General features: G+C 52.1%; 50 protein-coding genes, 1 tRNA gene and 1 pseudogene (1 of these 52 running past the window's edge). 18 read left to right on the forward strand and 34 right to left on the reverse strand.

What is annotated here, in order from left to right; genetic code table 11:
• Positions 1 to 351: 351 nt before the first annotated feature.
• Positions 352 to 442: transfer RNA gene (locus FKN99_RS15740), tRNA-Ser, on the reverse strand.
• Positions 443 to 500: 58 nt separating this feature from the next.
• Complete coding sequence (locus tag FKN99_RS15745) at positions 501 to 2207, reverse strand: potassium/proton antiporter (protein WP_172118761.1); 1707 nt, start codon at positions 2205 to 2207, stop codon at positions 501 to 503.
• Positions 2208 to 2497: 290 nt separating this feature from the next.
• Here FKN99_RS15745 and FKN99_RS15750 point away from each other — a divergent pair, with 290 nt between their 5' ends.
• Positions 2498 to 3487 carry an ABC transporter substrate-binding protein gene (locus FKN99_RS15750; RefSeq protein ID WP_253927066.1) on the forward strand — a complete coding sequence of 330 codons (990 nt, stop codon included), beginning with the start codon at positions 2498 to 2500 and terminating at the stop codon, positions 3485 to 3487.
• A gap of 86 nt (positions 3488 to 3573) precedes the next feature.
• Here the strand turns inward: FKN99_RS15750 and FKN99_RS15755 are convergent, their stop codons facing one another.
• The 3 genes from FKN99_RS15755 to FKN99_RS15765 all read right to left on the reverse strand — a co-directional run bounded on the left by FKN99_RS15755 (position 3574) and on the right by FKN99_RS15765 (position 7181).
• Positions 3574 to 4380 (reverse strand): alpha/beta fold hydrolase, encoded by an 807-nt coding sequence (locus FKN99_RS15755; RefSeq protein ID WP_172118763.1) that lies wholly within the window; start codon positions 4378 to 4380, stop codon positions 3574 to 3576.
• An 81-nt stretch (positions 4381 to 4461) separates the two neighbouring features.
• Positions 4462 to 5130 carry a 7-cyano-7-deazaguanine/7-aminomethyl-7-deazaguanine transporter gene (locus tag FKN99_RS15760; RefSeq protein WP_172118764.1) on the reverse strand — a complete coding sequence of 223 codons (669 nt, stop codon included), beginning with the start codon at positions 5128 to 5130 and terminating at the stop codon, positions 4462 to 4464.
• A gap of 137 nt (positions 5131 to 5267) precedes the next feature.
• On the reverse strand, positions 5268 to 7181 hold the full coding sequence (locus FKN99_RS15765; RefSeq protein WP_172118765.1) for a propionyl-CoA synthetase: 1914 nt from the start codon (positions 7179 to 7181) through the stop codon (positions 5268 to 5270).
• A gap of 299 nt (positions 7182 to 7480) precedes the next feature.
• Here FKN99_RS15765 and FKN99_RS15770 point away from each other — a divergent pair, with 299 nt between their 5' ends.
• The gene (locus FKN99_RS15770; protein ID WP_087111368.1) at positions 7481 to 7801 is read left to right on the forward strand and encodes an ArsR/SmtB family transcription factor; all 321 of its coding nucleotides are present in this window, start codon (positions 7481 to 7483) and stop codon (positions 7799 to 7801) included.
• Positions 7802 to 7822: 21 nt separating this feature from the next.
• Here the strand turns inward: FKN99_RS15770 and sohB are convergent, their stop codons facing one another.
• Complete coding sequence (sohB, locus tag FKN99_RS15775; RefSeq protein ID WP_172118766.1) at positions 7823 to 8866, reverse strand: protease SohB; 1044 nt, start codon at positions 8864 to 8866, stop codon at positions 7823 to 7825.
• Between the two features lie 146 nt (positions 8867 to 9012).
• Between sohB and FKN99_RS15780 the strand changes: the two genes are divergently transcribed.
• Complete coding sequence (locus tag FKN99_RS15780) at positions 9013 to 9321, forward strand: SCP2 sterol-binding domain-containing protein (protein ID WP_172118767.1); 309 nt, start codon at positions 9013 to 9015, stop codon at positions 9319 to 9321.
• Positions 9322 to 9360: 39 nt separating this feature from the next.
• Here FKN99_RS15780 and nudC read toward each other — a convergent pair whose 3' ends face one another.
• From nudC to FKN99_RS15800, 4 genes are read right to left on the reverse strand one after another with little or no spacing between them, the layout of a single operon-like run.
• Positions 9361 to 10143, reverse strand: a complete 783-nt coding sequence (gene nudC, locus FKN99_RS15785) for an NAD(+) diphosphatase (protein ID WP_172118768.1) — start codon at positions 10141 to 10143, stop codon at positions 9361 to 9363.
• Positions 10136 to 10873 (reverse strand): DNA polymerase III subunit epsilon, encoded by a 738-nt coding sequence (gene dnaQ / locus FKN99_RS15790; protein ID WP_172118769.1) that lies wholly within the window; start codon positions 10871 to 10873, stop codon positions 10136 to 10138. Before dnaQ ends, nudC begins: the two co-directional genes overlap by 8 nt.
• A complete protein-coding gene (rnhA, locus tag FKN99_RS15795; protein WP_406565437.1) occupies positions 10873 to 11352 on the reverse strand; it encodes a ribonuclease HI in 480 nt (159 codons plus the stop codon). Before rnhA ends, dnaQ begins: the two co-directional genes overlap by 1 nt.
• 22 nt (positions 11353 to 11374) lie before the next feature.
• Positions 11375 to 12151, reverse strand: a complete 777-nt coding sequence (locus FKN99_RS15800) for a class I SAM-dependent methyltransferase (RefSeq protein WP_172118771.1) — start codon at positions 12149 to 12151, stop codon at positions 11375 to 11377.
• A 111-nt stretch (positions 12152 to 12262) separates the two neighbouring features.
• Between FKN99_RS15800 and gloB the strand changes: the two genes are divergently transcribed.
• From gloB to FKN99_RS15830, 6 genes and pseudogenes are all read left to right on the forward strand, one after another.
• On the forward strand, positions 12263 to 13030 hold the full coding sequence (gene gloB / locus FKN99_RS15805) for a hydroxyacylglutathione hydrolase (RefSeq protein ID WP_172118772.1): 768 nt from the start codon (positions 12263 to 12265) through the stop codon (positions 13028 to 13030).
• A 30-nt stretch (positions 13031 to 13060) separates the two neighbouring features.
• Positions 13061 to 14273: pseudogene (locus FKN99_RS15810) on the forward strand (transglycosylase SLT domain-containing protein).
• 33 nt (positions 14274 to 14306) lie between these two features.
• A complete protein-coding gene (locus FKN99_RS15815) occupies positions 14307 to 16232 on the forward strand; it encodes an extracellular solute-binding protein (protein ID WP_172118773.1) in 1926 nt (641 codons plus the stop codon).
• A gap of 32 nt (positions 16233 to 16264) precedes the next feature.
• Positions 16265 to 17338, forward strand: coding sequence for a microcin C ABC transporter permease YejB (locus FKN99_RS15820; RefSeq protein WP_172118774.1), 1074 nt, complete (start codon positions 16265 to 16267; stop codon positions 17336 to 17338).
• A gap of 2 nt (positions 17339 to 17340) precedes the next feature.
• Positions 17341 to 18414: an ABC transporter permease gene (locus FKN99_RS15825; RefSeq protein ID WP_172118775.1), complete on the forward strand. Its 1074-nt coding sequence runs from the start codon at positions 17341 to 17343 to the stop codon at positions 18412 to 18414.
• Positions 18407 to 20005 (forward strand): ABC transporter ATP-binding protein, encoded by a 1599-nt coding sequence (locus FKN99_RS15830; RefSeq protein WP_253927067.1) that lies wholly within the window; start codon positions 18407 to 18409, stop codon positions 20003 to 20005. The genes FKN99_RS15825 and FKN99_RS15830 overlap by 8 nt, the downstream gene beginning before the upstream one ends.
• A 134-nt stretch (positions 20006 to 20139) precedes the next feature.
• Here FKN99_RS15830 and FKN99_RS15835 read toward each other — a convergent pair whose 3' ends face one another.
• Positions 20140 to 20844 carry a pseudouridine synthase gene (locus FKN99_RS15835; protein ID WP_172118777.1) on the reverse strand — a complete coding sequence of 235 codons (705 nt, stop codon included), beginning with the start codon at positions 20842 to 20844 and terminating at the stop codon, positions 20140 to 20142.
• Entirely contained in the window at positions 20844 to 21659 is an 816-nt protein-coding gene (locus FKN99_RS15840; protein ID WP_172118778.1) for an amidohydrolase, read from the reverse strand. Before FKN99_RS15840 ends, FKN99_RS15835 begins: the two co-directional genes overlap by 1 nt.
• Positions 21660 to 21730: 71 nt before the next feature.
• On the opposite strand from FKN99_RS15840, the gene rarD reads away from it, so the two are divergent.
• Positions 21731 to 22624 (forward strand): EamA family transporter RarD, encoded by an 894-nt coding sequence (rarD, locus tag FKN99_RS15845; RefSeq protein ID WP_172118779.1) that lies wholly within the window; start codon positions 21731 to 21733, stop codon positions 22622 to 22624.
• On the opposite strand, the gene FKN99_RS15850 is transcribed toward rarD, so the two are convergent.
• Complete coding sequence (locus FKN99_RS15850) at positions 22610 to 24265, reverse strand: methyl-accepting chemotaxis protein (RefSeq protein ID WP_172118780.1); 1656 nt, start codon at positions 24263 to 24265, stop codon at positions 22610 to 22612. The two genes, rarD and FKN99_RS15850, sit on opposite strands and share 15 nt — an antisense overlap.
• Positions 24266 to 24527: 262 nt before the next feature.
• Between FKN99_RS15850 and FKN99_RS15855 the strand changes: the two genes are divergently transcribed.
• The 5 genes from FKN99_RS15855 (at position 24528) to FKN99_RS15875 (ending at position 29890) form a co-directional block, all read left to right on the forward strand.
• On the forward strand, positions 24528 to 26228 hold the full coding sequence (locus FKN99_RS15855) for a SulP family inorganic anion transporter (protein ID WP_172118781.1): 1701 nt from the start codon (positions 24528 to 24530) through the stop codon (positions 26226 to 26228).
• 166 nt (positions 26229 to 26394) lie between these two features.
• A complete protein-coding gene (locus FKN99_RS15860) occupies positions 26395 to 27501 on the forward strand; it encodes an MlaE family ABC transporter permease (RefSeq protein WP_172118782.1) in 1107 nt (368 codons plus the stop codon).
• Positions 27498 to 28337, forward strand: coding sequence for an ABC transporter ATP-binding protein (locus tag FKN99_RS15865; RefSeq protein ID WP_172118783.1), 840 nt, complete (start codon positions 27498 to 27500; stop codon positions 28335 to 28337). Before FKN99_RS15860 ends, FKN99_RS15865 begins: the two co-directional genes overlap by 4 nt.
• A gap of 3 nt (positions 28338 to 28340) precedes the next feature.
• The gene (locus tag FKN99_RS15870; RefSeq protein WP_172118784.1) at positions 28341 to 29282 is read left to right on the forward strand and encodes an MlaD family protein; all 942 of its coding nucleotides are present in this window, start codon (positions 28341 to 28343) and stop codon (positions 29280 to 29282) included.
• The gene (locus tag FKN99_RS15875; protein ID WP_172118785.1) at positions 29279 to 29890 is read left to right on the forward strand and encodes an ABC-type transport auxiliary lipoprotein family protein; all 612 of its coding nucleotides are present in this window, start codon (positions 29279 to 29281) and stop codon (positions 29888 to 29890) included. The genes FKN99_RS15870 and FKN99_RS15875 overlap by 4 nt, the downstream gene beginning before the upstream one ends.
• A 49-nt stretch (positions 29891 to 29939) precedes the next feature.
• Here FKN99_RS15875 and FKN99_RS15880 read toward each other — a convergent pair whose 3' ends face one another.
• The 10 genes from FKN99_RS15880 to FKN99_RS15925 form a co-directional block, all read right to left on the reverse strand.
• Positions 29940 to 31787 (reverse strand): protein kinase domain-containing protein, encoded by a 1848-nt coding sequence (locus FKN99_RS15880; RefSeq protein WP_172118786.1) that lies wholly within the window; start codon positions 31785 to 31787, stop codon positions 29940 to 29942.
• Between the two features lie 20 nt (positions 31788 to 31807).
• Positions 31808 to 33073: a 2-oxo acid dehydrogenase subunit E2 gene (locus tag FKN99_RS15885; protein WP_172118787.1), complete on the reverse strand. Its 1266-nt coding sequence runs from the start codon at positions 33071 to 33073 to the stop codon at positions 31808 to 31810.
• Between the two features lie 18 nt (positions 33074 to 33091).
• Positions 33092 to 34069, reverse strand: a complete 978-nt coding sequence (locus FKN99_RS15890) for an alpha-ketoacid dehydrogenase subunit beta (RefSeq protein WP_172118788.1) — start codon at positions 34067 to 34069, stop codon at positions 33092 to 33094.
• Between the two features lies 1 nt (position 34070).
• The gene (locus FKN99_RS15895; protein WP_172118813.1) at positions 34071 to 35273 is read right to left on the reverse strand and encodes a thiamine pyrophosphate-dependent dehydrogenase E1 component subunit alpha; all 1203 of its coding nucleotides are present in this window, start codon (positions 35271 to 35273) and stop codon (positions 34071 to 34073) included.
• Positions 35274 to 35622: 349 nt separating this feature from the next.
• Positions 35623 to 36405: an ABC transporter permease gene (locus FKN99_RS15900; RefSeq protein ID WP_172118789.1), complete on the reverse strand. Its 783-nt coding sequence runs from the start codon at positions 36403 to 36405 to the stop codon at positions 35623 to 35625.
• Complete coding sequence (locus FKN99_RS15905) at positions 36395 to 37360, reverse strand: ABC transporter ATP-binding protein (RefSeq protein ID WP_172118790.1); 966 nt, start codon at positions 37358 to 37360, stop codon at positions 36395 to 36397. Before FKN99_RS15905 ends, FKN99_RS15900 begins: the two co-directional genes overlap by 11 nt.
• A complete protein-coding gene (locus tag FKN99_RS15910) occupies positions 37357 to 38553 on the reverse strand; it encodes an ABC transporter permease (protein ID WP_172118791.1) in 1197 nt (398 codons plus the stop codon). The genes FKN99_RS15905 and FKN99_RS15910 overlap by 4 nt, the downstream gene beginning before the upstream one ends.
• A 3-nt stretch (positions 38554 to 38556) precedes the next feature.
• On the reverse strand, positions 38557 to 39468 hold the full coding sequence (osmF, locus tag FKN99_RS15915; RefSeq protein WP_172118792.1) for a glycine betaine ABC transporter substrate-binding protein OsmF: 912 nt from the start codon (positions 39466 to 39468) through the stop codon (positions 38557 to 38559).
• Positions 39469 to 39580: 112 nt separating this feature from the next.
• Positions 39581 to 40975, reverse strand: coding sequence for a cysteine--tRNA ligase (cysS, locus tag FKN99_RS15920; protein ID WP_172118793.1), 1395 nt, complete (start codon positions 40973 to 40975; stop codon positions 39581 to 39583).
• Positions 40976 to 40985: 10 nt separating this feature from the next.
• The gene (locus FKN99_RS15925) at positions 40986 to 42665 is read right to left on the reverse strand and encodes a glutamine--tRNA ligase/YqeY domain fusion protein (protein WP_172118794.1); all 1680 of its coding nucleotides are present in this window, start codon (positions 42663 to 42665) and stop codon (positions 40986 to 40988) included.
• Positions 42666 to 42820: 155 nt separating this feature from the next.
• On the opposite strand from FKN99_RS15925, the gene FKN99_RS15930 reads away from it, so the two are divergent.
• Together FKN99_RS15930 and FKN99_RS15935 are read left to right on the forward strand one after the other, a co-directional pair.
• On the forward strand, positions 42821 to 43321 hold the full coding sequence (locus FKN99_RS15930; RefSeq protein ID WP_172118795.1) for a peptidylprolyl isomerase: 501 nt from the start codon (positions 42821 to 42823) through the stop codon (positions 43319 to 43321).
• Positions 43322 to 43336: 15 nt separating this feature from the next.
• Entirely contained in the window at positions 43337 to 44107 is a 771-nt protein-coding gene (locus tag FKN99_RS15935) for a UDP-2,3-diacylglucosamine diphosphatase (protein ID WP_172118796.1), read from the forward strand.
• Positions 44108 to 44174: 67 nt separating this feature from the next.
• Here FKN99_RS15935 and FKN99_RS15940 read toward each other — a convergent pair whose 3' ends face one another.
• The 6 genes from FKN99_RS15940 to tig all read right to left on the reverse strand — a co-directional run bounded on the left by FKN99_RS15940 (position 44175) and on the right by tig (position 52597).
• Positions 44175 to 45992, reverse strand: coding sequence for a SurA N-terminal domain-containing protein (locus tag FKN99_RS15940; RefSeq protein WP_172118797.1), 1818 nt, complete (start codon positions 45990 to 45992; stop codon positions 44175 to 44177).
• Positions 45993 to 46139: 147 nt separating this feature from the next.
• Positions 46140 to 46412, reverse strand: a complete 273-nt coding sequence (locus tag FKN99_RS15945) for an HU family DNA-binding protein (protein ID WP_087111465.1) — start codon at positions 46410 to 46412, stop codon at positions 46140 to 46142.
• Positions 46413 to 46604: 192 nt separating this feature from the next.
• Positions 46605 to 49019, reverse strand: coding sequence for an endopeptidase La (gene lon, locus FKN99_RS15950; protein ID WP_172118798.1), 2415 nt, complete (start codon positions 49017 to 49019; stop codon positions 46605 to 46607).
• Between the two features lie 183 nt (positions 49020 to 49202).
• Complete coding sequence (clpX, locus tag FKN99_RS15955) at positions 49203 to 50483, reverse strand: ATP-dependent Clp protease ATP-binding subunit ClpX (protein ID WP_172118799.1); 1281 nt, start codon at positions 50481 to 50483, stop codon at positions 49203 to 49205.
• Between the two features lie 74 nt (positions 50484 to 50557).
• The gene (clpP, locus tag FKN99_RS15960) at positions 50558 to 51175 is read right to left on the reverse strand and encodes an ATP-dependent Clp endopeptidase proteolytic subunit ClpP (RefSeq protein ID WP_172118800.1); all 618 of its coding nucleotides are present in this window, start codon (positions 51173 to 51175) and stop codon (positions 50558 to 50560) included.
• A 69-nt stretch (positions 51176 to 51244) separates the two neighbouring features.
• Complete coding sequence (gene tig, locus FKN99_RS15965) at positions 51245 to 52597, reverse strand: trigger factor (protein ID WP_172118801.1); 1353 nt, start codon at positions 52595 to 52597, stop codon at positions 51245 to 51247.
• Positions 52598 to 53190: 593 nt separating this feature from the next.
• On the opposite strand from tig, the gene FKN99_RS15970 reads away from it, so the two are divergent.
• A complete protein-coding gene (locus tag FKN99_RS15970; protein WP_172118802.1) occupies positions 53191 to 53349 on the forward strand; it encodes an EAL domain-containing protein in 159 nt (52 codons plus the stop codon).
• Between the two features lie 5 nt (positions 53350 to 53354).
• On the opposite strand, the gene FKN99_RS15975 is transcribed toward FKN99_RS15970, so the two are convergent.
• The 5 genes from FKN99_RS15975 to pheS form a co-directional block, all read right to left on the reverse strand.
• Positions 53355 to 53729 carry a hypothetical protein gene (locus FKN99_RS15975; protein WP_172118803.1) on the reverse strand — a complete coding sequence of 125 codons (375 nt, stop codon included), beginning with the start codon at positions 53727 to 53729 and terminating at the stop codon, positions 53355 to 53357.
• 3 nt (positions 53730 to 53732) lie between these two features.
• On the reverse strand, positions 53733 to 54194 hold the full coding sequence (locus FKN99_RS15980; protein ID WP_172118804.1) for a flavodoxin: 462 nt from the start codon (positions 54192 to 54194) through the stop codon (positions 53733 to 53735).
• Between the two features lie 204 nt (positions 54195 to 54398).
• The gene (locus tag FKN99_RS15985) at positions 54399 to 54698 is read right to left on the reverse strand and encodes an integration host factor subunit alpha (RefSeq protein ID WP_087111483.1); all 300 of its coding nucleotides are present in this window, start codon (positions 54696 to 54698) and stop codon (positions 54399 to 54401) included.
• 66 nt (positions 54699 to 54764) lie between these two features.
• Entirely contained in the window at positions 54765 to 57146 is a 2382-nt protein-coding gene (gene pheT / locus FKN99_RS15990) for a phenylalanine--tRNA ligase subunit beta (RefSeq protein ID WP_172118805.1), read from the reverse strand.
• Positions 57147 to 57172: 26 nt separating this feature from the next.
• Positions 57173 to 57671: the end of a phenylalanine--tRNA ligase subunit alpha gene (gene pheS, locus FKN99_RS15995; protein WP_172118806.1), read on the reverse strand. Its footprint extends 521 nt past the window's final position; the window shows 499 of its 1020 coding nt (coding positions 522–1020); its start codon lies beyond the right edge, outside the window — the gene reads right to left on this strand; the stop codon is at positions 57173 to 57175.

Below are 57671 nucleotides of genomic sequence, written 5' to 3' on the forward strand. Positions count from 1 at the left end.
TATTGAATATGAGATGCCTACAGGGTGATGCCTACAGGGTGATGCCTACAGGGTGATGCCTACAGGGTGATGCCTACAGGGTGATGCCTACAGGGTGATGCCTATAGGGTGATGCCTATAGGGTGATGCCTATAGGGTGATGCCTACAGGGTGATGCCTACAGGAAAGCTCTATTTGGCTCTGTAAGCGGTTTTGTGGGTAGATGGTAGGAAATGGGTCAGTCAGGCGAGAAAACCGCTTAGAATAGCGAATTTGAAGGCAATATCCGGTTTAATTTTGGGACAAATTATTGGGACAAATAGAAAAAGAAAAAGCCCCGTAAACTATTGATTTACGGGGCTTTTTCAAATCTGGCGGAGGGACAGGGATTCGAACCCTGGATAGGCTATTAACCTATGCCGGTTTTCAAGACCGGTGCATTCAACCGCTCTGCCATCCCTCCGGCTTATGGGTGCGTATAATAGCAGTATTCCCTTGGAAGTCAATACCTTCTAGCCCAATTAATACAATCGCAGGCCTACACGGGTAATCGTGCCTTTTTCCATTTCGCTGACGACCCAGTGAATACCATGCCAATCCACATCATCACCCACGACAGGATGCCCGCCTACGCGCAGTGCGACGAACTCGGCGAGGGTCATACTATGCTCACCCGGGCTTAGCGTTAAGCCATACGCTTGAGCAACGTCCTGCATAAGTGCGTCGCCCTCTAGCGTGAAAGTACCGAAGAACGCACGCTCATGCTTGAGGCCAGCGTCGCCATTGAATAAGCGGTTTAGCGCAGAAAGATCTTCTGTACGTCCTATCACACAGATGACATCGTCTAATTTCAATCGAGTACTGCCCTTGGGATGCAGCATGGTGTGATTACGAAACAGCGCTGAAATCAACGCACCCGATGGGAAGCGCAGCAGCCGGATGGGCACATCTTCAAGGTCCTGGTTTTCGACCACGTAAACAAACATCTCAAAATCGTTATCTGGCAAAATCCCCAGCGGCCCACGGCGGTTAGGCGTTGTGCCTACCGGAACTTCTACTTTTAATAATCGGGCTACCAACGTGAGCGAGCCGCCTTGTATCAATAGAGACAACAACACAACCGCAAAGGCGACGTTAAAGTAGAGCGACGCATTTTCTACCCCACCAATGACGGGGAAAATGGCCAGCACAATGGGCACTGCTCCCCTTAAGCCTACCCAAGCGATAAAAAAGGTTTCACGCCAGCGAAATTTAAAAAATGGCTTAATGGTAATTAATACCGCCAAAGGGCGCGCAATAAAGATAAGCGCCAGCGCAACAAGGCTTGCGGGCAACGCGACGTCCCACAGCTGGCTGGGTGTTACCAGAAGCCCCAGCACCAGGAAAAGGCCAATCTGGCTTAACCACGCCAGGCCATCGTGTACGGGAAGAATAAAGTTAAGGTGTCGGCCAGGCTGATTGCCGATCATCAGGCCTGCCAGGTAAATCGCCAAAAAGCCACTGCCTCCCAGTACGCTGGTAAGCCCGAAAACGCTAAAGCCCAGCGCCAATGCCAGCATGGCATAAAGGCCAGGCGCTAAATCCAGCCAGCGGAGCAGCTTGGCGCTTAGCCAGCCACCACCAATGCCGACAATCAAGCCAATACCAAATTGAGAAACAAAGAAGGTCAGGGTTTCAAATGCCCCGCCCATATCACCGACCAAAAGCTCTACCAGCATTAAGGTCAGAAAAATCGCCATTGGGTCGTTGGTGCCCGATTCGATCTCAAGCGTTGCCCCTACCCGCTCGTTGAGGTTCACGCCACGACCGCTAAGCATTGAGAAAACGGCGGCAGCATCGGTGGAACCCACAATAGCGCCCACCAATAACCCTTGTACCAGGGTTAAATCAAACACCCACATAGCGATCATGCCCACGACCGCACTGGTGATAAAAACCCCGAAAGTCGCCAGCGAAAGTGCCGGCTTAAAACCTACCCGGAACGTTTTAAGGCGCGTACGTAAACCGCCATCAAGCAGAATCATGGCAAGCGCGAGGTGGCCAATTGTGAACGCCATTGAGTAGTCGTCAAAGGCAACGCCAAGAACGCCTTCCTCCCCTGCCAGCATACCTAGCCCCAGGAATATGAGCAGAAGTGGCACACCAACCATTGACGAGAGTCGGCTCGCCAAAATGCTCAGTGCCATTAGAGAACCACCAATTAAAAAGAAGGTGTAAATTCCGTCCATGTCTCTCCGTCTCTACATCAATGCCACACTATTATTGCATGCTACCGGTAAATTTACTGTGCGAACTCAGCAGACCAACACGTTCAAGGCTAGTCACGCACCGTTTGTCAGGGATAAACTCCGCCATCTCGATATCAGGAGTTATGATTATGTCATGCTGCCTTTCTGGTTATAGGCACTTACGTTTTTTGATGGTGATTTTTTGTTTATTTTTCGCATATTCATTAGCTTATGCAGAACAAGACACGCAGAAGGAGGATCAGACACCGCTTTCTCTTGAAAGTGACATTATGATTCCTGACATGCTGTGGCCATCCGTTGACAGTGATGTTGTTGATGAAGTCCCCACTACGGCACTGGCACCTCCGGCTCCGCTTGAGCCGCCGCCATTGAAAAGCGTGCGTTTAATGCTGGACTGGTATCTTAGTCCTCAGCATGCGGCCTTGGTCATTGCGCAAACGAGAGACCTATTTAGCGCACAGGGGCTGGAAGTGGAGCTTCAAACACCGGCGGACCCTGCGATCGCCATAAAGCTGCTGACAGCGGGAGAAGTGGATTTAGCGTTAACTCGCCAGCCATTGCTTCATCTACTTGCCCACGAAGATGCTCCCATCACGCGCATTGCGACACTGATTGAAACGCCGCTTAACGCCGTCATTGTCACTGGCGACGCTCAACCGGAAAATGCGACGCACCTGGCCGGACTTCATTATGGATACAACACTCGAGAAGGTGCCAACTTGCTGGTTCCCAAGCTCGTGCCGCGCTCCGTACGCCAAACCGATGCATTTTTAGAACCTCAAAGCGTTCATTTTAATGTGGTCAATGCGTTTACTGAAGAGAGCGTAGAGGCCATTGCTGACGGCTTTTATCATTTTCTGCCCGAGCAATTAGCCTCAAACGGCATTGCCACGCATACCGTGCGCTATAGCGAGCTGGGCATTCCGCGCCATGATGGGCTAATTGTAGTGGCCAATAGCAACTCATTAGCCAAAAAAGCCGAGACGTGGTCGCGTTTTTTGGTGGCGTTAGAAGAAGCCAGCAACTGGATGGTGGAAAATCCGGAGTCCGCTTGGGAAACGCTGATTGGTGCTCACCCCATTCTTGATAACGCAACCAATGCCAACGCTTGGCCGGATATTCTGCGCCGGATCGCATTAAGCCCTGCTACCTTGAACGCACGCCGTTATGCAACGTTTGAAACGTATCTTTTACAGCAAGGGCTAATAGACGCTGAACTGCCCACATCAAGTTTGGCCATTGACCCTTACACTCTTTAATCCGGGAGCGCTGATTGTTCAGGAGAAACTCGTAGCGGGGGCTTATCATTAAGACCTGTTAAGTGCAGGCACTGTTTTCAAGCAGCCTAGCGCTCATGGTGTTCCAAAAAGGCCTCAACGGCTTGCTGAAACGCCTCAGGCTGCTCTGCGTGAAGCCAGTGACCTGCGTTTTTAAGCGTTACTACGCGCGCCTGGGGCATCATCTCACGCAAGGCAGGCAGCATATCGTCCGTCACATAGTGCGACTGGGCGCCGCGAAGCACGAGCGTCGGGCCTTCGTAAGGGGCTTCTCCCGCAGGCAAGTCAATAATATCGTCATACCCTCGCTGAATCTCATCCAGGCCTATACGCAGCCCCAACTCGCCTTCTTCGGTACGCGCTAAGTTGGTCGCCAGAAATAGCCGTGTAGATCGCGAATCAACGTGTTCAGCCAGCAGCTCATCGGCTTCACGACGATTTTTTGGCCGGCCTTCTCTAACACGCTTAAGGGCCGCAAAAATATCATCATGGCCATGCTGATAAACGACCGGGGCGATATCGCCTATTGTCAACGTCACTACGCGCTGGGGCGCCATCCTTGCAAGGCTGATAGCAACTTTACCGCCCATGGAGTGGCCAAGCACATGCGCCTGAGTAATAGAGAGACTATCGAGCAGTGCAATGACGTCCTGGGCCATCGTGGCATAACGCATATCATCGCTATGCGGTGAACGACCATGGTTACGTAAATCCACGGCAATGACGCGGCGCGAACGCTGCCAGACTTTCAAATGGGAGCGCCAGTTGTCGGCACTACCCATTAAGCCATGAATCACCACAAGCGGTGTCGCATCGGGAGCTCCTTCACTCTCCATTTCCAGATAGTGAAGGTCCACCGTGGCAGCATCAGTCATGTAAACTCCCTAAGCGTTGATTAATCAGGTGATTGTCAACAAGGCCGTCATTGTTAAGCAACAACGATTAGCCGTACATTATTAAACCGTACGCGGAGATAGGTCGGTATGCCCCGTCCAAACCACCAAGCGGCGCGTCAACCAGGCAAGGAGCAAGCCGTACAAGGGTAAAAAGAACAGCAGGCTGATGGCGAGCTTTATGGCATAGTCCACCGCAGCAATTTCTAGCCAGTTTGCGGCCATAAAGGCGTCAGGGCTGTTATAGAATGCGGTGGAGAAGAACGCGTAAGTGTCAGCAAGATTGCCAAGCACTGTCGAGCATACCGGCGCTACCCACCAGGCCAATTGGCGCAAGCGATCAAATACCTGCACGTCCAGTAACTGCCCTATGACATACGCAAGAAAGCTTGCCAGCGCAATGCGCGCCACAAACACATTCCACTCGCCAAGTGCTTCAAACCCGGCAAAACTGCCTCGCGGGAATACGACCGACACAACATACGACACGACCAGAGCGGGCAACATCACGCGCAAGATGATGGCGCGTGCAGCATTTTTGCCGAAAAGGCGGACCGTTAAGTCAGTGGCCAGAAAGATAAACGGAAAACTAAACGCTCCCCAGGTCGTATGGAACCCAAAGAGCGTAAACGGCAGCTGAACAAGGTAGTTACTGGCAGCAATAATGCCGATATGGAAGGCGACCATTACCACGAGGCAACGGCGGTACTGCGTATCACTTAGTGCAAACATGCAAAATGACCTTTTTTTACAAGCCAAGAGGGGTTAGGGAACCCTCATAAGAAAGCGCATAGCGCTGCTGGCCGCGCATTATACGCGTTCTTAACTGCATTAAAAGTCGCCACCCTGCCTGTCAGCACTTAATTGACTCAATCACGCGGCGTTGCTTTATCGGCATCGCCGATAGCGCGTTCACACATGGCGATACGCACATCTTCCAGGCTTGCAGGGTCATCAATGGTGGAGGGGATCCCAAACGCCTTCCCATCTGCAATCGTGCGCAATAGCTTTCGCAATATTTTTCCAGAGCGGGTTTTCGGCAAACGGTTGACCACCAGCACCTGCTTAAAACATGCGATAGGACCAATATACTCACGGACACGCGCGATCAGCTCATTTTCAAGCGCTATTTCATCGCCGTTAAATCCATCCTTGGGAATCACCAAGCCAAGGGGGATTTGTCCTTTCAGCATATCGTGGATGCCAATCACCGCACATTCAGCCACCGCAGGGTGCGCCCCCACCACCTCCTCCATTTCTCCGGTGGAGAGCCGATGCCCTGCCACATTGATCACGTCATCGGTGCGCCCCATAATGAACAGATAACCCTCTTCATCGAAGTAGCCGCCGTCGCCAGTTAAGTAGTAACCCGGAAACGCCGCCATATAAGCGCTATGAAAACGCTGGGGGTCATGCCAAATGCCCACCAGGCACCCAGGCGGCATCGGTTGCTTGATAACCACACTCCCCTGCTCCATGGGTGCTACGGGTTCGCCGTCGCGGCCTAACACCTGCACATTAAATCCAGGCACCGGCAAGGTCGCCGACCCCGCTTTAATAGGCATGGTTGCCAAGCCTGGTTGGTTAGCAGCAATCGGCCAGCCTGTCTCGGTTTGCCACCAGTGATCAATCACCGGCACATCCAGCAGATCATCCAGCCAATGAAATGTAGGCGGGTCAAGTCGCTCACCCGCTACAAACACGTACTTCAAGTTACTGATATCGTACAGGGAAAACAGCGCGGCATCCGGGTCCGCTTTTTTAATTGCCCGAAAAGCCGTGGGCGCGGTAAAGAAGCTTTTGACGTTGTATTCCTCAATAATGCGCCAGAAGCTACCCGCATCGGGTGTATTGACCGGTTTGCCTTCATAAACAACACTGGTACAGCCTCGCAGTAGCGGGGCGTAAACAATATAGGAGTGGCCTACCACCCACCCCACATCTGAGGCCGTAAAAAATACGTCGCCTGGCTCCAGGGCGTAAATTGCCTCCATCGAGTACTCAAGCGCCACCGCATAACCACCAGTATCACGTACCACACCTTTGGGTTTTCCCGTCGTGCCTGAGGTGTACAAGATATACAGGGGATCGGTCCCTTTTACGGGAACACATTCAGCAAAGGCGGCGCTGGCCACTAAATCCTTCCAGTTATAATCACGATCGCCCAAGGTAGCCGGTGCTATGTCACGCTGATAAATCACACAGGCATTCGGCTGGTGAGTACTTAATGCCAGCGCTTGGTCAATGATTGGCTTATAGGGAATGACCTTATCCACCTCAACACCACAGGAGGCAGCAACCACCACGCTGGGTTCAGCATCCTCGATTCTTGCCGCAAGCTCGTGAGGCGCAAAACCGCCAAAAACGACGGAATGGACGGCCCCAAGCCGCGCACAGGCGTACATCGCGACCAAGGCTTCAGGAATCATGGGCATATAAATCACCACGCGGTCCCCTTTTTTTACGCCAAGTTCGGAAAGCGCACCGGCAAAGTAGGCTACCTGATCACGCAGTTGCCGGTAGGTTAGCGTTGCCTTGGCATCCGTTACAGGTGAATCCCAGTAAATAGCGGGCTGTTCCGCTCGGCCCTGCTCAACATGGTGGTCGAGCGCGGCATAGCAGATGTTGATCTCACCATCGCCAAACCAGCGAGCATGCTGCTGGTCATCATAGGTAAGAATCCGTGTAGGTGGCGTAAACCAGGGCAGGCGTTTGGCCTGCTCAGCCCAGAAGTGTTCGGGCTGACTGCTCGCTTGCAGGTAGGATTCTTGGTAGCGGCTCATAATGACCCTGTCTTTATTGTATTATCGAAGTAGCATTGAATAGCTTCTACTCTATAAAGTAATTGCCGTACTCACCCTCATACTATCGGCTAAAGACGGACAATGGGCCAGGGAAGACGTTAAAGAGCCAGCGTTATCATTGATTAACCGTTAAATGAAGATTTGGACAAAACTCACTAAATTACCGATTATTAAATTAATCATCGTTGCACTGCGGCGATGGCATAACAATTGATAAAAATGCATGTATAAACACTACAAATGACCGCTTCCCGTCCAGTGTAGGCAAGGAGATTATGATGTCTGCGTCCTCAAGCGCCGCTGCATGTCTGCTCGAAAATAACTGCCAAAACCTTGTATCAGCTACGAATTTATTAAAAGCCTTGGCGAATGAAAAACGCCTACAAATACTCTGCTTACTGGCCGAGGAGGAGCTTTCGGTCACGCAAATTAATCAGCAGCTTTCACTGAGCCAATCGGCGCTTTCGCAACATCTGGCTATTTTACGCAGGGATGAGCTGGTCAATACACGACGTGAGTCACAAACCATTTATTACTCCTTGCGTAGCGACAGCGCCAAGGCAATTTTAGACACCCTGGCGCAGCACTATACAACGTAAAAAACGCACTGTTTTTAGGGACTACCGATGCTGCCAGCCGGAGGCCTCCAGCATACTGAGAGCCTTTAGCGCGGCGTTTTCTACACCCGCCGAGACTGCCAAGCCTATTTTGCGGCTGATAGTTTTCGGCGCTTCAAGGCGCACATGGTATACATTGGCGTCGGCCATTCGTTCAACCAGATACGCCTCACTGGTGCCCAGACTATCGACCAACTGATTGGCAACGGCTTCGCTGCCGTACCAAATTTCCCCTGTTGCCAGAGTATCGATATCCATTTCAGGGCGGTGGTTACTCACGTAGTCCTTAAACAGGCGATGAGTATTTTCCAGGTTTTCTACAAATTTTTCACGGCCTTCCTGGGTGTTCTCGCCAATCACCGTTAGCGTGCGCTTGTACTTACCCGCCGTAAGTAGCTCAACGTCAATATCATGACGTTTAAGAAGGCGGTGAATGTTCGGCACCTGAGCGACCACACCAATTGAGCCAATTACCGCAAACGGCGCAGCTTTAATATGCTGAGCCGTACAGGCCATCATATATCCGCCGCTGGCCGCCACCTTATCGATACACACGGTGGTAGTAAGGCCCGCGCTTTGCAGCCTATCCAGTTGTGCGGCAGCCAATCCATAGGCATGCACAAGCCCCCCAGCAGACTCCAAACGTACCACTACTTCGTCATTGGGCTCAGCGACATCAATAATGGCCGATACTTCCTGAGCGAAAAGCTCCGTTTGAGAAGCTTTGATATCACCGTGAAAATCCAGCACCCATACTCTGTTCTTTGATGGAGTAGCCTCTTTGCTTTTCGCTGTTTTTTGACGACCTTTGTCTTCCTGGCGAAACCCCTTAATCAGCTTTTTACGCGCGCCCTGCTCAGTGGCAGCCATGCGAAGACGGCGATTACGCGACTGACGCTGCTCATTGAGTGGCTCAATATGCAACCGAAGATCACTTTCTTGAGTTGCTTTGCTGCGCAAGATCAGCAAGGCGACGCCTCCCAGCAATCCAACAACCATCGTCGCTTGCACCAGAAAGGTGCCCATTCCTGCTATCCATTCACTCACGTATACGCTCCTGCCAAGGTTTAGCACTATCGTTCAATATCCGTTCGCACGGCTTGAACTAAACGATTGTTTAAAATACTCTCATTCACATTCATCGGGTCATTGATGATCCATTTATATATTTTACCGCCTTTGGAGAGATAGTTATGTCAAACAGCACGCTTGATAAGTTGAAAGCACGCTTTAATCCGGATGCGGCTGAGGGTATGGACGAAGTATTTCAATTTCACTTTGAAGATGCGGGTGATCACTACCTTGTTATCAAGGATCGCGCTCTGGATGTTCAGGAAGGCGAACATGATGACCCTTCGGTCAGCTTGAGCATGGGCACAGATACCCTCAAGGGTATTATGACCGGTGATATCAATGGCATGACCGCCTTTATGACTGGCAAGTTAAAAGCAACCGGTAACGTAATGCTAGCCACCAAACTCACCAGCCTGTTTCCCAACTAAACGCTCGCCGTGAACTTTTTAAGCTAGGGTGTTAGTGGCTTACTCACGCCATTTAGCCAAATGCGTTTCAATCAGTTCACGTGAAATGGAGTACGGCGGCGGCAACGAAGGTAGTTGCCGCGGCGAAAACCAGGCCGCATCGCTAATCTCTACCCCATCGATATTAATACGCCGCGTGGTCGCTTCAGCAAAAAAACCAAACATCAGTGAATGGGGGAATGGCCATGCCTGACTTTGGTGGTAGCGCAGCTTATCAACATGTACACCCACTTCCTCGAACACTTCACGATGGACAGCCTCTTCGGCTGACTCACCCGGTTCAATAAAGCCTGCCAGGGTCGAGTAGCGTCCTGGCGGGAAACGTGGGCTTCGTGCTAACAGCATCGCTTCACCACTGGTGACTAGAGTGATAATACACGGTGAAATGCGTGGGTAGTTGCGATGCCCACACGCATTACAGTGCATGGCGAATTCAGCTTCAAGCCTCGTGGCCGCAGCGCCACAACGTCCGCAAAAACGGTGATTTTCAAGCCATGCGCCAACCTGAAGCGCGGTAGAAATCAAGCTAAACCACCCGCTGGGAAGATCCGCCATCCATTGGCGCCCATCAATCCAATCATCACCTGGCTCTTTATCAACCCATAGCGCTACTGGCTCGTCATTCCAGTAACACAACGGCTGCATTTGTTCAGTCCAAGGTTGATAAGGCTGAAGCGGCGTCAGCTCCTGGTCGCCCGATAGAGGGGCTGGCGCCAGTTGGCTGCGCGATAGACGAACAACGCGCCCTTCACGTACATGGTGGGGAATCTCACGCCTAAGCATTGTGATCACGTTCCTCAAACCAATTCAGCTTATGTGCCTGGCATTTTGCCTGATGAGCGGCGTGCTCTTGTGCGCTTGGACGGATGACACGCAACTGACCGGGTGTAAGCGTTAGCCGCTGAACCGATAGGCCTTCATTTGACGAATCGGCCTGCTGCTCTTCTGAAGACGTGGCAGCATCCAGCGTCAATGCCGTTTGCCCTCCCGTCATGGCCAGATAAACGTCGGCCAGAATCTCGGAGTCGAGCAACGCCCCGTGGAGCACACGGTGGCCGTTATCAATGTCATAACGCTTACACAGGGCATCCAGGCTATTACGCTGACCTGGATGCAGCTCCCGGGCCATTGTGAGCGTATCCAGAACGCGGCAGTGCTCACGCACCGGACCTAATGGCGCTCCACTGCGCTGCTTATTTAACCGGCCAAATTCATGATCCATAAAACCCACATCGAAGGGGGCATTATGAATAACCAGCTCTGCGCCTTCGATAAAAGCCCAGAATTCGTCCGCTATTTGAGCAAACACTGGCTCGTTTGCGACCTTTTCATCGTCAATGCCGTGAATTGCCACGACTTCTGCGTCGATATGCCGCTCAGGGTTGATATATTGATGATAGGTACGCCCAGTAAAACGGCGATTCACCATTTCAACGGCGCCAATCTCTACAATGCGATGGCCATCCTTGGGGTCGATACCGGTCGTTTCGGTATCCATGATAATTTGGCGCATCACGCTCTCCTCTGCTGGTGCTCATCAATGGCTTCATTGGCGAGCGCATCAGCGCGCTCATTACCTGGATGCCCGCTATGCCCTTTTACCCAGTGCCACTCTACCTTGTGTCGATGGGTCTCTTCGTGCAGCGCTTTCCACAGCTCGGCGTTCTTGACTGGCTGCTTGGCGGCGGTTTTCCAGCCGCGTTTAACCCAGTTGTGAATCCACTGAGTAATGCCTTGGCGAACATACTGAGAGTCGGTCCATAGCGCGATCTCACACGGCTTATTGAGCGTGCGCAGCGCCATAATGGCAGCCATTAATTCCATCCGGTTATTAGTGGTGTCAGCTTCATAACCTTTTAAGGTCTTTTCATGCTCGCCGCTAGACAGCACCACCCCCCAACCGCCAGGGCCAGGATTTCCCCGACATGCACCATCGGTATATACCGTGACCTGCGGTAGCTGCTCGGCCGCTTGATTACTCAATCTTTCCATCCTTTATTAACAGGTATTGGCGCTACGTATCCTGATGAGACTGGTTATGCGCCGGTTTACCTCTGCGTGTAGCACCGAGCGATGAAGAGGAAACAGGGCGTTGTAGCGCAAACTTAATGCGTTTGACGTAAGCCGACTGCTGGCGGCGATGTGCCTGGATCATGTAACTTTCCCCCCAAGGCAAATTATGCCGACGCCCCAGCGCCTCTCGCCCTTCGGGGCAAGACGCATTCAGCAAGCCTCTAAAACAGCAATAGTCTACGCGTTCGACCTCAAAATCGACAAATGCTAGCCAGTCACGCAGTCGCCCAAGCTTGTGCCACTGCCCGTTCCAAGGGAATTCGGGCCGGCGTTTACGCCACTGATGTGCCAGGCCTTTAACGCTCAGAGGATTAAAACCAAAGAGCACCAGCATTCCGTTGTCCGCCGTCACTCGTGCCGCTTCTTGTAGGGTGTGGTGAGGGTTTTCCAATTGCTCTAGCCAGTGGTGGATGATGACCACATCCATACAACGATCAGGCAACGCCAAACGGTCAGGTGGGCAAACCAGCGTTGATGGGCTGGTGGCGAACTCAAGCGTTGGAACCCAGCGGACCGCGTGCGGTATCGACGACATGGTCATCAAAGAAGGCCCCATGCTTATCTCCAGGCTATGCCTGCCCGCCCGGCTTTCAACCACGGGCCCTAGGCAAGCACGTTGCACGTCCCAAAGTGATCGACCAGTATCCGTTTTCCAGTAGGCTTGGCTATTTACCAAGCGGCTGGTCATCGCCTTATCGGCCGTTGTCGAATTTGACATGGACAGCGCTTCCCTCCAAAGTAACGGCTTTTTAACGCTTTCTATGTGTCTTTTCAACGTACTTATCAGCGTAATGACAGCAGGTTTGCAACCCTTAAAAGGATCTCGCCCATGATGAGCGTGACACCGATTCCCGCCCTTAGCGACAACTATATTTGGCTATTGAGACAAGATACCAGTCAAAGCGTTTGCGTGGTGGACCCCGGTGAGGCCGATCCTGTCATCAAGCTGTTAGAGCGTGAATCGCTGACGCTGGACACCATTCTGATTACGCATCATCACCATGATCATACGGGAGGCTTGGCAACGCTCATCAAGCGCTACTCTCCCCATGTCATTGGTCCAGCGAATCCGGATATTCAGGGCATTAATCAGCGTGTCGGTGACGGCGACACCGTGCGTGTGATGGGACGCCAATTTGATGTCATGGCAACCCCTGGGCACACGCTTGATCACATTAGCTTTTATACGCCGGGTATTCCGGCACTACTGTTTTGTGGAGATACGTTGTTTTGTGCAGGCTGTGGCCGTTTATTTGAAGGCACACCCGAACAAATGCACACGTCATTGAACAAACTCGCGGAACTACCTGCCGATACACTGGTCTTTGCTGCTCATGAATACACACAGGCGAATCTTGTATTTGCCCACGCAGCTGACCCAGAGAATGACGATGTGACTTATGCCTTAAGTGAGTGTGAAAAGGCTCGGGCATTAAATCGCCCCACCTTACCCAGCACAATAGGACGCGAGCTGAAAATTAATCCCTACCTGCGCGTCAGTACCCAAAGCGTACGCCAAGCGGCAGGAGAACAGGGAGCTAATGACAACGACCTCGCGACGTTCGCCACTCTACGTGAGTGGAAGAACCGATTTTAAGAACGCTCCAGAAACCAAATGAATTAAACTATGACCTATCGAACGATGCGACAGCGCTTGGTATTAAGCGCTGGCAGTACGGTAATTATGGGCTTGTTATTGGCCGCTGCCGCTAACTCACAAGCCTCAGCACTCTCATATAGCCCTTCTAATAGCGCTACTTCCTACACAGAGCACACGTCTTCAGCGCAGGCGGCTCCAACCTCTTTTCACACCAGTTTTTGGGAAGACCTAGAGCTTCAGCATCAGGATGCCTGGACAGCGCTGCGTCAAACGTTTCAGTGGCAGGAGCTAACACTGCCCCCCCAGCGCTCAGGCCCGCGTTGATGAGTGGATCGAATATTATCGCGCCAGTCCCGAAAACATAGCCACAATTACTGAGCGCGCCACGCCTTGGCTTGCCTGGATCACTCAACAAGTGAGTGATCGCGGCCTACCCGGCGAAATCGCCTTGATTCCGTTTGTCGAAAGCTCCTTCGACCCCAGTGCGCGTAGCCATCGTGGGGCAGCGGGGCTCTGGCAGTTCATGCCCAACACAGGTGATGCGTTGGGTCTGGTTCGTAACGGCAATTATGACGGGCGCCTGGACGTACTCACTTCCACCGCAGCGGCGCTTGATTACCTCGAGATGCAAGCGGATCAGTGGTACGAGGGCGGCATCATGCTTTCTTTGGCGGCTTACAACGCCGGAGCGGGCACCGTTAATCGCGCTCTACGCAAGGCACAAAATCAGGGGCTGGCGGGTGACTATTGGGATCTATCGTTACCGCATGAAACCATGCAGTACATTCCCAAACTAAAGGCGATCGCGACCATCATTAATGATCCGGAACGCTTTGATATTAACCTGCCAGACATTCATATGGACCCGGCCTTTGCCAAAGTAAAGCTTGAGCAACCCTTAAGTATCGCTCAAGCCTCACAGCTTTTAGATGTAAGCCAATCAGCGCTAGCCGAGCTAAACCCAGGGTTGCTTAATGGCAGCATCGACCCCCGCAATGTACAAACGCTTTTAGTACCTGAGGAAGCGGATACACAGGTATTAGCTCAGCTTTCGCAAACCACATCTAGTGAGCTTGCCTCGACACAAGCGCCCAACGTTCATCGTGTTGAACGTGGAGACAACCTATCCGCCATTGCCAGCCGCTACCAGGTTAATCAAAATGACTTGATACGCTGGAATGCGCTTGATCGACCTAATGCTTTACAACCAGGCCAACTCCTGACACTTTCAGGGCAATGAGTTGACAAGATCTGCTCACATGGGACGTAACCAATGCCACGTGGTGTGTGTGTAAAGACGCTGCTAATCGTTAGCTGCTTCATCATGAGTATGTCAGCCTTTGCAGAACCGACAGAGGCTGAACCTCAACCGCAGATCATGGCTGGCAATAGCCTAACGCCTGCAGATAGCGTCGCAAGCAACAATACATCGATTCAAACGGTGCATGGGCTATCACTTTACGATAGCCCTGAGTTACCTGCCGACTTTGCCTATTTCCCTCATGTTAATCCACTGGCTCCCAAGGGCGGCACCATCACCCACACCGCCGTAGGCAGCAGCTTTGATTCCACCAACCCCTTTATCATTCGTGGCACGCCGGCCACCGGCGTAGGCCAGATATACGATACGTTAATGACCAGCAATCCAAGCGAACCCTTCAGCGTGTATGGATTACTGGCGGAAGGCGTCCGTCTGGACCCTGACCGGGAGTGGATCGAGTTTGACCTCCGCCCCGAAGCACGTTTTCAAGATGGCGAGCCGGTAACCGCGTACGATGTGGTGTTCTCCTTTAACCTGCTGCGTGAAGAGGGTAATCCTTTTTACGCCAGTTACTATGCCGATGTTGATAACGCCATTGCGCTAAATGAACACCAGGTTCGCTTCGAATTTAGCAGTACTGAGTCTCGTGAATTACCATTAATCGTCACGCAGTTACCGATCCTCCCCCGCCACTACTGGGAACCCCGTGACTTTGCCGCCCCGACACTGACAGCACACCCAGGCTCCGGCCCTTATCGCATCAGTGACGTCGACCCAGGCCGGCGCATCGTATATCAGCGGGACGACGACTACTGGGGTAAAGACCTGCCTGTTAATGTCGGCCGCTACAATATTGATCGCGTGGTTTACGACTATTACCGAGACAGGGATATTGCCTGGGAGGCATTCAAGGCGGGCTTAACCGACTTCAGGACCGATGCCCGTGCGGCGACCTGGGCCATTGGCTACGATTTCCCGGCGTATCGCGAAGGGTTGGTGAAACGCATCACGGTGCCTAATGTAAATCCTTCGCTCATGCAGGCGTTCGTATTCAATCTTCGTAAGGAGAAGTTCCAAGACCCGCGCGTACGCGAAGCGCTCAGCCTGGCGTTCGACTTTCCCTGGCTGAATACCAATATTTTTTATAACGCCTACCAGCGTACCGAAAGTTATTTCCAGAACTCAGAGATGCAAGCTGATGGCCTGCCGTCAGAGGAAGAACTCGCCCTGCTTGAGCCTTACCGAGAGGAGCTTTTAGCCTCTCATCGCTCTGAACGAATATTTACCGATGCACTCCCTATCGACCAGCCGACGGATCTGCGCGAACGCTTACGCCGGGCGCTCGAATTGCTGAACGAAGCGGGCTACCAGGTGGAAGACGGCGTACTGGTTCATACTGAAACAGGCAAGCCCTTACAGTTAGAAGTGCTGCTTTACGATGCGAGTCTTGAGCGTGTGGTACAGCCTATGCTGCGCAATATGGCGCGTCTCGGTGTACAGACCACCATGCGGATCGTAGACATTAACCAATATCTTAATCGCCAGCGTAGTTACGATTACGATATTGTGATCAGCCATTTCCCCCAATCCAATAACCCAGGTAACGAACAGCGCGACTTCTGGAGCAGTGAGGCCGCCAAAGCGCCGCAAAGCCGTAACCGAATGGCGCTCGCTCACCCGGCAGTGGATGCATTAATCGAGGACATTATTAGCGCAGAGAGCCGGGAGAAACTGGATACGGCGACGCGCGCGCTCGACCGGGTGCTGCGCTGGGGTTTTTACACTATTCCCCACTATCACTCCGGCGAAACGCGTATTGCAGTATGGGACAAGTTCGGCTATCAAGAGCCTTTCCCGAAATACGCGATGGATTTAGATGCCTGGTGGGTCGATACCGACCGTGAAGCAGAATTACAGCGCCGTCACCGGCGTCGCTGAAGGGCTAAATAATAACGATTGGAGTGCACTCTGTGGCACGTTACACCCTACGCCGACTGCTACTGATGATACCGACGCTACTCGGCATCATGCTGCTTAACTTCATGATCGTTCAAGCCGCGCCCGGCGGCCCCATTGATCAGATGCTAGCGCGTTTTGAAGGCGCCAACGCCATGGCCAGCACACGTTTAGACATGGGCGGCGCAGATGTTCAAGTAAGCGATGATTCGCGGGGCGCACGGGGTATTGACCCCCGCTTTATCGAACAGCTGGAACAGCAGTTTGGGTTCGACAAACCAGCCCATGAACGGTTTATCGGCATGATGACCGATTATCTTACGCTCGACTTCGGGACCAGTTTTTTCCGCGACCGCCCGGTGGTCGAGCTGATAATTGAGCGCCTGCCGGTATCCATTTCTCTGGGCTTGTGGACCACCCTGCTGGTCTATGTGATTTCCATTCCACTGGGTATTCGTAAAGCCTTGCGCCACGGCTCACGTTTTGATGTGTGGACCTCAGGGCTGGTGGTTGTCGGCTATGCGATACCGGGCTTTCTATTCGCCATCCTGTTGATTGTGCTGTTTGCGGGCGGCACCTATTGGGACTGGTTTCCCCTCAGAGGGCTAACCTCTCCAGATTTTGCGGACCTTTCGCTAGGCGGCAAAATAAAAGACTACTTCTGGCATATCACGTTGCCCGTCACGGCGGCCGCTATCGGCAGCTTTGCCACGCTTACCATGCTGACCAAGAACAGCTTTTTAGACGAAATTCATAAACAGTACGTGCTCACCGCTCGCGCCAAAGGGGCTAACGAACAGCGCATTTTGTACGGTCATGTTTTTCGTAACGCTATGCTCATCATTATTGCGGGGTTGCCGGCCGCGATGATTGGAATTTTCTTTACCGGCGCCCTGCTGATTGAGGTGATTTTCTCGCTTGATGGACTGGGCCTTCTAGGGTTTGAAGCCGTTATGCAGCGGGATTATCCGGTCATCTTCGGCACCCTGTTTTTGTACACGGTCATCGGGCTTGTGCTAAAGCTGATATCCGATTTGACCTACGTGTGGGTGGATCCACGCATCGACTTTGCAACGAGGGAGTCGTGAAAATGAGCGGTTTTACATCACGGCTATCCCCCATTACGCAGCGCCGTTTAGCCGCCTTTAAAGCAAATCGTCGCGCGCGGATATCACTTTGGTTGTTTGGCGTGCTGTTCATTATCAGCCTGTTTGCCGAGCTGATTGCCAATGACAAGCCGCTTATCCTGAACTACGACGGGCAGTGGTATACACCTTTACTGGTGGATTATCCGGAAACAGATTTCGGGGGCTTTCTTCCCACCCGTACTGACTATTTGGACCCGTTTATTCAACAGCAAATTAGCGACAACGGCTGGGCCATATGGCCGCTTATTCCGTTCTCCTATCAAACGCTGGACATGCAGATGCAACAACCCTCACCAGCCCCCCCGGATAGCCGCCACTGGCTGGGCACGGATGACCAAGGGCGCGATGTGCTGGCCCGCGTTATCTACGGTTTTCGGCTCTCTGTCTTTTTTGCGTTAGTGCTTACGACAGGGTCGCTGGCGTTAGGCGTTCTAGCGGGCGGTGTGCAGGGGTATTTTGGCGGCAAGGTGGACCTTATAGGCCAACGGGTCACTGAAATATGGTCGGGGCTACCGGTACTGTTTTTGCTGATTATTTTAGCAAGCTTCGTGCAACCCGGTTTTTGGTGGCTGCTGGGCATTATGCTGCTGTTTTCATGGCTAGGCCTGGTCGATATTGTGCGGGCCGAGTTTTTACGAGCACGCAATTTGGAATACGTACGCGCAGCAAAAGCCATGGGATTGCCGTCTCGGCTGATTATGTGGCGCCATGTCCTGCCGAATGCCATGGTGGCTACCCTAACGTTTATCCCCTTTCTGTTTACCGGGGCGATTGGTACGCTAACAGCGCTCGACTTTTTGGGCTTTGGCTTACCACCGGGCTCTCCATCGTTAGGTGAGCTTGCCGCCCAGGGTAAAAATAATCTGCACGCGCCATGGCTGGGTATTACCGCCTTCATGACGCTTGCCGTGATGCTCTCCTTGCTTGTCTTTATTGGTGAAGGGCTGCGCGATGCCTTCGACCCACGCCACATTAATCAGCGCCAAACGCCTGCGCAGGACACCCAACATGCCTAAACCACTACTTCGGCTAACGGATTTCACGATTGCCTTTGATGATAATGTAGTGGTAGATGCGCTTTCATTAACGGTCAATGCAGGCGAAACGCTGGCGATTGTGGGTGAATCCGGCTCGGGCAAGTCCGTTTCAGCACTAGGGGCAATTAACCTTTTACCCCGCAATGCCAGGATAAGCGGCGAGCGCTGGCTAGAGGAGACTGACCTCAATCAACTTGGTAAGCGCGATTGGAACAGCGTGCGTGGCAACCGCGTAGGGTTTGTATTTCAAGAACCCATGACATCACTCAACCCTTTGCACCGTATCAGTAAGCAAATTGGTGAAACTCTACGCCTGCACCAAGGGTTAAGTGGGCAAGCGGCGCGAGCGCGAGCGCGGGCCAGAGAACTGCTTGAACAAGTGAAACTGCCCCGCGTTGATGAGCTGTTGGATGCCTGGCCTCATCAACTCTCCGGTGGTCAGCGTCAGCGCGTCATGATTGCCATGGCCATTGCCAATAACCCATCACTGCTAATCGCCGATGAGCCGACGACAGCGCTGGATGTCACCGTCCAGCAAGACATACTCGGCCTTTTAAAAGAGCTTCGCGATCAGCATGGCATGGGCATGTTGTTTATCAGCCACGACTTGAATCTTGTAAGCCGCTATGCCGAGCGGGTTTGTGTGATGTATCGCGGTAAGATTCAGGAAATGGGGCCAGTTGAAGAGGTTTTTCAAAACCCACAAAGTGATTACACCAAAGCACTGTTAGCAGCGGAGCCTGAAGGCCGCCCGGCAGCGCCTGCCAATACGGCGCCCTTATTAACCGCTCGCCAGCTAAGCGTTAGTTTTAAGCGACCCAAAACAGGGCTATTCAAACGCCAGCCTCCCCCCTTTGAAGCGCTTAAAGCAACCGACTTGAGTATTTCGCCCGGTGAAACGCTGGGCATTGTCGGCGAATCAGGCTCAGGGAAAACGACGCTGGCATCCGCGATTATGCGCCTGGTGCAAAGTCAGGGAGACGTTATCTTGGGTGATGCTACCTTGAGCCAGCTTACGGGTAATGCGCTACGGCACCAGCGTCATCGATTACAAATGGTATTTCAGGACCCATACGGTGCGCTTTCACCGCGTATGCCGGTGTTTGATATCGTGAGTGAGGGGCTACGTTTTCACTATCCTGCGCTTTCACTCGATGAAGTTACCCGGCGTGTGCAACAAACGCTGCTTGAGGTGGGGTTACCGGAAGGCTGTGCGGCACGCTATCCCCATGAGTTCTCCGGCGGGCAGCGCCAGCGAATAGCCGTGGCCCGAGCCATTATTTTAGAGCCTGAACTTCTAGTGTTGGACGAGCCTACCTCAGCGCTGGACCGTACCGTGCAAAAGCAGCTTGTGACGCTACTTCGTCAGTTACAGGAACGTCGTCAGCTTAGCTATCTATTTATCAGCCACGACTTAGCCGTAGTACGTGCCATGGCGCACCGTATTATGGTGCTAAAGGATGGTGAAGTGGTCGAACAGGGCCCCTGCCTTGACGTACTGTCCTCGCCTCAGCATGCATATACTCAATCGCTGATTGCCGCCGCCCATTTGCCACGTTTTTTTGCCTAAGGTTTCTTTGAAAAATGTAAGCACATAACTCTGATAGTAGGCATTGCTTAAAGAAACAAGATAACGGTATAAATTGAGTATTGAATACGCACTTGACCTACTGCCGTTTGGCCAAGTGCGCTTAGCGGCTGAATTTAGAAGCTGTCGATTTCTTCCTGCGTTAACTCGCGCCACTCCCCGGGGCGCAAATCATCCGTTAATACAACATCACCGATAGATTGACGGTGCAGCGCATTAACATGGTTGCCCAGCGCGGCAAACATACGCTTAACCTGGTGATAGCGCCCTTCGGTCAGGGTAAGCTCCGCTTGTAGAGGCGTTATAAACCGGAGTAACGCAGGCTGCGTTGGTGTCTCTTCATCATCCAGCAGAATGCCCTGGGCTACCTGATTGATTGCCCACTCCGCATCGTTGCCTTCCATAGGCTCAGCCAAGTCGGCGATATAGACCTTGGCGCAACGATGACGCGGTGAGGTAACACGATGAGACCACTGGCCATCATCAGTCATCAGTAAAAGGCCAGTGGTATCAACATCCAGCCGCCCTACTGGTTGAAGACGCTCTACTTTGGGCAAATCAATCAAATCAATTACCCGTGGATACAGCCCGCGCCTGGCAGTGCACTCAACATCCGTTGGCTTGTGCATGATTACATAGCGAAGCCCGACCAGCGAAAGCGTTTCGCCGTTGAATTTCACCTCATCCTGCTCGGTATCAATCTGGGTGGCCGACTGCTTAATAGGCTCACCATTAAGCGTTACTTCGCCATTTTTAAGCGCTCGTTTTGCCAAACTACGCGTTAGCGGTGTGGTTTCACTTAAAAATCGATCAAGGCGCATTATTGGCCCACTCCTGGCAGTAACGAAAAATGGTCGGCATCTTGCCAGGCAGGAAATTTTTCACGAAAAGCATTTAACTCCGTTTTATCAAGCGTCCCCGTTTCAATAAACGGCGTATTTTCAGAGTGGTCGATGAGCGGTTCGCCCTTGAAATCGACCAGCATGGAGTCGCCGCTGTAAGCAAGGCCCTTGGCATCTTCACCAACGCGGTTAACCCCCACGACATACGCAAGGTTTTCCACCGCCCGAGCCTGGAGCAGCGTTCGCCAAGGCTGCCGACGCGGTGCTGGCCAGTTGGCAACACACAGTAGCGCATCATACTCGAAGTGCTCTTGCGCTGCTGGCTGTTGACGCAACCAAACAGGAAAACGCAGGTCGTAGCAAACGCTTAACAGTAGCTTAAACCCCTTGAGCTCGACTATTTCACGCTGGCTGCCCATACCATAGCGTTCATGCTCGCCCGCCATACGAAACAAGTGGCGTTTATCGTAATGGCGGATATCACCCTCGGGCGTGGCCCATATCATACGGTTGTAATACTGGCCGTCATCAACGATGGCCACACTCCCGGTTATGACACAGTTACGCGCTTTAGCTTGCGCTTGCAGCCAGGCGACGCTTTGACTTTGCGCCATGGGCTGGGCCATTTCGCGCGAGTTCATGGTAAAACCCGTTGCAAACATCTCGGGTAATACGATGAGATCGGTGTCACGGCTGTCCAGATCGCCCAGCAAACGGACTAAATGATCATGGTTGGCCTGTGGGTCTTCCCAGCGCAAATCGCACTGTACCAGGCTCGTTCTTAGCTGACTCATGTCACGTCTCCTTTGCCAGTATGTTTTCGCAATTATGTGGTAGATTAGCATTTTTAAATAATGAGGCTGCTATGCATTCCCCTCCAGCGCGTGATCCACAGGCCATCAAAGGCGTCACATTTGGGTTAGCAGCCTATATAATGTGGGGGTGTTTCCCGCTTTTTTTCGCGCTGTTTGACGGTATTCCAGCGTTTGAAATTCTTATCCACCGCATAGTGTGGTCGTGTGTTTTTCTTGTTGTACTCATCACGATGTTAAGCCGTTGGTCCCCCGTGATAACGGCGTTGAGCCAGCCTCGCCGTTTAGGCCGTGTACTGATTTGCGCTGTGTTAATCGGCTTCAATTGGGGGCTTTATATTTACGCGGTGGAAAGCAATCAGGTATTGCAAGCAAGCCTTGGCTATTTTTTAACACCACTCGTTAACGTGGCACTGGGCGTGCTGGTGCTGCGTGAAGTGATGGCACGTCTTCAGTTAGTGGCGTTAGGCCTTGCAGGCTTGGCCATTGCCATCCAATTTGCACTGCTGGGTGAATTGCCCTGGATCAGCCTGATGCTAGCACTCAGCTTTGGTAGCTACGGGCTTTTTCGAAAGCAGGTGCCGCTAGACGGTTTATCGGGACTGTTTGTAGAAACCCTCCTGCTGTTCCCGCTGGCTCTGCTCGCCCTGACATGGCTTAGCTGGCAGGGTAATTCACACTTCATGATTGATGTACCAACGAGTGTTTTACTGGCGGTAAGCGGCGTAATAACCGCTTTACCGCTGATGGCTTTCGCGGGTGCGGCTCGACGCTTACGGCTCTCGACGTTGGGCTTTTTGATGTACATCAACCCTACAATTCAGTTTTTGATCGCCTTAACCATTTTTGGTGAACCGCTGGGTACCATACAGCTCGCCACTTTTATTATGATCTGGTTTGGGCTTGCGCTCTATTCCTGGTCATCCTGGCAATCACGCCCGCACTAGACCGCTATCCGCTAACGCTTCTTGCCCTGAATGCGATAATGTCAGGGCAGAGCTCGCCTCTTCTACCCCCTCTGGCTGATAGCCTACCCGGAAACCACCCCAGTGTTTGCCATGGATAAAAATCGGTACCGATAGGTCATGCATGATCTCGCCCGTATCGCGTTTATAGGTTTGAAGCAATAATGGGTGTTGATGAGCACCACACCGACTTCCCGTCGCGTCATCAAAAATACGCTTGCTGCGGCAGTACTTTAAATCATGCTCCATATCGCCCGTGGGCTGTCGGCTAACCGCCTCATTGTGAGTAGGCACATAGCCATCACGATTACAGGCAATCGCATAGCTCAAGCTATATTCCGTCAGCAGAGGCTCTTGCACGCTTGGTAAATATTGATCGGTAAAGTTGTCGAACCCTGTGCGATAGAGCGTTGGCCGAGTGTCCGGAAGTGCCTGATAATCTGGCTGAAAAAGGGCTGATTCTACGAGTTCTCCGCGGGAAATGGCCTTTTCCAATAGCTTGCCAATGCGGTCAGCCGTTTGGCGAGCCGCTTTAAACACCTGTTGATGCCGTCCCTGAAGGCGCTGCTGAGCCAGCTCACCATCCACCCCTTCAGCCGCTTCCATTAACGAACGCGCCTGCGCAGCCAAATCATGCATATTGTGATTACCTTCATCTACGTCTCTCTCTAATTGACGTAGACTCTCGGCAACGGTCTGACTATGGGTTTTGGTGCTCTCCATGGCGGTGGCGACGCTTGTGGTCTCATGCTGAACCTGATCAAACTCTTGGGTAATGGTGGCCAGACGCTTGCCTACCTGTTGCAGCCCTTCGGAGCGCTCTCGAATACGCACCATTATCGCGCCCATCGTAGAGACAACTCCCTGGCCGCTTTGATGCATATCCTTAACCAGCGTTTCTACGTTCTGCGTCGCGGTTGAGGTCTTAAGCGCCAAGCTCCGTACCTCTTCGGCCACCACGGCAAACCCACTGCCATGCTCACCCGCCCGGGCCGCTTCAATCGACGCATTAAGTGATAACAAATGGGTTTGCTCGGCAATGCCTTCAATCATTTCGGTGACATTGCGCACCCTCTCTATTTTGTCATTAAGCGCAGTCAACATTTCTAACGCCTGATCTGAGCGCTCGGCCACATGGCTCATATCGCTGACAATATCCGTCAGCTCGTCATGATTCTGATGGCTGGCATCGCGCGCCTTTTCTGCCAATGTGGCCACGTGAGTCGCGCTCGTACTTACTTGCAAAATAGCGGTATTGATTTCGTTCATGCTTGAGGATGCTTCATGCGCCATCGCCTCCTGCCTGATAAGACGTTGGTCCATAAGATCGGCATAGTGAGAGACCTCTGCCGAAGCAATGGCCGTTTTGCTTGCCCGTTTCATTAAGCGATACGCCATCGCACGAAGCGACGCGTAATCCTTGAGCGGTTTTGGCCCACGAACAGGCTGGGCAAGACGCTGCTGGTCGGCCATAAAAACACTGAGCAGCGCATTAGCAACCAGCCCCGCCCCCGCTAACGCGGCGCAAATAAGTGCCAGGTATTTAAAGGTACCCGCTTGGGCAACCAACCAAACCGATAATCCGAGCAATATCAATGGTGTCAGCACACGAAGTAGACGCATAGTGGGACTCTTTTGTAATTAAGGTTATCGAGCTGCGTTTGTCGGCGTTTTTGTGGACAGCGGTAAGCAAAACGCCAAGAGGCGCCCAATTTTCTTAACGAGCTTAACGGGTTATGCTGATGAAATAAGTAACACTTTGGGGGAAGAGAGGTGGCTTATTTAAGAAGCCGAGCCGTAATTACTGGCATAACGCGTTAATATAAGGATTAATAAAAGAACCAACGGTTCTTAAAAACCATTGATGCCTGATGGCCCGGAGCCCATGTTTAAGCGTTATTTACCTATTCTCACTTGGCTGCCGCACTATCATAGACGCCTGCTGGGTGCTGATGTGCTTGCTGGGATCATTGTGACCATCATGGTCATTCCGCAATCGCTTGCTTATGCATTACTAGCTGGACTGCCAGCCGTTGTCGGATTATATGCCAGTATCCTGCCGCAGCTTCTATACACCCTAATGGGGACAAGCCGTACGCTCGCCGTGGGCCCCGTTGCCATTATCGCGCTGATGACTGGCGCAGCGCTCGCTTCCGTAGCGCAGCCAGGCACTGATGCCTACTTACAGGCAGCCTTGGTACTTTCATTACTTTCTGGCGCTATATTAGTCGCGATGGGCGCGCTACGGATGGGCTTTTTAAGTAATTTTTTAAGTCATCCGGTCATTTCTGGCTTTTTAACCGCCTCCGGAATACTCATTGCAGCAAGCCAGTTAGGGAGTCTCTTAGGCGTCTCCAGTAGCGGCTTCACACTAACTGAGCGTGTGATGACGCTACTCCCCAACCTGCCTCAATTTAACCCCTACACATTTGCGATTGGCGCAGGCACGTTGGTATTTCTTATTGCCATGCGTCGCTATGGGAAGCAAACGCTTAGCGTACTGGGCCTTCCTGCCGCGCTTGCTGACTTAATCACCAAGGCGGGGCCTGTTTTTGCCGTCGTTACAACTACGTTTATTACCTGGCATTGGCAACTCACAGAGGCAGGCGTTGAGGTAGTAGGCGCTATTCCAAGCGGCTTGCCAGCGCTTAGCTTTCCGTGGGAGGACGCCTCCTTATGGCGAGCATTGTTAATTCCGGCGCTGCTGATTAGCCTGGTAGGTTTTGTCGAGTCCGTGTCCATGGGCCAAATGCTGGCGGCAAAACGGCGCCAGCGCATCTCACCAAACCAGGAACTGATCGGCTTGGGAGCCGCCAATCTGGCAGCGGGTGTTACCAGCGGAATGCCGGTAACGGGGGGGCTTTCAAGGACGGTGATCAACTATGACGCCGGAGCCCAAACCCCAGCGGCCGGGGCGTTTGCGGCTCTGGGCATTGCACTTATCACCTTATCATTTACCGACTGGCTTTATTACCTGCCGATTGCCACCCTGGCCGCCACCATTACGGTGGCTATTTTAACGCTGGTAGATATTTCCATGCTGCGTCAAACCTGGTGTTATTCGCGCAGCGATTTTGCCGCAATGGCCGTGACCATTTTATTGACGCTGGTCGAGGGAGTTGAAGCCGGTATTATGAGCGGTGTTGCATTATCGATAGCGCTATTTCTTTACCGCACCAGTCGCCCACACAGTGCACTGGTTGGCCGGGTACCGGATACCGAACATTTTCGTAATACCCACCGCCATAATGTAGAAACCATTAGCCATGTGGCACTGCTACGTATCGATGAAAGCCTCTACTTTGCCAATGCTCGCTACCTGGAAGATACTGTTTATAATCTGGTGGCCAGTCATCCTGAACTTGAGCATGTGGTACTGATTTGTTCAGCGGTTAACCTAATTGATGCCTCTGCGCTGGAAAGCCTTGATGCCATCAATGCGCGACTCAAAGATTCCAACGTCAAACTTCATTTATCGGAAGTGAAAGGTCCTGTCATGGACAAGCTTAAAAAGAGCGCCTTTCTGGACGCTCTAACAGGTCGGGTTTTTTTGAGCACTTATGCAGCTTGGCGAGAGTTTTCGTAGATAAGATGGATAACATGCGTATAACTGGCTACTCTAAACGGCGATTAATCAGCTACAGTATAATTACGAAGGAGTAAGTAATACGTTGTTTTGAGAGGGCTTCTCTAGATGGTTCGATTAAAGTAATGTGAATATTTTAGCGAGCCAACGGCGTTTAGGAGCAAAAATGCCAAGTGAGTGGATTATAAAGCGGGACGAAAAATTAGTATTACAGGGCGAATGGACGCTTTCTAATTACAAGCAGCTAAAAAATGCGGCTCAAAACTATTCCCAACCAAACGATATATCCCTTACCGGTATTGAGCGACTGGATACCGCAGGAGCCGCTGTCATTGTTGGCATGATCGGTATTGAAAAGTCTCGCGCAATAAGCGATTGGGCAGGCGAACTCCCCCAGGAACAACAAGCGCTTTTAAAGCGTATCGCTGAAGCAATGGATGCCCCGATCGAAGCCGTGCAGCATAGTTCCAACCGTCTCACGGATGCGCTGGCAAGTATTGGGGAGCACATGGCGGGGCTATGGTCGCAGCAACGCCAGTTGCTGGCCTTCATCGGGCTCGTCATCGCGACACTGGTACAGGTCGCTTTTAAACCAAAACGTTGGCGAATAACTGCCACCGTCGCCCAAATACAGCAAAGCGGCCTCAATGCCGTTCCCATTGTTGCTTTGTTAACCTTCATGGTGGGTGCGGTCGTTGCGTTTCTGGGCGCCACTGTTCTCGAGCAATTTGGCGCGACTGTTTACACCATTGACCTGGTGGCATTTTCATTTCTACGTGAATTTGGCGTTTTGTTGGCAGCAATTTTATTGGCAGGCCGAACTGCCAGTGCATTTACGGCTCAGTTGGGGTCGATGAAATCCAATGAAGAAATTGACGCACTACAGACGCAGGGGCTAGACCCTATTGAGTTATTAGTGCTGCCACGGATCATAGCGCTTCTCGTTAGTCTGCCTCTACTTACCTTTATAGGAATGATGTGTGGCTTAATGGGAGGCGCGCTTGTCGCTGTGCTCTCTTTGGATATATCAACGGGGCAATTTCTTTACATACTGCAAAAAGATGTTGCATTGAATAATTTCCTGGTAGGGATGAGCAAGGCCCCCATATTCGCCTTTGTTATTGCCGTCATTGGCTGTCTGGAAGGCTTCAAGGTTAGTGGTAGTGCACAATCAGTAGGTTCTCATACCACATCCAGTGTCGTGCAATGCATTTTCATGGTTATTTTGATTGATGCACTTGCCGCTCTGTTCTTTATGGAGATGGGCTGGTGAGCGAATCTACTGACTCCTCAAACCAATCACCCAGCCACTCGTCTGGACGACCGGTGATTGAAGTTCGCGGCCTGGAAAACCGCTTTGGTAACCACGTCGTTCATGAATCGCTGGACCTTGATCTACTCGACGGCGAGATTCTCGGAATCGTGGGCGGATCAGGTACGGGGAAATCTGTTCTTTTGCGCAGTATCGTGGGGCTAAAGCGCCCCAATGCAGGCAAAATTAATGTATTGGGTAATGATCTTAACCAGTTAAGCAGTAAGGAGCGCAGCCAGGTTGAGCGACGCTTTGGCGTGCTTTTTCAACAAGGCGCCCTGTTTAGCTCGCTTAGCTTACAAGAGAATGTGGCGCTACCCATTATTGAGCATGCCAAATTACCACGAGAAGATGCGGAATATCTGGCGCGGGTAAAACTCTCGCTGGTGGGGCTTGAGCCCGAAGCTGCATTGCAGTATCCAGAGTCGCTCTCTGGGGGCATGATTAAGCGTGCCGCCTTGGCTCGCGCACTGGCATTAGACCCTGACATTCTGTTTCTTGATGAACCTACTGCAGGCTTGGACCCTATTGGCGCCGCTGCGTTTGACCAATTGCTGGTCACGTTGCGTAATGCGCTAGGCTTTAGCGTTTTCCTGGTAACACACGACTTGGATACACTTTATGCCGCTTGCGATAGAGTGGCCGTACTTTCTCAGAAACGTGTTTTAGTAACGGATACCATTCAAAATGTTGCCCGGACGGATGATGAATGGGTTCAGAACTACTTTAACGGGCCTCGTGGCAGAGCCGCCAACAAGACCGCCCACTCAAATGATCGTCAGCTAAGGAGTGAGTAGCACATGGAAACACGCGCTCATCACGTTCTAATTGGTTTATTTACAGTAATAACGGCGGCAGCGGCTCTGCTATTTACGCTCTGGATCAGCCATGCAGCGGGTCAGCGCGACTATCAAACGTACCGTGTCTTGTTTGAACGCAGCGTTAGCGGGCTGACAGTAGGAAGTGCAGTGCAATATAACGGCATCAGAGTAGGCGATGTAACAACGCTGAATCTCAACCCTGCAGATCCTCGTCAGGTTATTGCCAAAATTCGTGTCGAAAAAGATACCCCCGTCAAAGAAGATACTCACGCGCAGCTAGCGTTTGCGAGTATTACTGGCAGCATGTCGATACAGCTCTACGGTGGCACACCGGATAGTCCTGCGTTAATTGATCATGCGGGTGATGAAATACCCGTTATTCATGCAGACCCCTCCCCGCTCTCCACTTTTTTAGAAGAGGGTAAAGAAGTGGTTGATAACATTAATTCAATTTTGGCCAATGTGAATAACCTCTTCGATGATAGTAATCGTCAGAATGCAAGTAACGTACTGACGAATATAGACCAAATTACCGAAATGATAGCGTCACAGCGTGAAGCGTTTGAAGAGAACTTAGCCCTATTAGGCACTGCATCACGCCAAGCGACCACCACGATGGCCAGTATTAACGTACTGAGTGAGCAAGTTACCCAGCTGCTCGAACAAGATGGACAAAACGTTATGCAAAATGCTGCCAATGCCAGCCAGGATATCGCCCGCGCAGCGCAGCGGATGGAACAACTGATAGAGCAAAATGCTGACGCAGTTGATAGTACCTTGCAAGGCACCCGCGATATTGGTCCTGCGCTTTCTTCCTTGCGTTCAACGCTTAACTCATTGGATCGTATCGCCCGTGAGCTGGATGAAAACCCAATTGAATTCTTGTTGGGCCGGGACCAGATAAAGGAATTTAGCCCATGAACTTACGCCCTGTTTTTGCCGTACTCACTGTATCCGTACTCTTGTTGAGCGCTGGGTGCTCCATCGTCCCTAAAAACGACCCGGCGACGCTTTATCGCCTACCCTCCACTAACGTGCCTGACATAAACATGCCCTCCAATGCGGCGACTGAAACATTGGGCATTGCTACGCCAGAAGCCGGATACCTGCTGAGCGGTAATCGCATAGTGGTCTATCCAGAAAAAAATATCGTTAATGTGTATGAAGGCGCTCGCTGGTATGAAGATACCCCCGCCCTCGTTCAATCACGGTTAATAGAAGGCTTGCAGCAAAGTCAGCTCTTTGGCAATGTCGGAACCGATCAACTGCCCTCTCAACTGCAGCTACTTAGCTCACTGCGTAGTTTTCAAAGTGAGTATGAAAATGGGCGCCCTAATGCCGTTATTCAGCTCGATGTCCAGCTTGTAAACACCCATGACCGAGCGCCTATTGCTTACCGCACGTTTACCACGACCAGCCAGGCAACCGATGTTGATATATCTTCAGTGGTCGACGCCTTTGGCCGCGCAAGCGATACACTGGTTGAACAGCTGATCACATGGCTGCAAGCCAACAGGTCTTCTTTTTAGACCACTGTTTGACGTCACTTTTAGCCTGCTGATGTCTATCCGTAAGAGATCAGCAGGCTTTTATGTTTTTAACGTGTTCTCGTGGATTTTGTGGGTAATAGCGCTCGGGCTGCCGCTCCAGATGGGTAAAAAAGCGGGTGTCTTTATAGGGCATCTTCATAAAACCAGAAACGCCCAGCCCCTGGATCTGGTTAACCGCGCCTAAAATATGAGTAAGCAATGTTTGAAACTCGCGCTCCCTTGCGGGGTCAAGCAGTCGGTAATAACTGTGTATTTTAAGATGCTGAGGGAGCGCCTCGAAGATAATCATTCCGGTATGATGAATATCGTTAAGTTGCTGCAGGATCGTCATAATCTCGGCGGGCAATATCAACAGCTCTTCCGGATCGGGCCCATCTTCAAAATAACTATGCTGGCGGCTCCGATCCTCCAGCTCTGGCACCGCGCTCATTTCATAGTTAATCGCCATATCAGGTTGGCAGTAAAACGGCTCACGCTCCGTTTCCCGCTCTATATGCAGCGTTTGGCGCGCATTAAATAAGCAGCTTTTGAAAACACCTTGGCGATGAATGGCACGCGCCAAGTGAACCGTATTATTAACAGCTTCAATAAAGACGGGCTTCACGTCAGGGTCATGCAAGTTGAGGGAAGAATCAATATATACCCCTTCGCGCTCCCAACGTACGGCCAGCCCTCCTACTACCGGATATTTACCCAGCCGACTTACCGAGGCTAAAAACGCTTTTTCTGTCTCCCCCATCCCCTGCATAAACTGTTTATAGTAACGGTCCAGCTGTACATCGTTAACCTCGTTAAGCGTTTCCTCAACGCTGGCTTCTCGCAGAAACGCCTTGCGAGAGCTATACACCACGGTATCAATTTCCTGCTGCACAGGGCGAATCCATACGGGCACAAGAGGCGCCTCGGGGCTGGGGGGAAAATCAAGCATTACCACGTTTGCCATGCGCGGCATTGTGTCGATAAAGTAACTGCCGGCGGTAAGGCGAACCTGCGGGTCGGGGTCCAGCATACCATCCAATGTACGGGCAAATTCCATAGGCAACCCCAGGGAGCTTGCGGGAATAGCGCGATGGCCAAACCGGCACGACTGTGCTGATGCCAGCGCATACAACGTGCCCGCCACGCCCTGTTCATCAAAACGTGGCGAAGAGAGCGCACCGTTTAGCTGCTCTTCACCAATAAAATAGACGTCACCCAAACGTGCATTGGTTTGCTGCAGGTTATCGGACATCAGCTCCATCACATTCGCCCCAACAAACTGTAGTTGAGCATCCAATTGAGCAAAAACAGACGATCCCCAATCAATCAGTGCAATAGACTCCGTGTCAGGGTCGAAGACCAGGTTGGAGGGTTTGATATCGCCATGTACTACTGGCCGGCCATGGGGCCCAGCGTCGCGGCGAAGCGCGATTAAAATATCAACAAGCTGACGCGCTATACGCATAATCAAGCGTGGTGACAAACGTCCTCTTTTGAGGGATATCTGCTCCAGATTCCAACCGGGCGCGCGCTCCATGACTAAAATCGACTGACCTCTTGCGCGCTGGTAGGTGATTAACTTGGGAATGCGAGCATGCGACACTTGATCCAGCATAAACGCCTCTTCTTCGAGACGTTCTTGTAAGTGTGTAGGTAGCGTAATGCGAGAAAATTTGAACACGTAGTGCGCCAGCGTATCGCCACTGGGCACGCTGCCAGAAAACACAAAACCGTAGGCGCCTTTGCCAATCAGCTCAATCCCCTGATACCCAAGCTGACTAAGCTGGGCCTGGCAGAGCGCTACCCAGTCTTTAAGCTTTTGCGCATCATTATGGCTCAGCAGATAGACCGACTGCTCTTCAGGTATATAAAATTGCTGTAACGGCGCCTGCGGCATCTTGTGTCCTCAGCGTGCGTTTATCCCAAATAAAGCAGCATGGTTTCAGGCGCTTCCAAAAAACCTTTCCATGTATTACAAAAGCGCGCAATGGTGCCGCCATCAATGAACCGATGATCTCCTGCCCAGGTAATTGTCATAATGGCGCGGCGCTGAACGGCGCCTTGCTCATCAAAACGCGGCAGCCACTGCGTTTTGCCTATCGCAACAATAGCCGCTTCAGGGGCATTAATAATAGGCGTAGCATAAGTCCCCCCCAGGGCACCGATATTGGAAATACTGATCGTCCCTCCCTTTAGATCAGCCTGGTCGACACGGCCTTCACGTGCAGCAACGGTCAAGCGGCCCACTTCACGAGCGATATCAAGCAACGTCAAACGCTCAACGCCTTTAACATTGGGCACTAATAATCCGGTTTTGCTATCTACCGCCATACCAATATTGCACTGAGGATAGTAGTGAAGCTCGTCACCGGCTTCATTGAGTTGCGCATTAAGTATCGGCGTTTCGGCCAAGGCGAGTGCTAACGCCTTCATAAAAAAGGGCATCAGCGTAAGGCGCTGCCCTTGAGCATCTGCCTGAGGCTTCAGCCGCTCGCGTAGCGCCAATAGCTCAGTAACATCAAGCTCTTCGCCATAGTGAAAATGCGGAATAGTCGTTGCAGAGGCAACCATGCGTTTTGCCATCACGGCACGCACGCCGCGTAAGGGCTCTCTACGTGGCGCGTCCTGCTCTGGGTTGTGCGCCTCGTTGATAGTAGGCGCTGGCTTGGCTATCGATGGCTCTACCTCGTTGTGGTGAATATGCGCCAGCACGTCTTCCTTAAGCACTCGACCCTCTTTGCCACTACCAGCCACCTCGGTAATTGTTAACCCATGCTCTCGTACTAGCCGCCTTACCGCCGGGCTCGCGGGCACTTTGCCATAAGCTCCCTGTGCAGTTGGGTTACTGGGCGGCGTAGCGACAGGTAACTCAGCAGCGTCATCCGGCAGCTTGCTTATTGACGATGCATGATGCGAAACAGAGCGGCCTCCTTCCCCTTCGTTCTCATCCAAGCCCTGGTAGGCGTAGAGTGGAGCATGCACTTTGGCAATTTTCCCTTGTGGCACATAAAGCCGTGTTATCACACCCGCTTCAGGGGCAGTGATTTCCACCAGCGCTTTGTCGGTCATTACCTCAACGATGGGCTGGTCTTCCTCGATATGATCACCTTCCGCAACCCGCCACTCCACGACTTCACACTCAACGATGCCTTCGCCAATATCTGGCAATTTAAAATCGCTCATTGCTCTTCTCCTTGGGCGCTAGAAATTAACGCTTTCACGAATCGCTTCAAAAATCTTCAAATGATCGGGAAAATACTCTTTTTCCAGCACCAAAGGGAAAGGAGTATCCAGCCCGGTCACCCGCTTTATCGGCGATTCGAGATAGAGAAAACAACGCTCTTGAATGGTCGCTGCTATTTCGCCGGCAAAACCTCCGGTTAGCGGTGCTTCATGGCTGATGACGAGCCGACCTGTTTTTAGTACAGACTCAGCAACGGTATCGGCATCCCAAGGAAGCAGGGAGCGCAGATCAATCACTTCGCAGGCAATGCCTTGCGCTTCAGCCAGCTCTACTGCTTTTTCAATTACCTCCATCTGGGCGCCCCATCCTACCAGGGTAATATCGCTGCCCTCTTTGATGATGTCTGCTTCACCTATCTGCAGTTGATAATCTTCTTCAGGCACCTCGCCCACTGAAGCGCGGTAAAGACGCTTGGGTTCTAAAAAAAGCACCGGATCTGGATCGCGGATGGAAGCCAGCAACAGGCCTTTTGCCTGGTAGGGATTACGCGGCACCACCACTTTTATCCCAGGCGTATGGGTAAAGTAGGCTTCCGGAGACTGAGAGTGATAAAGCCCACCGGATATCCCCCCACCGTACGGGGTACGGATCGTTAGTCCGCCGACGTTAAACAAGTCGCCTGAACGATAACGATATTTGGCCGTTTCGTTAACAATCTGGTCAAACGCGGGAAAGATATAGTCGGCAAACTGGATCTCGGCGACAGGCACCGAACCCTGTGCTGCCAAACCGTTGGCAAAACCAATAATGCCTTGCTCTACCAGGGGCGTATTAAAACATCGCGCTTTACCGTATTGTTCCTGTAGATGGCTGGTGGCGCGAAACACACCACCGAAAATGCCGACGTCCTCACCAAAGCAAATGACCTTTTCATCTTCCGCCATGGCGATATCCAGCGCATTGTTAATGGCCTGCAACATATTCATCGTGGGCATGTTACGCCTCCCCTTTAGAATCAGTGGGCGTCTGCACGGTCAAGTCTAACGACCGAGCGCCTTGGGGGTACGCCTCAGGGTAGCGACGAATATGGCTTTTAAGTTGGTCGAATTGACGTTGAAGCGCTGGGGTTACATCGGCATAAACATCACTTACCAGGCTATCCAATGAGGGTGGAGGCCGCTTTTCAGCACGCTTCATGGTTTCAAGCACATCACGGCGCAGTGATTCCTGCTGCTGGGTTTCCTCCTCTTCGCTCCACCAACCTTTTTTCAACATCCATTTTTGCATTCGCAGCACGGGGTCCTTGAGGCGCCATGTCTCTTCTTCGCTTTTTAAGCGATAGCCAGAAGGATCATCAGAGGATGAGTGAGCGGCAAGGCGATACGTCATCGCCTCAATCAGCACCGGGTGATTATGCTCAACCGCCAGTTTGCGTGCCTGCCGAGTGGCTTCGTATACGGCAAGTACATCGTTGCCATCTACACGAATAACGTGCATGTGATAACCAAACGCGCGCGGTGCAATGCCATCCGCGGCAAACTGCTCAACGGCAGGAGTGGAAATGGCATAGCCATTATTACGGCAGAAAAAGATGACGGGCACTTTATGGACAGAGGCCATATTAAGCGCCGCATGAAAGTCGCCCTCTGACGCTGCGCCTTCGCCAAAAAAGGTCAACGTACACTGCCCATCGCCTGCGAGTTTTTGACCGTAGGCATAGCCGGTTGCCTGGGGGATTTGGGTCGCCAAGGGTGACGAAATCGTCATGTAGTGAAGTTTACGTGAACCGTAGTGAACCGGCATTTGGCGGCCCTTGCCATAATCCAGCTCATTGCCGAATAGCTGGTTCATAAACTCATCAATAGAAAAACCGCGATACATCAGAGCACCCTGCTCACGGTACTGCGCCATGATCATATCCGCATCGTCCAGGGCGGCGGTGGCGCCCACCACCGCCGCTTCTTCTCCTACGCACTGCATGTAGAAGCTAAGCCGCCCCTGGCGCTGTGCGGCCATCATACGTTCGTCAAGAATACGAGTGGATAGCATGGCCTGGTAGAGCCTGCGTGCATGTTCACGCTCTAGCGCAGGCGCTTCGGCACCGCTATAAAGTTCGCCTTCAGGGTCGAGCAAGCTGAAGGTGGAGATGGAAAGCTCATCGCCCGTCAGAAACGTCGGCTGGTGTACGTAGCGAATCATCATTATTGTCCTTGTTATGCCTCTTTTGAAGGCAGTATTGTCGGAGATGACTGTTTATGCCAGTGGATTTATCTGGTTTCAGTCAACGCAACGACTACGACAGTAACGCAGCACAAGGACTTTAGGCATACCACTTAAGACGAAAAGACCAACGACGACAAGATAATCTGGAACGGTTCAAGGAGATGGCGGTTTAGGCTCTGTCTGAAAAGTGTCTGCGCTCGACAATACGGCGTTAAAAATTGGCTCAAAATACTCATTTACACATGTAAACTCCGTTTTTTCGCCAATTTTTGCCTTGTCTTGTCTTCGCTCGTCGACTTTTCAGACAGACCCTAGAAGCAAGGCGTTAGGAAGAAGAGAGTCGTAAGCGCAGCCTGGTTTGAAGTGCATCAAACATGCTATCAACCGTAAGCGCCAGAAGCGCAATTACCAAGGCCCCTTGAAGGACGTAAGCCATATTGTTATTAATAATGCCGGCAATGATCGGGTCCCCCAGGTTACTGGCGCCCACCGTGGCACCGAGTGCAGCGGTCGCAATATTGATAGTCACCGAGGTACGAATACCCGCCAATATAACGGGCGCAGCCAAAGGCAGCTCTACCTGGTAAAGCACCTGGAGGGGTGTTAGCCCCACCGCACGGGCTGCGGTTTTAATATCTTTATCAACATCCTGAAGCCCTGCCAGGGTATTGCGTACAATCGGCAGCAGGCCATAAAGCATCAACGCTACAATAATGGGCAAAGTGCCAAAACCCAGTACCGGCACGGCTAATGCCAATACCGCCACGGGGGGAAACGTTTGTCCAAGTGATGCAAGTTGCGACACTAACGGCAAAAAATCCTGCCCTTTTCGACGCGTTACCGCAATACCTGCGCCAACACCCAGGCTTATGGTAACAACCGCGGCAACTCCAACGACCAGTACATGGCGCTCAAGCAACACATAAAAAGGTGTACGTTGATAGATAACCTGCCGAACATCCGGCTCTATCCACTGAAAGATACCTTGGGCGTGCGGTATTCCCACGATACAGATAGCCAACAGCGTGCCCCATAAGAACGGCCACAACCAGGCCGTCTTTGCGGTGGCTTGGGTCGAACGAATCACACGCTTCACATCAGGCTTCACGCATGCTTCCTTTTTCCAACTGGGCCTCTTTTACTATCTTACGCAGAGAAAGCTCGCCAATTGGAACATCCTGCTGATCAACCACAGCAAGACGATCCGTATGGTCGCGCAGCATCATGGAAAGCGCTTGGCGCAACGAAAAGTCAGCGGGTATACGAAATTGCGAGGGTAACGTTGGCCCCATCGAAGACATGTGGTCCTTGACTCGCGTTAAGGCCGCTTGCTTTAAACCACGCTCAAGCCCACCCAAAAGCGATTCAACAAAAGGGTCCTTGGGGTGCTGTAATAGTGAAAGCGGTGTCCCCTGCTGCACGATATGGCCATCGCGCATTACGACAAGATGATTAGCCAGCTTAAGCGCTTCATCCATATCATGTGTGACAAACACAACGGTTTTATGTAACCGCGCCTGAAGGCCTGCCAGCTCATCCTGCAACTTGACGCGCGTGATAGGATCCAGCGCGCCAAAAGGCTCATCCATTAATAAAATATCCGGATCAGCCGCCAGGGCGCGAGCAACACCTACGCGCTGAGCCTGCCCACCAGAAAGCTGATGCGGATATTTATGTGCGAACTCAGCAACCGGCAAGCCAAGCAAGCCCATTAGCTCCTCAACCCGCGCCTGAATATCTTTCGCAGGCCATTTCAGTAGGCGTGGTACCAGCCCAATATTGCGAGCAACCGTCCAGTGAGGGAATAGCCCCGTGCTTTGAATCACATATCCGATCCGGCGGCGCAGCTTGACCGGGTCATACGCTTCAATGGCCTGGCCATCCAGAGTAATCTCACCATCACTTTTTTCGATTAAGCGATTGATCATGCGCAACGTGGTCGATTTGCCACAGCCAGAGGTACCTACCAGCGCACAAAACTGGCCTTTTTCCACTTTTAGATTAATGGCATCAACTGCCGTTTCAGCACCGAAACGCTTTGAGACGTGTGAAAGTTTGATCATTGGACGCCTCCTGGGCGCAGTGCTTCTGCCAAGGCACCCAGGCCCGCATCCACTAACAAAGCTAATATCAAAATGGGCAGTGCACCCAGCAGCACCATGTCCATGGCGGCCTGGCCTAGCCCTTGAAAGATGAAGGTACCTAAGCCCCCTGCGCCAATCAAAGCCGCTACTGCCGTGAGCCCAATGGCTTGAACCGTCGTAATACGCACACCCTCCAACAGCACAGGCAGAGCCAAGGGCAGGCGAACCTGCCAAAACCGCTGAATACGGTGCATGCCCATGGCGCTTGCGGCTTCCAGAGTATCCGGACTGACCTCTTCCAAGGCAGTGTAGGTATTACGCACCATGGGCAGCAGGCTATAAGCCACCAGCGCAATCAGCGCGGGCGTATTACCAATTCCACTCACCCCAACCTTAGCCAGGAAAGGCACATTGGCGGCAAGCCACGCCAGAGGCGCCAGCAAAAGGCCAAAGAGTGCCAGGCTAGGGATAGTTTGGAGGAAATTAAGCAGCGCAAAAGCAACCTTTTGCAGCCTGGCAAAGCGACGCATCAACAGGGCAAGCAGCGTGCCCATTACCACACTCATACTCACAGCGGTGCTCACCAGGAAAATATGCTGCCTGATCGCCTGTATAAATTGATGATCCCGCGCTTTAAATTCCTGAACCAGAGCCAAGTCGCTTAACCAGAGCCACGCGCAAAGCCACCAAATCAGTCCAACGCCTGACAATATGAGAACCGGCCATAAACGTTTTAAACCAAGCCGCAGGCGTAGTTCAACGATACCTAACAATGAGATAAACAAGACAACCCAATAACCGCCCCCGATGCCTAATCGCGCTTGAGGAAGCTCTGGGTCTATTAAAAAGTGGCTGGCGACCATTAATCCAAACGGCATCAGCGTCAGTAGTAATACCACTACGCCCAAGGCCGCCCAATAGTGGGTACGGCTGGGCTGATACGCCAGGCTTCCCAACGCAATGACCAGTAATGAGACAAGCACAGCACCGGGCCAGCCGAAGGCGCCCTGAACGTTAACACTCTCTCCTTGCACAATTCGGTTAGGTGCAACGCTGACGGTATCCACCCCCCAAACCGCTGCCAGCATCACCACACTTAAACTGATTAAAACAGCATTAGGGTAACCACCACGCCCCAAACGAGGCGTGGGCAGCGCATCCAAAAGCGACATTTATTAGTTATCCAAACGGTCGAGATAGTCGTTAGCGACCTGACTTGCCGATAAACCGTTAACGGCTACATCCGCGTTAAGCGCTTGCAGCGTTACCTCGTCCAGGGTTGTAAATACATCATGAAGCAGCGGCTCGATATCCGGATAGGCTTCAAGAATACTTTCTCGTACGACCGGTGCGGGCTGATAGACAGGTTGAACGCCTTTCGAATCTTCCAATACCACCAGGCCCAGGGCACTTAAGCCGCCATCCGTTCCATAGGTCATCGCTGCGTTAACGCCACTGGTTTGTTGAGCCGCGGCACGCATTGTAGCCGCTGTATTACCGCCTGAAAGCACCAGCAGTTGTTCATCCGTTAACTCAAATCCGTACGCCTCTTGAAAAGCGGGTAACGCCTGAGCGGATTCAACGAACTCTGCACTAGCCGCAAATTTGAAATCGCCGCCATCGGCAATATAAGCAGTAAGATCATCCAGTGTTTTCAAATTATGCTCATCTGCAACATCCTGACGAATACTTATGGCCCAGGTATTATTCGCGCTCGCAGGCGTTAGCCATACCAACCCATTTTGCGCATCCAATTCACGTACGGTTTGATGTGCCTGGTCAGCATCTTTCCATACATCGCTATCCGCCATATCGAAAAAGAAAGCACCGTTTCCGGTGTATTCAGGATATAGATCAATTTCTCCAGCAGTTAGCGCGGTACGCACCACATTCGTAGCACCCAGTTGAAGGCGGTCTTGCGTTGGTATGCCGTTGCGCTCTAGCGTCTGAATGATTAACTCACCCAGCACCGCCCCTTCCGTGTCGATTTTGGAGGCAACGACAACGGGCTCATTGGCATTCGCTTGGCTTAATGTTGTCAACGACAGGGCAGCGACAGATAGCAGAGATTTGATAGTAAAGCGCATCTTGGCAATCCTTTAGTAGACGTCTTTTAGTGAGGGGAGGCATTACTAGTATAAGTGGCATTTGAGTGGCTGCCAGACGCCGCTATAGCGACGCCTGGCACACCGGCTCTTGCTAAGGAGATTCAATGACCCACGTAGTTCCTTCACGTGAGTCTTTTAACACGATACCTAGCGCCGCCAACTCATCACGAACGGCATCTGCCTGAGCAAAATCCTTGCTCGCTTTCGCTGCCTGACGCTGGGCAATTTTTTCCTGGATAGCCGTTTCGCTAAGCGCTACCCCTTGCGACTGAGAGCCTTTTAAAAACGCGGCAGGCGTTTGCGTGAGAAGCCCCAACACACCAGCGAGCTGTTTTAATTCACCAGCCAGCCCCACGGCCTTTTCAGGTGTATCGCTTTTGGCACGATTAACCTCTCGCGCCAACTCAAATAGTACAGCGAGCGCCTCCGGGGTATTGAAGTCATCGTCCATGACCTGGGTGAAGCGGTCACGATAAGGACTAGCGGCTTCATCCATTTGGGCCGCAGTGTCGACGCCATCCAGCGCGGTATAAAGGCGCGTTAACGATTTACGCGCCTCTACGAGGGAATCAACCGAGTAGTTAATCGCACTCCGGTAGTGGCTGGCGACCAACAGGTAACGCACCACTTCCGGATCATGCTCGGCCAGTACGTCTCGGATGGTGAAGAAGTTGCCTAGCGACTTCGACATTTTTTCCTGATCCACACGGACAGCGCCCGCATGCATCCAGGTGTTAACGTAAGTTTTCCCCGTCGCGGCTTCTGACTGAGCAATTTCGTTTTCATGGTGCGGGAAGGTCAAATCGGGCCCGCCACCGTGAATATCAAAGGTATCACCCAAACAGCAGGTCGACATGGCCGAACACTCGATATGCCAGCCAGGACGGCCATCGCCCCAGGGTGATGACCAGTGCGCCTCACCCGGTTTTGCCGCTTTCCAAAGCACAAAATCAAGCGGATCTTCTTTATGAACATCCACATCAACCCGCGCACCTGAACGCATATCGTCTAGCTGGCGGTTATTGAGCTTGCCGTACGTGGCAAATTTGCGCACTCGGTAGTACACATCGCCATTTCCGGCAGGATAGGCAAAACCTTTTTCGATCAACGTTTCGATCATGCCGACGATATCCCCAACATGCCCCGTTGCACGGGGCTCTTGGCTGGGTGGCAGCACGTTCAGCCGCGCTTCGTCTTCATGCATGGCATCAATCATGCGCTCGGTTAGCGCCGTAATGCTTTCACCATTCTCCTCAGCACGCTTAAGGATTTTATCGTCGATATCGGTGATGTTACGCACGTAGGTAACGTCATAGCCACGGTGGCGCAAATAGCGAGTAATGACATCAAATGCGACCATGACGCGGGCGTGGCCAAGGTGACAATAGTCATACACCGTCATGCCGCAGACATACATGCTTACCTTACCCGCGACCAGCGGCGTAAATGGCTCCTTGCGACGCGTCAGCGTATTGTAAATTTGCATATGACGATCCTTAACCTTTCTGTTTGATTTTCGCCCAGCTATCTTTCAACCCTACGGTACGGTTAAACACCAGTTGCCCCGGCTTGGAGAGATGACGGTCAGCGCAGAAGTAACCCATGCGTTCAAACTGGAAACGATCTTCTGGCACGGCTTTGGCCAGACTTGGCTCGCCGATTGCCTGGCAGATGACCAATGATTCTGGGTTCAGGTGCTCAAGGAAATCGACATCCTTGTCACGGTCCGGTTGCTCGACCATGAACAGATTGTCATACAGACGCACTTCCATGGGCACACCGTGAGTGGCGCTGACCCAGTGAACCACGCCTTTCACCTTGCGCCCTTCCGGATTTTTGCCGAGCGTGTCGAAGTCCACCGAACAGCGCAACTCAACCACTTCACCGGCGTCGTTCTTGATCACCTCGTCACACCGGATGACGTAGCTGTTGCGCAAGCGAACTTCCTTGCCTGGCGCCAAGCGGAAGAACTTCTTGGGTGCATCTTCCATGAAGTCATCCTGGTCGATGTACAGCTCGCGACCAAACGGTACCTTACGCGTCGGCATGTCGTCACGCGCGGGGTGCCCCGGCACGTCGTACACTTCCTCGTGGTTTTCTGCCACATTAGTCAGTACGACCTTGAGCGGTTTCAGCACGCACATGGCACGCGGCGCGTTATCTTCAAGGTCCGAGCGAATAGCGTGGGTCAGCATGGCGATATCGACAAGCCCGCCATCGGCACGCGTCACGCCGATCATTTCGCAGAATTTACGAATAGAGGCGGCGGTATAACCACGGCGGCGCATGCCGGAAATCGTCGGCATCCGTGGGTCATCCCAGCCGTCTACGATCTGCTCGTCCACTAACAGCTTCAATTTGCGTTTAGAGGTCAGCGTATAATCCAGGTTTAAGCGCGCAAACTCAATCTGACGTGGTTGGGCGGGAACCGGGAGATTATTCAGGAACCACTCATATAGCGGACGGTGGTCTTCAAATTCCAGCGTACAGATTGAGTGAGTGATGCCTTCAATCGCATCCGACTGCCCATGAGTGAAGTCGTAGGAAGGATAAATCTTCCATTTATCGCCGGTTTGGTGATGATTCGCATGACGAATGCGATACAAGATGGGATCGCGCAAGTTGATGTTAGGCGATGCCATATCGATTTTGGCACGTAGCACTTTTTCACTTTCACCGAATTCGCCAACACGCATACGCTCGAGTAAATCCAGGTTCTCCTCAACGCTACGTTCGCGGTAAGGGCTTGGCTTGCCAGGAGCGGTTAGCGTACCGCGATACTCACGGATCTCATCGGGCGAGAGATCATCCACGTAGGCTTTGCCTTCGCGAATTAAATGCTGTGCCCAGGCATAAAGCTGGTCAAAGTAGTCAGAAGCAAAGCGAACCGGGCCCGCCCAGCTAAAACCTAACCAACTGACGTCTTCTTTGATGGCGTCAATATAAGCCTGCTCTTCTTTCGCCGGGTTGGTGTCGTCAAAACGCAGATGACACTCACCACCCATTTGCTCCGCCAATCCGAAATTTAAGCAGATCGACTTTGCGTGGCCGATGTGCAGAAAACCGTTCGGCTCTGGGGGAAAACGCGTCACGATTTTTGTGACCTGGCCGCCCTCGATCTCGTCGCGTACTTGGTTGCGAATGAAGTTCGGCGCTGGGGTGGTCTCGTTGGTCATGGTGGTGTTGAAAACCTCGTGGTGGATGGCGTGCCAGGCAACCTCTGCCTACGCTATTAGGTTAGCGCTTCGCGGTGCCAAGCAAAACCGCTATTATAGCGTGACGCCGATGCACAGCGCCAAGGCGAACGTCTTCATTGAACAGGAATTTATTCATGATCGTATTACAGACAAACCACGGTGACATCACTATCGCGCTTAATCATGAAAAAGCGCCGGTAACAGCGGCTAACTTCGAGCAGTATGTTCGTGATGGATTTTACGATGGCACACTGTTTCACCGCGTCATTGACGAGTTTATGGTGCAAGGCGGTGGCTTTGATCAGGATTTCAACCAGAAGCCGACACGTGATTCGATCGAGAATGAAGCGGATAATGGCTTAAAGAACACTATCGGCACGCTTGCCATGGCTCGAACGCAAGACCCCCATTCGGCGACTGGCCAGTTTTTCATTAATGTTGGCGACAACGGCTTTTTGGATCACAGCGGAAAAAGCCTTCAAGGTTGGGGTTACGCCGTTTTTGGTGAAGTAGTTGATGGTATGGACGTGGTCAACGCCATTAAGGGTGTGAGCACAACACGCCGTGGCATGCATGCGGATGTGCCTGCGGAAGATGTGATCATTGAGCGTGCTTATGTAAAAGAAGCAGAATAACTCTTCGGGAGCATCATGCGCACACTGCTTGTAGCTGACATGCACTTAAGCAGCGACACCCCTGAGATCAATCAGGGGTTTTATCGCTATCTGGAACAAACGGCCCAGGGCGCAAGCGCCCTTTATATTTTGGGTGATCTTTTTGATGCGTGGATGGGTGATGACTTACTCGACACTCAGCATCCCCTTGGCGCCGTGGCGCTTAAAGTCATCCAGCGCTTACGCAAGCTGAGCGATGACGGTACGGCTATTTATCTGTCTCATGGCAACCGTGACTTTCTGCTGGGCGAACGGTTTGTTAATGCCTGCCAGGCAACACTGCTCTCCGATGTGCAGGAAGTGGAGTTGGAGGGCGTGCCGCTTGTGCTGCTGCATGGCGACAGCCTGTGCACCCAGGATGAAGCCTATATGGCGTTCAGGCAGCAGTCGCGCAATCCTGAATGGCAAGCACAGATTCTAGCGCTGCCTCTTGAGCAGCGCCTGGAGCTTGCCAAAAGCCTACGCATGCAATCAGGCGATGCCAACGCCAACAAGGCAGAAGCGATTATGGACGTGACCCATGCTGAAGTCGTGCAACTAATGGAGCGCTATGGCGTTGCCACCATGATCCATGGCCATACGCACCGCCCTAAGGTTCATGATCTTACGGTGGAAGACGTACCTGCTAAACGCTTTGTACTGGGTGATTGGGATGACCAGCACGGCTGGGACGTGATTATCGAGGAGTCTGACCGCCCTGAACCCAAGCTGCGTCAATTCTCCTTGGCCACGCCGCCCGCGGCGTAACTGCCTTCAGCAAACACAAAAAAGCCGATCAATCGATGATCGGCTTTTTTATTCATACCTGACAACGTTAGCGCTTGATATCCGCATCCTGATACAGGGTGTCAATCAAGCCCTGGATCACCGCTTGGGCTCTTAACTGCTCAGCCATTTGCGCGACAAAACCCGCTATTTGATCATTATCTTCGCCTGCCGATACGTCATCCAACGCGATAACCGCAACGTCTTGCGACAGCGTAACAGCCCGGTACTGGCTTTCACCTTCATCCGGATTCGGCATACGGAAGACTTCCGACACCAATCCTTGAGGTAAAGAACCATTCTGCTGACGACTAACGTTAGTGGCTTCAAGCCAATTGACGTCGAGCGTCTCACCCGCATTAAGCGAAGCTGTCATTGCTTGAGCCTGCTCAAGCATGGCTTGTTGACGCTGTTGGGCGGCAACGGACTGCTCTACCTCATCGCGAACGTCATCCAGGCTTATCAACGTCGCTTCACGATGTTCGGCCACACGCAAGACCAAGCGTCGATCATCGTCGAGCTCAATCACTTCACTGTTATAGCCATCAGTCAGCACCTCTTCGCTGAAGGCTTCATCCAGCACGCCCGGCTCCGAAAGAACGCCTTCGCCTTCACCACGCGCGAGCCAATCGGTCTGCGTCAACGTTAAACCAATATCATCAGCGACGCTTTGCAAATCGTCCGCAGCAAAGCTCTGGTCAATCAACTGCTGCACCTTGGCGTTAAATGCATCGTTAACGTCGCCTAACGCAACATTTTGACGCAGTACGTCGCGCTGCTCTTCAAATGAGGGGGCATCAACATCGGTCACTCGCAGAATGTGGAAGGCACCATCAACTTCAACGACCTGCGACGTTTCGCCTTCAGCAAGAGAGAATGCAGCCTCATCAAATGCATTGCCGAAAATACCGCGCGAAATCGTACCTAGATCCCCTCCTTCCTCGGCACTTGTTGTGTCATCAGAGTAGCGGAGTACCGTATCAGCAAAGGATTCACCATCTTCCAGGTCATCATAAGCAGTGTCAGCAATGCTGCGTGCTTCTTCACGGGAACGTTCATCACCAAAGGTCACCATGATATGTGAAATACGCCGATCTGCATTTTGATTCTGTTCACGCCACGCCTGGCGAAGCGTCTCTTCATCAATTTCACTTTCAGCGGCCATGGCTTGGCGATCAATCAGCACATACTCAACGCGTACCTGCTCAGGCCGCTCGAAACGCTCCTGATGGGCATCATAGTAAGCCTGTACCTGCTCGTCGGTGACATTGATATCAACATCTACGTCGTCGTTGCTCATCAGCACATAACGAAAACTGCGCTGCTGATTTTGTAACTCGGCCAAACGAGCCTGTTCGCTGGGCAGGCTAAAATCGCTGAATGCCAAGCCTTGCTGCAAATGCTGACGCTTAATGTCGACGCGCAAGTCCTGACGAAACGAGACAGGTGAATAACCTGCACCCGCTAGCCGGTTACGGAAAATGTCGGCCGAGAAATGACCATTTTGATCATGAAACTCGGGGAGGCCTACAATAATTTGGTCTAACTGTGCATCGGAGACGTAGAACCCACCGTCATCAGCGTACTGAGTAAGCAGTTGCTGGGTGATCAACTGGTCCAGCATATCATTGCGCAACGCACGCTCTTGTTCCGGCGGAACCTGGCCTGACCGAAGCGCTCGCTGCACCTCCAGCTCAACCTGCTGACGCATGATGGGCTGGCCATTGACACTTGCGACTTCATTGGGATCGCTGCCAAACACACTAAACAGTGATTCCACCCCAAACAGCGCCATGGCAGCCACCATGAGACCGATAATAATTTTGGCGCCCCAGCTTCTGGAGCCATTTCGAATACTTTGCAGCATGCTAGCCTCAGATAAACACAGCCATATAAATAAACCTTCACGTTGCCCGAAATCGTTTTCGGATAACCCCTTAAATACCAGGCCAAAAAATAACATGGGCGCATCGCGGATGCGATGCGCCCATTAGATTACATAAACACAGAACAATTAATTAACGGCGTCTTTCAGCGCCTTGCCTGCTTTGAAGCCAGGTACTTTCGCCGCTTTAATTTCGATAGGCTGGCCCGTCTGCGGGTTACGGCCAGTACGTGCAGCACGCTCTTTAATAGCGAAGGTACCAAAACCTACCAGTGAAACGCTTTCACCTTTTTTGAGGCTATCGGTGACAGACTCCACCATGGCATCCAATGCGCGGGTTGCCGCTGCTTTAGGAATATCGGCAGACGCGGCAATGGCTTCAATCAGCTCAGACTTATTCACACTTCACCCCTTAACTGTTTCAAAAAAATGGCTCTGTACGGCATGGCCACCAGAAGGTACAACCTCAAAGCATAGCTGCGTTTTATAGCAATGCCTTGAAACACCTGTCAAGCAAACACACCGTGGAATGCCCGCTGCACAAGGCTTTGGGCAAATTCTTTAAGTAAACATTAAAGACCAATGGCTTTAATATTAGTGTGTATTGGCTACGGTGGAGGAAGTAAACGATGTTTTAGCACCCTTTTCAGCACTTTTTAAAGACGTGCCCTCATCGTTTTCATCGCTCACTAGCGCCACCGCCAATACATCATCTATCCAGCGTACCGGACGAATATCAAGTGCACCCTTGATATTTTCCGGTACTTCCTTGAGATCACGACGATTTTCTTCAGGAATCAAGACGGTCTTTATACCACCGCGACGGGCTGCCAGCAATTTCTCCTTCAGGCCGCCTATCGGCAACACCTCGCCCCGAAGGTTAACTTCACCGGTCATCGCTACATCACAGCGCACTGCACGCTGCGTATAAGCCGACACCATAGCCGTTACCATCGCGACACCAGCGCTGGGGCCATCTTTAGGCGTAGCCCCTTCTGGCACATGGATATGCAGGTCTTCATTCTCAAAACGCGCAGGGTCAATACCGAACCCGTGAGCACGCGCCTTCACAACGGTTTGTGCGGCACTAACGGACTCTTTCATTACATCGCCGAGCGAGCCCGTTTTGTTAATTCGCCCTTTACCTGGCGTCACCACAGACTCAATGCTGAGAAGCTCTCCACCGACTGATGTCCAAGCAAGCCCTGTTACACGGCCAATCTGGTCGTCCTGCTCAGCCAGCCCGTAGCTGTAACGTCGTACGCCGGCATAGGCTTCAATTTGCTCAGCAGAAAGGGTTTGCGTCTCTTCGAGGTCTTTACGCTCCAAGCGCTCACGAAGCACTTTACGGCAGACTTTAGCAATCTGGCGTTCAAGTTCACGCACCCCCGCTTCACGCGAGTAGTAGCGAATAAGCTCCAGCAGCGCATCATCCTGAAGTGCCAGCTCATCTGTCTTCAGTCCATTGGCAGCGAGCTGCTTCGGCAACAGATAACGCTTGGCGATCGCCAGCTTTTCATCTTCGGTATAGCCTGGCAGACGAATAATTTCCATACGGTCCAAAAGCGGGCCAGGAATATTCATCGAATTGGCCGTACAGATGAACAGCGTCTCTGAAAGGTCGTAATCCAGTTCCAGATAGTGATCGCTGAAGCTGTTGTTTTGCTCAGGATCCAACACTTCCAAAAGCGCTGAGGCTGGGTCGCCACGATGATCCATGCCGAGCTTATCCACTTCATCCAGCAGGAACAGTGGATTCTTGACACCTGCACGGCTCATGCGCTGCATTAGCTTACCGGGCAATGAACCAATATAAGTGCGTCGATGGCCACGAATCTCCGACTCATCCCGCACTCCGCCCAATGCCAAGCGTACATACTTACGATTGGTCGCCCGCGCGATGGACTGACCCAGCGAGGTCTTACCCACCCCAGGTGGGCCTACCAGGCACAGCACAGGGCCTTTCATCTTGCGTACGCGCTTTTGTACAGCCAAGTACTCAAGGATACGTGCTTTTACCTCTTCGAGGCCGTAATGGTCCTCATCAAGCACTTCTTGCGCTTTCACAAGATCATGCTTCACGCGCGTACGCTTTTTCCAAGGGACCGCTATCAGCCAATCCAGATAGGAGCGCACGACGGTCGATTCTGCAGAGTTAGCAGCCATCATTTTCAGCTTGTTCAGCTCTTGAGTCGCTTTATCGGCAGCCTCTTGTGGCATGCCCGACTCTTTGATCGCTTTCTCGTACTTTTCGGCTTCATTTGGTACGTTGTCGAGCTCGCCCATCTCTTTCTGAATGGCTTTCATCTGCTCGTTTAAGTAGTACTCGCGCTGGGTCTTTTCCATCTGCTCTTTAACACGTGAGCGGATGCGCTTTTCTACTTGAAGAAGATCAATTTCAGATTCGATTAAGGCCATCAGGTGCTCAATACGATCGCGCACCCTATCCATCTCTAAAAGCTCCTGTTTATCGCCAATTTTTAGCGATAAATGAGCACAGATGGTGTCCACTAGCCGGCTTGGATCTTCAATCCCGGAAAGCGAGTTAAGCACCTCATTGGGCACTTTTTTCGACAGTTTAACGTACTGCTCGAACTGATTAAGCAGCACGCGTACCAGCGCTTCCTGTTCGCGGCTGGTTAAGGGCTCGCTCTCTCGAGGAGAAAGATGGGCTTGCGTATAGCCCGCTTCGTTCTCTTCGATGTCCAGTACATCCGCGCGAAAGCTGCCTTCAATCAACACTTTTACAGTGCCATCGGGAAGCTTGAGCAGCTGCATAATGTCCGCCACTGTGCCCATGGCATAGAGGTCGGCATTGTCCGGCTCATCCTGGGCTGCTTCTCGCTGAGCCACTAGCAATACGCGCTTATCAGCTTCCATCGCAGCTTCAAGCGCCTGAATCGACTTTTCACGCCCTACAAACAGAGGGATAACCATTTGCGGATACACGACGACGTCCCGCAACGGCAATAAAGGTAGACATTGAGTCTGTTCGGCGTTCTGCTGCATCGCAGACGTTCCTCAACAAATCGGAAGAGTACTTGATGGAACACCAAGGCAAGTACATCACTGTATGAAAAGTACTACGCAGTGTAGAGCAAACTACGCAGTGACACCCATGAACAACAAGGGGCCGCCTAGGCGACCCCTTGGTTTAGCGCAAGCGGCTGAAGTCACGCCGTTGGCCTATTACTAGCCATCCGTGCCATCAACGCGAGCATCTTCCTGCTTTGAATACATCAAGAGCGGCTCGCTTTCACCTGCGATTACCGATGCATCGATAACCACCTTGCTGACATTTTCCAGTGATGGAATTTCATACATGGTGTCAAGCAATACCGACTCAAGGATAGAGCGCAGGCCGCGTGCACCTGTCTTCCGCTCCATCGCCTTCGCAGCAACCGCTCGTAACGCTTCGTCTCTAAACTCAAGCGTCACGCCTTCCATTTCGAAGAGCTTTCCATACTGCTTGATGAGCGAGTTTTTGGGCTCTGTCAAAATCTGGATCAGCGCGTCTTCGGTAAGCTCCGTTAACGTAGCAATGACCGGTAGACGTCCAACAAACTCTGGAATCAAACCGAACTTCACCAGGTCTTCCGGCTCAACGTCTGCAAGCAGCTCACCGACACCACGTGCTGACTCTTTGCTCTTAACGCTGGCGTTAAAACCGATTCCGCCCTTTTCAGCCCGGTCACGTATAACCTTGTCCAGACCCGCGAAAGCGCCGCCTACAATAAACAGTATGTTACCGGTATTTACCTGAACAAACTCTTGCTGCGGATGCTTGCGGCCACCCTGAGGCGGCACAGAAGCCGTCGTGCCTTCGATTAGTTTGAGCAACGCCTGCTGTACACCTTCACCCGATACATCACGCGTGATAGACGGGTTGTCGGACTTACGAGAAATTTTGTCAATTTCATCGATATATACAATGCCGCGCTCGGCCTTCTCTACATCGTAGTCACACTTTTGAAGCAGCTTCTGGATGATGTTTTCAACATCTTCACCCACATAACCCGCTTCGGTCAGCGTTGTTGCATCCGCAATGGTGAAAGGTACGTTTAATAAACGTGCCATGGTCTCCGCTAGCAATGTTTTACCACTACCAGTGGGGCCGATGAGCAGAATATTGGATTTACCTAATTCAACATCGCCTTCACGTACGTCCGGTCTCAGACGCTTGTAGTGGTTATAAACCGCTACGGACAGCACCATTTTGGCGCGGTCTTGTCCAATGACGTAATCGTCCAGGGTATGACGTATTTCGCGAGGCGTAGGTAAACGCTCCTCATCGCTCTCGGCATCGGCTTCGAGAACTTCCTCGCGAATGATGTCATTACACAAGTCGACACACTCATCGCAGATATATACGGACGGGCCAGCAATCAGTTTACGTACTTCGTTCTGGTTTTTTCCACAGAACGAGCAGTAAAGTAATTTACCACCTTCATCCTTGCCTTTGCCGTCGGCCATTAGCGTACCTCTGTCACTGCGGCGGCTTGCACCGCCATAAAAGCTCGTTAGAAAAGCAAAACCTCATCACGCTATCAGGATGTAGGCCGCTTATCCAGCACTGCGTCAATCAAGCCATACTCTTGAGCTTTATTGGCGCTCATGAAGTTGTCACGGTCGGTATCACGGGCAACCGCTTCCAGATCCTGACCGGTATGATACGCAAGAATCTGATTCAACTTTTCGCGGATTCCCAGAATCTCACGGGTATGGATTTCAATGTCAGATGCCTGACCTTGATACCCTCCCAGCGGCTGATGAATCATGACCCGTGAATTAGGCAAGCAGTAACGCTTACCTGCTGCGCCTGCTGTTAAAAGCAGCGCGCCCATACTGGCCGCTTGACCAATACATACGGTTGATACATCGGGCTTGATAAACTGCATGGTGTCATAAATCGACATGCCTGCCGTTACCGAGCCACCCGGCGAGTTGATATAAAGATGGATATCCTTGTCGGGGTTTTCCGACTCAAGGAACAACATCTGAGCGACCACAAGGTTAGCCATGTAGTCTTCAACAGGGCCTACCAGGAAAATGACACGCTCTTTTAGCAGACGCGAGTAAATATCGTAGGCTCTTTCCCCTTTGGCGCTCTGCTCAACCACCATGGGCACTAAACCGCCGGCGTTTTGAATATCAAATCCACTCATTTGGGTGATTCCTTGCGTCCGATAAGGGAAAGGCGCACCGAGAACAGTGCGCCGCGCTGATGGGATTGCTTAGGCGTCTGCTTTCTCGCCTTCTTCAGCACCCTCGTCTTGTGCAGCCTGCTGCTGAGCGGCAGCTAATGCTTGCTGATAAGACATTTCAACGTCTTTAACGTTCGTTTGCTCAAGCAGTTTATCGACCGCTTTCTCTTCGAGAATGGCAGACTTAACCTGCGTTTTCAGCTGGTCGTTGCTCATGTAGTACTCAACAACCTCAGAAGGGTCCTGGTACTGCTCGGCCAGCTCTTCAACTTTTGCTTTAATCGCAGCATCGTCAGCGTCAAGCTCATTGACCTTGATCACTTCAGCCAGCAAAAGACCTACTTGAACGCGGCCCTTGGCCTGCTCTTCAAAAAGCTCATTGGGCAGCTGGCTAACATCAAAGTCTTCGCCAAGGCCAAACTGTTGAGCAGCCTGACGCTTCATTGCATCCGTTTCTTGCTGAACTAACGAGCTTGGCACCAGAATGTCGTTGGCTTCTTTAAGCGCGTCCAGCACCTGCTGCTTAACACGATTATCAACGGCCTGAGTCGCCTCACGCGTCATGTTCTTTTTGATTTCAGCGCGGAATTTATCCTGGTCGCCATCGTCTACGCCAAAGCGCTCAATGAAAGCAGCGTCAATTTCAGGCAGCTTCTGCGTGCTGACTTTATGCACCGTTACATTGAAGGTGGCTTCCTTACCTGCCAGATGCTCGGCCTGGTAATCTTCCGGGAAAGTAACCTTGATGGTTTTCTCTTCGCCAGCCTTGGCACCGATTAACTGCTCTTCAAAGCCAGGGATAAAGCTGTTGGAGCCAATCACCAGCGCGTGACCTTCAGCACTACCGCCTTCAAACGGCTCATCGCCCAGGAAACCTTTAAAATCAATCGTTATCTGATCGCCATCTGCTGCCGGTGTATCCGCATCTTGCCAATCGGCATTTTGTTTACGCAGCGTCTCGATCATTTCATCAACGTCAGCATCGCTTACGCTAACCACCGGGCGCTCAACGTCAGTGCCTTCGATAGAGGTCAACTCGATCTGCGGATAAATTTCCATGATCGCTACGAATTCAAGATCTTTACCGGCTTCATTAATTTGCGGCTCAATCTGAGGGTAGCCAGCCGGGTTAAGGCCTTCTTCAGTGATGGCACGTACGTAACGCTCACGCATTACCTCGCCCACTACTTCACTGCGAACGCTGTCGCTATAGCGTTGGCGGACAACAGACATTGGTACCCGGCCTTGGCGAAAACCATTCAGCCGCACGTTTTTCGCGGTGTCTATCAGGCGAGCACTGACAGCCTCGTCGATTTCGGCAGCCGGTACTTGGATAGAAATACGGCGTTCGATCTGGGAGGTCGTCTCGACGGAAACTTGCATGAATTGTCCTCTAGCGGCTGGGCGTTGTATTAACAGTGTTTAAATAAATTCCAAGGGGCAATTTTAAGAACCCTAGCGCACGGTGGCAAGCGCCATGCTCGCAAGATGGGGGCGCTGCGGTTAATTACAAGGGAATAAGTGACTAATTTATTACTTTTAGACCTCGGACACAGAATTACGTGCTCATTACGATAGGCTACCTGCCACTTAGCAACCTTTACTGGCTATCGTAACGATACTCATGACTACTCATCAAGACTTACCTATTTCACGCATTATGCAAACCAGCATTTTGCACTGCACACCCGCCATACGCCTTGCCAAGCGGCAAAGCGTATGGCGAAGCGCCACTGCAGCTCTATTGTCATTATGGAGAACCACCAAGCGTTAGGTATCTGGACAGAGCATGACGCCTTGATGATCAATTTCAGCACGCCCTCGGTTCTAATGCGACCGATCGCCGCATTTATGACATCACCCGCGCATACCGTGCCGCATCAAATGTTGCTCAGCGAGGCCCTTCTCATCACTGAGCTACCTGCATCATATTACGGCCCAAAGCCTAAAAATAGATCGCCGTTTTATTGAGGCCTTTGCACCAGCAGGAGCACAACAGCCGCGCTATCGTTGCGGCGATAGCAAGCCCTCGTGAGCCAGGTATAAAGGCGGTCGCCGAAGGCGTCGAAACGGAGCAGCAATGGAACCTGCTGGGTGAGTATGCTATCGATTTTATCCAAGGTTTTTGGGCCTAAACGGCTTATTTATGGCGTTTAGGTCGCCACCATAAACTTACCGCATGCATTAAAAGACCACAGGTAGCGGCATGAGAGATAAAGACTTCCCAGCTGATCCATGTGGTAAAAAGCGCGTGCCAAGCCCCCATGACTAAAGCACCCGCTAACAGCATGAGCACCAACCGTAGGCAAAGACGAGGTAATTGCTTGCGCGCGTCACGGGATAATAAACGCCATTGCGCTACCGCCGCGCCGGCAACCAGAACGACACCCATCACAATAAGCGTTTGACGGGTACTGTGCCCGCCTGCCATAAAACGCGGCAAAGATGCCAGCATTACCACACATAAACCGAGCGCAACACTAATGCGCTCTGCTGAAAAAGGCATCGGCTGCATTGCTTAGGCTACCTTTAGCTGCTGCTCTTCAATCCACGTCTCGACCCACGGCACTGCGGCATCATCTGCCATAAATGTTTCCATGGCATCAATTTCCAACCGGTCACCCAAACGGTGTGCCCCATGGTCTTCAAGTAACGCATCAAGCGCTCTGCCCGCACCACAGTATGTATCACCGTAGGAGCTGTCGCCTAACGCAATCATGCCGTAGCGTAATTCCGTAAGGGCTGGGCTTGTATCTTTTAAGCTGCGCACAAAGGGCACAAAATTACCGGGAAAGTCACCACTGCCAGTGGTAGAGAGCACGAATAATGAGAGATCTTCATTGCTCGTTAGATCATCAAGCGTCGGCTGCTCAACAATATTAACGGCAAAGCCCGCTTGCTCGAATAATGGCTTTACCTGCTCAGCCACATCTAACGCACCGCCATACATCGTGCCAACCAATATGTTCAGTTGAGGCATTGTTGCTATCCCCTATTAAGTGTCACGGCGTTGATAAATAGCCGTTGAATTTGCAGGAATATTAACATACTTCATTTATACGGCACATTTCGCAAATGAACAGACAAGGCTGTATGCACCGTGGCGCATAAAAAAACGGAGCGCCCAAAGGCACTCCGTTATATAGCGAAAACGACGCTACGGGTAGGTCATTAACATCAAGGACTACTTGGTTTTCACATAGTGCTCGACTTGCTGCTTTAATTTTTGACCTGGTCGAAAGGTCACAACACGGCGGGCAGAAATAGGTATTTCTTCACCGGTTTTTGGGTTACGGCCCGGCCGTTCACGCTTATCACGCAAATCAAAGTTACCAAACCCAGACAGCTTAACCTGTTCATTTTCTCGTAAGCAGGCTCGAATCTCTTCGAAAAAAGCTTCGACCATGGTTTTTGCTTCTCGTTTAGACAGTGCCAGCTCAGTATGTAAATGCTCTGCCAGCTCTGCTTTGGTCAACGCACCCATAGGACCCTCCTTGTAGCAAACGCATTGCCAAGAACGTGATAAGCGCCGTGTCGTGGCATATTATTGTCAGCCGCGTAGCTCAGCCTCCAACTGGACACGCACTTGTGTCACGATGGAATCTACCAACTGGTTGATTTCTTCATCGTTTAGCGTGCGTGAAGGATGCTGCCAGGTCAAGCCTAACGCAATACTCTTATGGTCGTCCGCCACGCCTTTACCAGCATAGACATCAAATAGCGTAATGTCTTTTAAGTAATCACCGGCTTTTTCTTTAGCGCAATCCAGTAGAGCCTGAACGGGCACCGCTTGCTTTACGATAAACGCCAGATCGCGTCGCACTTCAGGATAACGTGATAACGCTTCAAAGGCCGGGATCTGCCCTTGGCTTAACGTATCCAAGCGTACTTCAAAGAGTACCGCATCCACTTTAAGGCCCAGCTTGGCGCGCACTTGCGGGTGCAAAGTTCCAATCCAGCCAGCATGCTCGCCGTTGTACTGTATTTCAGCACTCTGGCCGGGGTGAAGCGCTGGATGCTCGGCTGGCTCAAAGCGCCAGGCATCAAGATTGCCCCCCAAGGCTAAAAGGCTTTCAAGATCCCCTTTGAGATCGTAAAAGTCGATACGCTCTTTAGAACCTGCCCAGCCTTCCGTTTCCCGACTACCACAGACTAACGCCCCCATCATGGGAACCTGGGACAGTTGATCCAGCTCGCCATTAAATACCAGCCCCGTTTCGAACAGGCGAACGCGGGTCTGCTGACGGTTTAAATTATGCTCCATGGCCCGCACCAGCCCCGGGAAAAGACTGGCCCGCATCACTGAGAGATCCGCTGAAATGGGGTTAGCAAGCACCGGAGAGACGGCATCAGGCAATATAGCGGCCTGAAGCTCGGGAGCCACAAAGCTATAAGTAATCGCCTCCTGGAAACCACGAGCGACCATTTGGCGACGCAGCTGCGCCTGGGTGAGTGTTGCTTCATCTGCAGAGCGCAGCGCTAACCGTGCAGCCGGGCGGCGAACAGGCAGATTATTGTAGCCATGAATTCGGGCGATCTCTTCGATCAGGTCTTCTTCAATCGCGACATCGAAACGCCAGCTAGGCGCAACAGCCGACCAGCCTTCAGCCTGCTGACTCACCTCAAGACCCAAACGCGTCAGAATGTCGGTGACATCTTCATTGGCCAATTTCTTGGAAAGCGCACTTTCCAAACGCGCTTCACGCAGCAAAATAGTACGAGAAGCAGGCACATGCTCTTCACTGACGCATTCAGTGACAGGGCCAGGCTGGCCGCCACAAATATCCAACAGTAAGCGTGTCGCACGCTCAATGGCCGCTGTAGCAAGCTCAGGGTCCACGCCACGCTCAAACCGGTGTGACGCATCGGTGTGCAAACCGTAAGAGCGCGCCTTACCCGCAATCGCCAGTGGTGTAAAAAATGCCGACTCCAGGAAAATCGTCTGGGTAGTTTCGTTAACCCCAGAATTCTCTCCGCCCATGACTCCCGCCATGGCAAGCGGACCCGCCTCATCGGCAATCATTAATGTTCCGAGGCGCAGGGCAACGTCTTGCCCATCCAGCAAGGTTAGCCGCTCCCCCTCTTTCGCCATGCGCACAACGATGCGACCGTTCAAATTATCGCGATCAAACGCGTGCATCGGCTGGCCAAGCTCCAGCATGACGTAATTAGTAACGTCCACCACAGGATCAATGGAACGGATACCGCTACGACGCAGACGCTCTACCATCCAAAGCGGTGTTTCCGCTTTTACATTAATGCCCTTGATGAGGCGACCCACATATCGGGGACACTGCTCAGGTGCTTCAACGCTGACAGCAAAAGTGTCATCTATTACGGCCGGGATAGATTCGATGACCGGCGGCGTTACGGCTAACCGGTTAAGCACGCCCACCTCACGGGCAAGCCCCTTAACACTTAAGCAATCTCCGCGGTTAGGCGTAAGATCCACCTCAATGGTCATATCATTGAGGTGCATATATTCGCGAAAATCGACGCCAACAGGCGCAGAATTAGCCAATACCAGAATACCGGGCGAGGTTTCTTCCTCAAGCCCAAGTTCCGATGCTGAACAAATCATGCCGCGTGACTCTACACCGCGCAGCTTGGCCTTCTTGATTTTGAAATCGCCTGGCAGCACGCCCCCTACCTGAGCAAAAGGAATCTTCTGGCCGATATCAACGTTTGCTGCACCGCACACCACCTGCACCGGTTCACCCGAGCCATCATTAACGGTACATACGTTTAATTTGTCGGCATCCGGGTGCTTCTCTTTGGTAAGCACCTCAGCAACGACAACGCCGCTAAACGCAGCGGCTACGGCTTCAACTGCATCGACTTCCAAGCCGGCCATCGTGATCTGATCAGCAATCGCCTGCGTGTCCAGCTGCGGTGATACCCATTCGCGCAGCCACTGTTCTGAAAATTTCATGATCGTTCCTGTGTTCGGCAGCGGTCTTAAGCGAATTGGCGCAAGAAGCGCAGGTCATTTTCAAAGAACAGGCGCAAGTCGTTTACACCGTAACGCAGCATCGCTAAGCGCTCAGCCCCCATGCCAAAGGCAAAGCCGGTATAGCGTTCAGTATCAATACCCGAGTGGCGGAAAACTTCAGGATGTACCATGCCGCAACCCATTACTTCCAGCCAGCCACTATGCGAGCAAACACGGCAGCCTGAACCGCTGCACATAACGCATTGGATATCGACTTCAGCAGAAGGCTCAGTAAATGGAAAATACGAAGGGCGGAAGCGAACAGAAAGGTCGTCCCGCTCAAAAAACGCCTGCAGAAAGTCTTCAATCGTGCCCTTTAGATCAGCAAAGCTAACCCCTTCGTCCACCAGCAGCCCTTCCACTTGGTGAAACATAGGCGTATGCGTCAGGTCGGAGTCGCTACGATAAACGCGTCCGGGGCACACAATCCGAATGGGCGGCTCGCTCTCTTTCATTGTGCGCACT

The sequence above is a fragment of the Halomonas hibernica genome (genome assembly GCF_013183775.1).
GTDB classification, from domain to species: domain Bacteria; phylum Pseudomonadota; class Gammaproteobacteria; order Pseudomonadales; family Halomonadaceae; genus Vreelandella; species Vreelandella citrativorans.

Bases quoted from the DNA above. Each gene is read 5' to 3' on its own strand.
- FKN99_RS15745 (WP_172118761.1), bottom strand. From the start codon at position 2,207: ATGGACGGAATTTACACCTTCTTTTTAATTGGTGGTTCTCTAATGGCA.
- FKN99_RS15750 (WP_253927066.1), top strand. From the start codon at position 2,498: ATGATTCCTGACATGCTGTGGCCATCCGTTGACAGTGATGTTGTTGAT.
- FKN99_RS15755 (WP_172118763.1), bottom strand. From the start codon at position 4,380: ATGACTGATGCTGCCACGGTGGACCTTCACTATCTGGAAATGGAGAGT.
- FKN99_RS15760 (WP_172118764.1), bottom strand. From the start codon at position 5,130: ATGTTTGCACTAAGTGATACGCAGTACCGCCGTTGCCTCGTGGTAATG.
- FKN99_RS15765 (WP_172118765.1), bottom strand. From the start codon at position 7,181: ATGAGCCGCTACCAAGAATCCTACCTGCAAGCGAGCAGTCAGCCCGAA.
- FKN99_RS15770 (WP_087111368.1), top strand. From the start codon at position 7,481: ATGTCTGCGTCCTCAAGCGCCGCTGCATGTCTGCTCGAAAATAACTGC.
- FKN99_RS15780 (WP_172118767.1), top strand. From the start codon at position 9,013: ATGTCAAACAGCACGCTTGATAAGTTGAAAGCACGCTTTAATCCGGAT.
- nudC (WP_172118768.1), bottom strand. From the start codon at position 10,143: ATGCTTAGGCGTGAGATTCCCCACCATGTACGTGAAGGGCGCGTTGTT.
- dnaQ (WP_172118769.1), bottom strand. From the start codon at position 10,873: ATGCGCCAAATTATCATGGATACCGAAACGACCGGTATCGACCCCAAG.
- rnhA (WP_406565437.1), bottom strand. From the start codon at position 11,352: ATGGAAAGATTGAGTAATCAAGCGGCCGAGCAGCTACCGCAGGTCACG.
- FKN99_RS15800 (WP_172118771.1), bottom strand. From the start codon at position 12,151: ATGTCAAATTCGACAACGGCCGATAAGGCGATGACCAGCCGCTTGGTA.
- gloB (WP_172118772.1), top strand. From the start codon at position 12,263: ATGATGAGCGTGACACCGATTCCCGCCCTTAGCGACAACTATATTTGG.
- FKN99_RS15815 (WP_172118773.1), top strand. From the start codon at position 14,307: ATGCCACGTGGTGTGTGTGTAAAGACGCTGCTAATCGTTAGCTGCTTC.
- FKN99_RS15825 (WP_172118775.1), top strand. From the start codon at position 17,341: ATGAGCGGTTTTACATCACGGCTATCCCCCATTACGCAGCGCCGTTTA.
- FKN99_RS15830 (WP_253927067.1), top strand. From the start codon at position 18,407: ATGCCTAAACCACTACTTCGGCTAACGGATTTCACGATTGCCTTTGAT.
- FKN99_RS15835 (WP_172118777.1), bottom strand. From the start codon at position 20,844: ATGCGCCTTGATCGATTTTTAAGTGAAACCACACCGCTAACGCGTAGT.
- FKN99_RS15840 (WP_172118778.1), bottom strand. From the start codon at position 21,659: ATGAGTCAGCTAAGAACGAGCCTGGTACAGTGCGATTTGCGCTGGGAA.
- rarD (WP_172118779.1), top strand. From the start codon at position 21,731: ATGCATTCCCCTCCAGCGCGTGATCCACAGGCCATCAAAGGCGTCACA.
- FKN99_RS15850 (WP_172118780.1), bottom strand. From the start codon at position 24,265: ATGCGTCTACTTCGTGTGCTGACACCATTGATATTGCTCGGATTATCG.
- FKN99_RS15855 (WP_172118781.1), top strand. From the start codon at position 24,528: ATGTTTAAGCGTTATTTACCTATTCTCACTTGGCTGCCGCACTATCAT.
- FKN99_RS15860 (WP_172118782.1), top strand. From the start codon at position 26,395: ATGCCAAGTGAGTGGATTATAAAGCGGGACGAAAAATTAGTATTACAG.
- FKN99_RS15870 (WP_172118784.1), top strand. From the start codon at position 28,341: ATGGAAACACGCGCTCATCACGTTCTAATTGGTTTATTTACAGTAATA.
- FKN99_RS15875 (WP_172118785.1), top strand. From the start codon at position 29,279: ATGAACTTACGCCCTGTTTTTGCCGTACTCACTGTATCCGTACTCTTG.
- FKN99_RS15880 (WP_172118786.1), bottom strand. From the start codon at position 31,787: ATGCCGCAGGCGCCGTTACAGCAATTTTATATACCTGAAGAGCAGTCG.
- FKN99_RS15885 (WP_172118787.1), bottom strand. From the start codon at position 33,073: ATGAGCGATTTTAAATTGCCAGATATTGGCGAAGGCATCGTTGAGTGT.
- FKN99_RS15890 (WP_172118788.1), bottom strand. From the start codon at position 34,069: ATGCCCACGATGAATATGTTGCAGGCCATTAACAATGCGCTGGATATC.
- FKN99_RS15895 (WP_172118813.1), bottom strand. From the start codon at position 35,273: ATGATTCGCTACGTACACCAGCCGACGTTTCTGACGGGCGATGAGCTT.
- FKN99_RS15905 (WP_172118790.1), bottom strand. From the start codon at position 37,360: ATGATCAAACTTTCACACGTCTCAAAGCGTTTCGGTGCTGAAACGGCA.
- FKN99_RS15910 (WP_172118791.1), bottom strand. From the start codon at position 38,553: ATGTCGCTTTTGGATGCGCTGCCCACGCCTCGTTTGGGGCGTGGTGGT.
- osmF (WP_172118792.1), bottom strand. From the start codon at position 39,468: ATGCGCTTTACTATCAAATCTCTGCTATCTGTCGCTGCCCTGTCGTTG.
- cysS (WP_172118793.1), bottom strand. From the start codon at position 40,975: ATGCAAATTTACAATACGCTGACGCGTCGCAAGGAGCCATTTACGCCG.
- FKN99_RS15925 (WP_172118794.1), bottom strand. From the start codon at position 42,665: ATGACCAACGAGACCACCCCAGCGCCGAACTTCATTCGCAACCAAGTA.
- FKN99_RS15930 (WP_172118795.1), top strand. From the start codon at position 42,821: ATGATCGTATTACAGACAAACCACGGTGACATCACTATCGCGCTTAAT.
- FKN99_RS15935 (WP_172118796.1), top strand. From the start codon at position 43,337: ATGCGCACACTGCTTGTAGCTGACATGCACTTAAGCAGCGACACCCCT.
- FKN99_RS15940 (WP_172118797.1), bottom strand. From the start codon at position 45,992: ATGCTGCAAAGTATTCGAAATGGCTCCAGAAGCTGGGGCGCCAAAATT.
- lon (WP_172118798.1), bottom strand. From the start codon at position 49,019: ATGCAGCAGAACGCCGAACAGACTCAATGTCTACCTTTATTGCCGTTG.
- clpX (WP_172118799.1), bottom strand. From the start codon at position 50,483: ATGGCCGACGGCAAAGGCAAGGATGAAGGTGGTAAATTACTTTACTGC.
- clpP (WP_172118800.1), bottom strand. From the start codon at position 51,175: ATGAGTGGATTTGATATTCAAAACGCCGGCGGTTTAGTGCCCATGGTG.
- tig (WP_172118801.1), bottom strand. From the start codon at position 52,597: ATGCAAGTTTCCGTCGAGACGACCTCCCAGATCGAACGCCGTATTTCT.
- FKN99_RS15975 (WP_172118803.1), bottom strand. From the start codon at position 53,729: ATGCAGCCGATGCCTTTTTCAGCAGAGCGCATTAGTGTTGCGCTCGGT.
- FKN99_RS15980 (WP_172118804.1), bottom strand. From the start codon at position 54,194: ATGCCTCAACTGAACATATTGGTTGGCACGATGTATGGCGGTGCGTTA.
- FKN99_RS15985 (WP_087111483.1), bottom strand. From the start codon at position 54,698: ATGGGTGCGTTGACCAAAGCAGAGCTGGCAGAGCATTTACATACTGAG.
- pheT (WP_172118805.1), bottom strand. From the start codon at position 57,146: ATGAAATTTTCAGAACAGTGGCTGCGCGAATGGGTATCACCGCAGCTG.